Origin of the sequence: Streptomyces sp. NRRL F-5126 (genome assembly GCF_000721265.1) — a bacterium.
In the GTDB taxonomy this organism is placed as follows: Bacteria; Actinomycetota; Actinomycetes; order Streptomycetales; family Streptomycetaceae; genus Streptomyces.
The window spans coordinates 228,160-285,464 of record NZ_JOFZ01000012.1 but is presented as its reverse complement, the minus strand read 5'-3'; the positions used below and the strand labels follow the sequence as shown (position 1 = coordinate 285,464).

The 57,305-nt window shown below is 74.2% G+C and carries 48 protein-coding genes, 1 pseudogene and 1 riboswitch (1 of these 50 running past the window's edge); of the genes and pseudogenes, 33 read left to right on the top strand and 16 right to left on the bottom strand.

Going from position 1 to position 57,305, the window contains the following annotated elements; translation table 11 throughout:
- Positions 1-44, top strand: the 3' end of a protein-coding gene (locus IH48_RS0126080; protein WP_420705544.1) for an NlpC/P60 family protein. 1,045 nt of this gene lie to the left of the window's left edge; only the last 44 of its 1,089 coding nucleotides appear in the window; the start codon falls outside the window, past its left edge; its stop codon occupies positions 42-44.
- Positions 45-110: 66 nt separating this feature from the next.
- Positions 111-1,385: a hypothetical protein gene (locus tag IH48_RS0126075; RefSeq protein ID WP_324604333.1), complete on the top strand. Its 1,275-nt coding sequence runs from the start codon at positions 111-113 to the stop codon at positions 1,383-1,385.
- Here the strand turns inward: IH48_RS0126075 and IH48_RS0126070 are convergent.
- Positions 1,342-2,685 (bottom strand): glycosyltransferase 87 family protein, encoded by a 1,344-nt coding sequence (locus IH48_RS0126070; protein ID WP_051840584.1) that lies wholly within the window; start codon positions 2,683-2,685, stop codon positions 1,342-1,344. The genes IH48_RS0126075 and IH48_RS0126070 overlap by 44 nt on opposite strands.
- Before the next feature lie 125 nt (positions 2,686-2,810).
- On the opposite strand from IH48_RS0126070, the gene IH48_RS0126065 reads away from it, so the two are divergent.
- Positions 2,811-3,953, top strand: coding sequence for a glycosyltransferase family 4 protein (locus tag IH48_RS0126065; protein WP_030909494.1), 1,143 nt, complete (start codon positions 2,811-2,813; stop codon positions 3,951-3,953).
- An 804-nt stretch (positions 3,954-4,757) separates the two neighbouring features.
- Here IH48_RS0126065 and IH48_RS0126060 read toward each other — a convergent pair.
- Positions 4,758-6,554, bottom strand: a complete 1,797-nt coding sequence (locus IH48_RS0126060) for an AMP-dependent synthetase/ligase (protein ID WP_030909491.1) — start codon at positions 6,552-6,554, stop codon at positions 4,758-4,760.
- A 261-nt stretch (positions 6,555-6,815) separates the two neighbouring features.
- On the opposite strand from IH48_RS0126060, the gene IH48_RS0126055 reads away from it, so the two are divergent.
- From IH48_RS0126055 to IH48_RS0126030, 6 genes and pseudogenes are all read left to right on the top strand, one after another.
- The gene (locus tag IH48_RS0126055) at positions 6,816-7,586 is read left to right on the top strand and encodes a metallophosphoesterase family protein (RefSeq protein WP_078850036.1); all 771 of its coding nucleotides are present in this window, start codon (positions 6,816-6,818) and stop codon (positions 7,584-7,586) included.
- 82 nt (positions 7,587-7,668) lie between these two features.
- On the top strand, positions 7,669-8,121 hold the full coding sequence (locus IH48_RS0126050; RefSeq protein WP_030909485.1) for an SRPBCC family protein: 453 nt from the start codon (positions 7,669-7,671) through the stop codon (positions 8,119-8,121).
- Positions 8,122-8,126: 5 nt separating this feature from the next.
- Entirely contained in the window at positions 8,127-9,344 is a 1,218-nt protein-coding gene (locus tag IH48_RS0126045; RefSeq protein WP_030909482.1) for an ArsA family ATPase, read from the top strand.
- A 252-nt stretch (positions 9,345-9,596) separates the two neighbouring features.
- Positions 9,597-10,112 carry a DUF5304 domain-containing protein gene (locus tag IH48_RS0126040; protein ID WP_030909479.1) on the top strand — a complete coding sequence of 172 codons (516 nt, stop codon included), beginning with the start codon at positions 9,597-9,599 and terminating at the stop codon, positions 10,110-10,112.
- A 66-nt stretch (positions 10,113-10,178) separates the two neighbouring features.
- A complete protein-coding gene (locus IH48_RS0126035) occupies positions 10,179-11,120 on the top strand; it encodes an ROK family glucokinase (RefSeq protein WP_030909476.1) in 942 nt (313 codons plus the stop codon).
- A gap of 104 nt (positions 11,121-11,224) precedes the next feature.
- A pseudogene (locus tag IH48_RS0126030) lies at positions 11,225-11,932 on the top strand (endonuclease/exonuclease/phosphatase family protein); the annotation flags it as partial.
- 586 nt (positions 11,933-12,518) lie between these two features.
- Here IH48_RS0126030 and IH48_RS0126025 read toward each other — a convergent pair.
- Together IH48_RS0126025 and IH48_RS0126020 are read right to left on the bottom strand one after the other, a co-directional pair.
- Complete coding sequence (locus IH48_RS0126025; protein WP_078850035.1) at positions 12,519-13,226, bottom strand: hypothetical protein; 708 nt, start codon at positions 13,224-13,226, stop codon at positions 12,519-12,521.
- Positions 13,138-13,914: an alpha/beta hydrolase gene (locus tag IH48_RS0126020; RefSeq protein WP_030909468.1), complete on the bottom strand. Its 777-nt coding sequence runs from the start codon at positions 13,912-13,914 to the stop codon at positions 13,138-13,140. Before IH48_RS0126020 ends, IH48_RS0126025 begins: the two co-directional genes overlap by 89 nt.
- A gap of 204 nt (positions 13,915-14,118) precedes the next feature.
- Here IH48_RS0126020 and IH48_RS0126015 point away from each other — a divergent pair, with 204 nt between their 5' ends.
- From IH48_RS0126015 to IH48_RS0126005, 3 genes are read left to right on the top strand one after another with little or no spacing between them, the layout of a single operon-like run.
- The gene (locus IH48_RS0126015; protein ID WP_030909465.1) at positions 14,119-14,868 is read left to right on the top strand and encodes a lysophospholipid acyltransferase family protein; all 750 of its coding nucleotides are present in this window, start codon (positions 14,119-14,121) and stop codon (positions 14,866-14,868) included.
- A gap of 27 nt (positions 14,869-14,895) precedes the next feature.
- On the top strand, positions 14,896-16,065 hold the full coding sequence (gene macS, locus IH48_RS0126010) for a MacS family sensor histidine kinase (protein WP_030909462.1): 1,170 nt from the start codon (positions 14,896-14,898) through the stop codon (positions 16,063-16,065).
- Positions 16,062-16,736, top strand: a complete 675-nt coding sequence (locus IH48_RS0126005) for a response regulator (RefSeq protein WP_030909460.1) — start codon at positions 16,062-16,064, stop codon at positions 16,734-16,736. The genes macS and IH48_RS0126005 overlap by 4 nt, the downstream gene beginning before the upstream one ends.
- Positions 16,737-17,039: 303 nt before the next feature.
- On the opposite strand, the gene IH48_RS0126000 is transcribed toward IH48_RS0126005, so the two are convergent.
- Positions 17,040-19,040: an anthranilate synthase family protein gene (locus tag IH48_RS0126000; RefSeq protein WP_078850034.1), complete on the bottom strand. Its 2,001-nt coding sequence runs from the start codon at positions 19,038-19,040 to the stop codon at positions 17,040-17,042.
- A gap of 298 nt (positions 19,041-19,338) precedes the next feature.
- Between IH48_RS0126000 and IH48_RS0125995 the strand changes: the two genes are divergently transcribed.
- Positions 19,339-20,691 (top strand): class II 3-deoxy-7-phosphoheptulonate synthase, encoded by a 1,353-nt coding sequence (locus IH48_RS0125995; RefSeq protein WP_030909455.1) that lies wholly within the window; start codon positions 19,339-19,341, stop codon positions 20,689-20,691.
- A gap of 167 nt (positions 20,692-20,858) precedes the next feature.
- Positions 20,859-21,212 carry a (2Fe-2S)-binding protein gene (locus IH48_RS0125990; protein WP_030909452.1) on the top strand — a complete coding sequence of 118 codons (354 nt, stop codon included), beginning with the start codon at positions 20,859-20,861 and terminating at the stop codon, positions 21,210-21,212.
- Positions 21,213-21,312: 100 nt separating this feature from the next.
- On the opposite strand, the gene bfr is transcribed toward IH48_RS0125990, so the two are convergent.
- Positions 21,313-21,804, bottom strand: a complete 492-nt coding sequence (bfr, locus tag IH48_RS0125985; protein WP_030909449.1) for a bacterioferritin — start codon at positions 21,802-21,804, stop codon at positions 21,313-21,315.
- 188 nt (positions 21,805-21,992) lie between these two features.
- Between bfr and IH48_RS0125980 the strand changes: the two genes are divergently transcribed.
- A complete protein-coding gene (locus IH48_RS0125980; RefSeq protein WP_030909447.1) occupies positions 21,993-22,625 on the top strand; it encodes a sulfite oxidase-like oxidoreductase in 633 nt (210 codons plus the stop codon).
- 650 nt (positions 22,626-23,275) lie between these two features.
- Here the strand turns inward: IH48_RS0125980 and IH48_RS0125975 are convergent.
- From IH48_RS0125975 to thiO, 5 genes are all read right to left on the bottom strand, one after another.
- The gene (locus IH48_RS0125975) at positions 23,276-24,130 is read right to left on the bottom strand and encodes a deoxyribonuclease IV (RefSeq protein WP_030909444.1); all 855 of its coding nucleotides are present in this window, start codon (positions 24,128-24,130) and stop codon (positions 23,276-23,278) included.
- Between the two features lie 20 nt (positions 24,131-24,150).
- Positions 24,151-26,079, bottom strand: a complete 1,929-nt coding sequence (gene pknB, locus IH48_RS0125970) for a Stk1 family PASTA domain-containing Ser/Thr kinase (RefSeq protein WP_030909442.1) — start codon at positions 26,077-26,079, stop codon at positions 24,151-24,153.
- 423 nt (positions 26,080-26,502) lie between these two features.
- Positions 26,503-27,297: a thiazole synthase gene (locus tag IH48_RS0125965; RefSeq protein ID WP_030909439.1), complete on the bottom strand. Its 795-nt coding sequence runs from the start codon at positions 27,295-27,297 to the stop codon at positions 26,503-26,505.
- A gap of 5 nt (positions 27,298-27,302) precedes the next feature.
- Complete coding sequence (gene thiS, locus IH48_RS0125960; RefSeq protein WP_030909436.1) at positions 27,303-27,542, bottom strand: sulfur carrier protein ThiS; 240 nt, start codon at positions 27,540-27,542, stop codon at positions 27,303-27,305.
- Positions 27,539-28,780 (bottom strand): glycine oxidase ThiO, encoded by a 1,242-nt coding sequence (gene thiO / locus IH48_RS0125955; RefSeq protein WP_199810006.1) that lies wholly within the window; start codon positions 28,778-28,780, stop codon positions 27,539-27,541. Before thiO ends, thiS begins: the two co-directional genes overlap by 4 nt.
- Positions 28,777-28,889, bottom strand: a riboswitch (TPP riboswitch). It overlaps the preceding gene by 4 nt.
- A gap of 116 nt (positions 28,890-29,005) precedes the next feature.
- Here thiO and IH48_RS0125950 point away from each other — a divergent pair.
- The 5 genes from IH48_RS0125950 (at position 29,006) to IH48_RS0125930 (ending at position 33,541) form a co-directional block, all read left to right on the top strand.
- Positions 29,006-30,181 (top strand): NAD(P)/FAD-dependent oxidoreductase, encoded by a 1,176-nt coding sequence (locus tag IH48_RS0125950; protein WP_051840721.1) that lies wholly within the window; start codon positions 29,006-29,008, stop codon positions 30,179-30,181.
- Positions 30,182-30,285: 104 nt separating this feature from the next.
- Positions 30,286-30,651, top strand: a complete 366-nt coding sequence (locus IH48_RS0125945; RefSeq protein WP_030909427.1) for an Rv2175c family DNA-binding protein — start codon at positions 30,286-30,288, stop codon at positions 30,649-30,651.
- A 113-nt stretch (positions 30,652-30,764) separates the two neighbouring features.
- Complete coding sequence (gene thiE, locus IH48_RS0125940) at positions 30,765-31,433, top strand: thiamine phosphate synthase (RefSeq protein ID WP_030909425.1); 669 nt, start codon at positions 30,765-30,767, stop codon at positions 31,431-31,433.
- Between the two features lie 44 nt (positions 31,434-31,477).
- The gene (gene metF / locus IH48_RS0125935; RefSeq protein WP_030909422.1) at positions 31,478-32,395 is read left to right on the top strand and encodes a methylenetetrahydrofolate reductase [NAD(P)H]; all 918 of its coding nucleotides are present in this window, start codon (positions 31,478-31,480) and stop codon (positions 32,393-32,395) included.
- Positions 32,396-32,443: 48 nt separating this feature from the next.
- Positions 32,444-33,541, top strand: a complete 1,098-nt coding sequence (locus tag IH48_RS0125930; protein WP_051840580.1) for a hypothetical protein — start codon at positions 32,444-32,446, stop codon at positions 33,539-33,541.
- Between the two features lie 40 nt (positions 33,542-33,581).
- Here the strand turns inward: IH48_RS0125930 and IH48_RS0125925 are convergent, their stop codons facing one another.
- Positions 33,582-35,069, bottom strand: a complete 1,488-nt coding sequence (locus tag IH48_RS0125925) for a phytoene desaturase family protein (protein ID WP_030909415.1) — start codon at positions 35,067-35,069, stop codon at positions 33,582-33,584.
- 475 nt (positions 35,070-35,544) lie between these two features.
- On the opposite strand from IH48_RS0125925, the gene IH48_RS0125920 reads away from it, so the two are divergent.
- From IH48_RS0125920 to IH48_RS0125910, 3 genes are all read left to right on the top strand, one after another.
- Entirely contained in the window at positions 35,545-36,075 is a 531-nt protein-coding gene (locus tag IH48_RS0125920; RefSeq protein ID WP_030909412.1) for an SAV_6107 family HEPN domain-containing protein, read from the top strand.
- Positions 36,076-36,196: 121 nt separating this feature from the next.
- Positions 36,197-36,982 carry a methyltransferase gene (locus IH48_RS0125915; protein WP_234434387.1) on the top strand — a complete coding sequence of 262 codons (786 nt, stop codon included), beginning with the start codon at positions 36,197-36,199 and terminating at the stop codon, positions 36,980-36,982.
- Between the two features lie 271 nt (positions 36,983-37,253).
- Positions 37,254-37,655, top strand: coding sequence for a DUF3040 domain-containing protein (locus tag IH48_RS0125910; protein WP_030909406.1), 402 nt, complete (start codon positions 37,254-37,256; stop codon positions 37,653-37,655).
- A gap of 714 nt (positions 37,656-38,369) precedes the next feature.
- On the opposite strand, the gene IH48_RS0125905 is transcribed toward IH48_RS0125910, so the two are convergent.
- The 4 genes from IH48_RS0125905 to IH48_RS0125890 all read right to left on the bottom strand — a co-directional run bounded on the left by IH48_RS0125905 (position 38,370) and on the right by IH48_RS0125890 (position 44,053).
- Complete coding sequence (locus IH48_RS0125905) at positions 38,370-40,772, bottom strand: transglutaminase TgpA family protein (RefSeq protein ID WP_030909403.1); 2,403 nt, start codon at positions 40,770-40,772, stop codon at positions 38,370-38,372.
- On the bottom strand, positions 40,769-42,205 hold the full coding sequence (locus tag IH48_RS0125900) for a DUF58 domain-containing protein (RefSeq protein ID WP_078850032.1): 1,437 nt from the start codon (positions 42,203-42,205) through the stop codon (positions 40,769-40,771). The genes IH48_RS0125905 and IH48_RS0125900 overlap by 4 nt, the downstream gene beginning before the upstream one ends.
- The gene (locus tag IH48_RS0125895; protein WP_078850031.1) at positions 42,205-43,278 is read right to left on the bottom strand and encodes an AAA family ATPase; all 1,074 of its coding nucleotides are present in this window, start codon (positions 43,276-43,278) and stop codon (positions 42,205-42,207) included. The genes IH48_RS0125900 and IH48_RS0125895 overlap by 1 nt, the downstream gene beginning before the upstream one ends.
- 232 nt (positions 43,279-43,510) lie before the next feature.
- Positions 43,511-44,053: a beta-class carbonic anhydrase gene (locus tag IH48_RS0125890; RefSeq protein WP_030909395.1), complete on the bottom strand. Its 543-nt coding sequence runs from the start codon at positions 44,051-44,053 to the stop codon at positions 43,511-43,513.
- 329 nt (positions 44,054-44,382) lie between these two features.
- Between IH48_RS0125890 and rsmH the strand changes: the two genes are divergently transcribed.
- The 10 genes from rsmH (at position 44,383) to IH48_RS0125840 (ending at position 57,133) form a co-directional block, all read left to right on the top strand.
- Positions 44,383-45,345 carry a 16S rRNA (cytosine(1402)-N(4))-methyltransferase RsmH gene (gene rsmH, locus IH48_RS0125885; protein WP_030909393.1) on the top strand — a complete coding sequence of 321 codons (963 nt, stop codon included), beginning with the start codon at positions 44,383-44,385 and terminating at the stop codon, positions 45,343-45,345.
- Positions 45,342-45,923 (top strand): FtsB family cell division protein, encoded by a 582-nt coding sequence (locus IH48_RS0125880; RefSeq protein ID WP_234434386.1) that lies wholly within the window; start codon positions 45,342-45,344, stop codon positions 45,921-45,923. Before rsmH ends, IH48_RS0125880 begins: the two co-directional genes overlap by 4 nt.
- Before the next feature lie 5 nt (positions 45,924-45,928).
- Entirely contained in the window at positions 45,929-47,908 is a 1,980-nt protein-coding gene (locus tag IH48_RS0125875; RefSeq protein WP_030909388.1) for a peptidoglycan D,D-transpeptidase FtsI family protein, read from the top strand.
- A gap of 126 nt (positions 47,909-48,034) precedes the next feature.
- Positions 48,035-49,651 (top strand): UDP-N-acetylmuramoyl-L-alanyl-D-glutamate--2,6-diaminopimelate ligase, encoded by a 1,617-nt coding sequence (locus IH48_RS0125870; RefSeq protein WP_234434405.1) that lies wholly within the window; start codon positions 48,035-48,037, stop codon positions 49,649-49,651.
- A gap of 4 nt (positions 49,652-49,655) precedes the next feature.
- On the top strand, positions 49,656-51,095 hold the full coding sequence (locus IH48_RS0125865; RefSeq protein ID WP_030909383.1) for a UDP-N-acetylmuramoyl-tripeptide--D-alanyl-D-alanine ligase: 1,440 nt from the start codon (positions 49,656-49,658) through the stop codon (positions 51,093-51,095).
- Positions 51,092-52,162: a phospho-N-acetylmuramoyl-pentapeptide-transferase gene (gene mraY / locus IH48_RS0125860; RefSeq protein WP_030909380.1), complete on the top strand. Its 1,071-nt coding sequence runs from the start codon at positions 51,092-51,094 to the stop codon at positions 52,160-52,162. The genes IH48_RS0125865 and mraY overlap by 4 nt, the downstream gene beginning before the upstream one ends.
- Positions 52,144-53,577 carry a UDP-N-acetylmuramoyl-L-alanine--D-glutamate ligase gene (gene murD / locus IH48_RS0125855; RefSeq protein ID WP_030909377.1) on the top strand — a complete coding sequence of 478 codons (1,434 nt, stop codon included), beginning with the start codon at positions 52,144-52,146 and terminating at the stop codon, positions 53,575-53,577. Before mraY ends, murD begins: the two co-directional genes overlap by 19 nt.
- 51 nt (positions 53,578-53,628) lie before the next feature.
- A complete protein-coding gene (ftsW, locus tag IH48_RS0125850) occupies positions 53,629-55,194 on the top strand; it encodes a putative lipid II flippase FtsW (protein ID WP_234434385.1) in 1,566 nt (521 codons plus the stop codon).
- 6 nt (positions 55,195-55,200) lie between these two features.
- Positions 55,201-56,295: an undecaprenyldiphospho-muramoylpentapeptide beta-N-acetylglucosaminyltransferase gene (murG, locus tag IH48_RS0125845; RefSeq protein ID WP_030909373.1), complete on the top strand. Its 1,095-nt coding sequence runs from the start codon at positions 55,201-55,203 to the stop codon at positions 56,293-56,295.
- A 43-nt stretch (positions 56,296-56,338) separates the two neighbouring features.
- Positions 56,339-57,133 (top strand): cell division protein FtsQ/DivIB, encoded by a 795-nt coding sequence (locus IH48_RS0125840; RefSeq protein WP_030909370.1) that lies wholly within the window; start codon positions 56,339-56,341, stop codon positions 57,131-57,133.
- The last annotated feature ends 172 nt before the right edge of the window (positions 57,134-57,305 follow it).

Genomic DNA, 57,305 nt, shown 5'->3' with positions numbered 1-57,305 from the left:
ACCCCGTCGGCATGCTGCCCGTCAACTCGGTCACCAGGGTCTGACCGGCGTCCCGCGCGGATCCGGGCATCGGGCCCTGGCGTTCCGCCGCACGCCCTACGATCGGCACCGTGGCAGATCCGTACGGCACCCCCGGCCGGCGCGGCACCCCCGGCCGCGCCGCAGGCGTGCCGTCCGCGCGGGCACGGCTGCTCGCACTCGTGCTCGCCCTGGCCTGCCTGTGCGCCGCCTGCTCGACGGCCGGGCAGCGGGTCGCGTCCGACACCACCGAGCAGCAGGTGCGCCAGGTCCTCGACCGGCGCGCCTCGGCCCTGCTGCACCGCGACCTGGACGCATACCTCGCCGCGATCGACCCGCGGGCGACCGATCTGCGCGCCGCGCAGCGCGCCGAGTTCGCGAGCCTCGCCGCCGTACCGCTGCGGTCCTGGCAGTACCAGGTCGACAGCGTGGCCCGCACGGGCGACACGGCCACCGTCCGCGCCCGGTTGCGCTACCGCCTCAGCGGCTACGACCGGGCGCCCGTCTCCACACCGCGCTTCCTCCAGCTGGACCGGCGCGCGGGCCGCTGGTACGTGGCGCTCGACCGGCCCGGCGACGGCGGCGCGCGGCAACTGTGGCAGCAGGGCAGGGTCGAGGCGCTCAAGGGCGCCCGCAGCCTCGTGCTCGGCGTCGGCCAGGACAGGGCCAGGCTGCGCATGATCGCGGCTGCCGCCGACCGCGCTGTGCCCGCCGTGGACGCCGCGTGGCACGGAACGTGGGAGCGCCGCGTCGTCGTCTACGTACCGGCGTCGCTCGGCGCGATGGCCGAGCTGCTCGGCCGCCCGGCCGCCGCGTACCGGGACATCGCGGCCGTCACCACCGGCGAGACCGGCGGCGCGGGCGCGGCGCCCGCTGACCGGATCATCGTCAACCCCGACGCGTTCGGCACCCTCAGCGACTTCGGCCAGCAGGTCGTCCTCACGCACGAGGCCACGCACGTCGCGACCAGGAGCGCCACCTCGGCGGCCACCCCGACCTGGCTGTCCGAGGGGTTCGCCGACTGGTCCGCGTACCGGGGCTCCTCGCGCACGGCCGCGGACCTCGCGCCCGAACTGCGGGCCGCGCTGCGCCGCGACGGGCCGCCGGACGCGCTCCCCGCCGACGGCGACTTCGCGTTCGGCTCGGACCCGGCCGCGCTGGCGAGCGCGTACGAGGAGAGCTGGCTCGCCTGCGAGCTGATCGCACGCAAGTGGGGCTCGGGGAAGCTCGACGCCTTCTACCGCGAGGTCGGCGCGCACGACGGGCGCGAGGGCGCCGTGGCCGCCGCGCTGCACGACGTCCTGTCGCTCACACCGGACGCCTTCACCCGGCTGTGGCGCGCGTACCTGACGGGGCGCCTGGGCTGACCTCGGGGCGCTCGGCCGCGGCCCCCTTGCCGCGTGCCACCGCGTGCCGGCCCGCCGTCTGCGTCCACAGCAGCCTGCACCCCATCACGGTCGCGGCGACCAGCAGCGCGTTGCGCAGCACCAGCAGCGTGACGCCGAGCGTGTCGCTCGCCACCACGTGCCCGAAGCCGAGCGGGAACTCCATCAGCGTCACCGCGGTCGCCAGCAGCACGAACACGGCCGGCACCGCCATCGCGCTCTCGCGCACTACCATGCAGACCGCCGCGAGCCCCACGAGCCACAGCATGTACTGCGGGCTGATCACGCGGCTCGTCGTGGTGAAGACCAGCACCGCGACGAACGCGGCGTCGCACAGCGTCGCGGCCGTGAAGACCCGCGCCCGCAGCCGCCACCACAGCAGCCAGCAGAAACCCAGCGCGCTCAGCCCCATCGCGGCGTCGGACACGACGGACACGTAAGGACCGACGAACTCGACCGAGCCGTAGTTCAGCACCACCTGGCCGTTCCAGCCGAAGTGGCGCGCGATGTGGAAGACGATCGAGCCGAGCGACTCCACCTCGGTGCCGCGGTCGCGCTGGAAGGCGAGGAACGCGAACGCGCCCGGCCCGAACAGCACGCACACCAGCGTCACGACCGCGCCCGCGACGGCGGCCGACGCCCAGGAGACCCGGGTCCAGCGGCCACGCGGAGTGCCCAGGAGCAGCAGCACCGGCCACACCTTCAGCATCGCGCCGAACCCCGCGAGCGCGCCCATGACTCCCGGCGCGCGCCCGCCGGCAGGTTCCCCGCCCGCCGCGCGGCCGCCCGCACGGCGGCGGGCGATCCCCGCGAGCAGGGCCGCGACCGCGACGGCCGTCACCATCACGTCGTAGCGCGAGTACGCGGTCGGCCCGAGCAGCGCGACGCCGACGACCCACACCCACGCGCCGCGCAGCGACCGTCCGGGGCGGGTGCCGGCGCGCAGCAGCAGCCCGAAGCCGATCGCGTCGAACACGCACGCCAGCACGAAGAACGCGGAGGTGTAGTCGAGGAACGGCAGCACGGCGGGGGAGAGGATCGCGAACGCGGCCGCCGGCGGGTACTGCCAGGTGACGTCGGACAGCGGGTACGTCCCGGTCCTCAGCACCTCGAACCAGCCGTGGTAGATGCCGGAGACGTCGCTCGTCACGTCAGGACCCGGCAGGTGCGGGAACCACGCCACCCTGAACACGAGCAGGAGCATCACCGCCCTGGTGAGCACCCAGACGGCGACGGCGATGGCCGTCTTCCCCCGTGAACCGTGGCCGCCCTCGCCCGCCATCGACCGTCCCGTCGCGTCGTCCGCACGTGTCGTCCGCACGTGTTTGCGAGGGCCATGATGCCGGGCGGACCGGCGCCGGGGCCAACGGACACGGCCGGCGCACCGGGAAGGTACTGTTCGGCCCGATGCGCAAGACCCTGATCGTGACGAACGACTTCCCGCCGAGGCCCGGCGGAATCCAGGCGTTCCTGCACAACATGGCGCTGCGGCTGGACCCCGACCGCGTCGTCGTCTACGCCTCCACCTGGAAGCGCGGCGCCGAGGGCAGGGACGCGACGGCGGCGTTCGACGCGGAACAGCCGTTCACCGTGGTGCGCGACCGCACGACGATGCTGCTGCCCACGCCCCGGGTGACGCGGCGCGCCGCCGGCCTGCTGCGCCAGCACGGCTGCGAGGCGGTGTGGTTCGGCGCGGCCGCCCCGCTCGGCCTGATGGCGCCCGCGCTGCGGGCCGCCGGCGCGCGCCGGCTCGTCGCGACGACGCACGGGCACGAGGCGGCCTGGGCGCAGCTGCCGGGCTCGCGCCGGCTGCTGCGGAGGATCGGCGAGTCCACCGACACGATCACCTACCTGGGCGAGTACACGCGCTCCCGCATCGCGGCGGCGCTCACGCCGGAGGCGGCCGGCCGGATGGTCCAACTGCCGCCCGGCGTCGACGAGAAGACGTTCCACCCGGACTCGGGCGGCGCGGCCGTGCGGGCCCGGCTCGGCCTCACGGACCGGCCGGTGGTCGTGTGCGTGTCGCGGCTGGTGCCGCGCAAGGGCCAGGACACGCTGATCGACGCGATGCCCGCGATCCTGGCGGCCGTGCCGGACGCCGTGCTGCTGATCGTGGGCGGCGGCCCGTACGCCAAGGCGCTGCGGGAGCGGGCGGCCAAGGCCGGCGTCGCCGCGTCCGTGCACTTCACGGGGCCCGTCCCGTGGGCCGAGCTGCCCGCGCACTTCGGCGCGGGCGACGTCTTCGCGATGCCCTGCCGCACCCGCAGGGGCGGCCTCGACGTCGAGGGACTCGGCATCGTCTACCTGGAGGCGTCGGCGACGGGCCTCCCGGTGGTCGCGGGCGACTCGGGCGGCGCGCCGGACGCGGTGCTCCAGGGGCGGACTGGCTGGGTGGTGTCCGGCACGGACACGGCCGCCGCGGCCGAGCGCATCGTGACGCTGCTGGAAGACCCGGCGGCGCGCCGCGCGATGGGCGAGGGCGGCAGGCGCTGGGTCGAGGAGAAGTGGCGCTGGGACCTCCTGGCCGAGAGGCTGAGGGCGCTGCTGTAGCGCCGCGCCCCGGCAAACGGGCCGCGCCGGGCACGCCCCGCGAGGGCCACGGCCCGGCCCGCCGCGTCGCCCCCTGCGACCGGTGATGCCGCCCCCCAACGGGCCCGGCCGCCGCGCGGGCGCCGCATGCTGGGGCACGGCGTCCGCCGAAGGCCGCCGGTCCTGGCGCCTGCCCGGACCCGCACCCGGCTGGCGCCGCGGCGCCGCGTCGTTGGCGGCAGCCATCGCAGGCTGCCGGCCGTGTCCGTGCGGGCCGCGATGTGCCGGGGCCTGCGCCGACGGCGAGCTGTCCGCCTGCGCGCGGAGGCCTGACGCGTGCCGTGGGCCGTGGCGCGGACCCCGGGCCGCCGGCGCCTGCGACGGGTACGGGCGCGGCGCCGTGACCGGGCGTACGTGCGGCCGTGGTGCCGGAGTGCCGGGGCGCGACCGCGTGGCCCGGCCGCGGTGGTGTGCGGCCTCATCCGGGCGGCGGCAGCCCGACCCGGGCCGCGTCCGTACGGCACCGGTGACGGCGTCCGAAGCGCTGGGGCGCGGGTACCTGGTCGGGACTGTGCGGCGAGTGCGGGGCGTACGCCGGGCGGCGGCAGCCCGCCCGCCCAGGGCCGCGCCGCCGTCACCGGCGGCCCGTACCGGACGGGCTGCGGGCCGGGCCCGGTCGCCAGAGGGCAGGGTGCGGGTGCCTGTCCCGGACCGGCACGCCGCGCGTGCAGCGGCGCCCGGGTTCTGTGCGCCGCTGCGCCGGGCCGCAGGCGCCCGCGCGCTCGGCGCGACGCGACCCGGCCGCGCCCGCCGGGCGCGGCCGGGTCACGTCGTGTACAGCGCCTCGATCTCCTCCGCGAAGTCCTTCGCGACCACGTTCCGCTTCAGCTTCAGCGACGGCGTCAGGTGGCCGCTCTCCTCCGTGAACTGGCGCGTCAGGATGCGGAACTTGCGCACCGACTCCGCCTTCGACACCGCCGCGTTGCCCTCGTCCACCGCCTGCTGGACCTCCGCCAGCAGCCGCGGGTCGAGCCGCAGCGACGCGACCGTCGCGCCGGCCGGGCTGCCGTGCTCGCGGGCCCACCGCGCGAGGAACTCCTCGTCCAGCGTGATCAGCGCGCCCACAAACGGGCGGCCGTCGCCGACGACCATGCACTCCGCGACGAGGGCGTGCGCCCTGATCCGGTCCTCGATCACCGCGGGCGCCACGTTCTTGCCACCCGCCGTGACCAGGATCTCCTTCTTCCTTCCGGTGATCGTCAGGTAGCCGTCCTCGTCCAGCGAGCCAAGGTCACCCGTGCGGAACCAGCCGTCCGCCAGTGCCTGTTCGGACGCCTCGGGGTTGTTCCAGTACCCCGTGAACAGGTGCTCCCCGTGCAGCAGCACCTCGCCGTCGTCGTCGATGCGCACCACGGAACCCGGCAGCGGCTGCCCGACCGTGCCGATCTTCTGCCGGTCCCACGGGTTGAAGGTCGTCGCCCCGCAGGACTCGGTCAGCCCGTACCCCTCGAGCACCGTGAAGCCGATGCCGCGGAAGAAGTGGCCGAGACGCTCGCCCAGCGGCGCGCCGCCCGAGATGGCGTACTCGCCGCGGCCGCCGAGCACGGCGCGCAGCTTGCCGTAGACGAGTCTGTCGAACAGCCGGTGGCGCAGGCGCAGGCCGAACGACGGGCCCTGCGCGGTGCCGAGGGCCCGGCTGTACGCGACGGCCGTGCCCGCGGCGCGGTCGAAGATCGCGCCCTTGCCGTCCTCGTACGCCTTGGCGCGGGCCGCGTTGTACACCTTCTCGAACACGCGCGGCACGCCGAGGACCAACGTCGGCCGGAACGCGGCCAGTTCATCGGTCAGGTTCTTCGTGTCCTCCAGGCAGCCGAGCTTGACGGGCGCCATCACGCACGCCAACTGCACGATCCTGCCGAAGACGTGGGCCGCGGGCAGGAACAGCAGCAGCGACGAGTCGCCGGTGCGGAACAGCGGGCCGAGGCGCTCGACGATGTTGCCGCACTCGGCGAAGAAGCTGCGGTGGGTCAGGACGCACCCCTTGGGCCTGCCCGTCGTCCCGGAGGTGTACACGATCGTGGCGGGCGCGTCGGCCTTGCCCGCGGCGGCACGCTCGTCGAGCGCCGCGTCCGGCACGTCCGCGCCCGCGGCCACGAGCTCCGCCAGGCCGCCGCCGGCGAGCGACCACACCGAGCGCAGCGCCGGCAGCCCATCGCGCACCGACTCCACCGCCGCCGCGTGCTCCCCGCTCTCCACCACGGCCGCGACCGCGCCCGAGTCGCCGAGCACCCACCGCACCTGCTCGGCCGAACTCGTCTCGTACACGGGCACAGTGACCGCGCCCGCGCTCCAGACCGCGAAGTCGAGCAGGACCCACTCGTACCGGGTGCGGGACATCAGCGCCACCCGGTCGCCGGGCTCGATCCCCGCGGCGACCAGGCCCTTGGCAGCGGCCCGCACCTCGTCGAGGAACCGGCGCGCCGTCACGTCCTCCCAGCCGCCGGCGGCCTTCCGGCCGAACAGCGCGGTGTCCGGATACTGTGCGGCGTTGCGTCGCACGAGATCGGTCAGAGTGCCGTCCGTCGGGACCTCGTACAGGGCCGGAAGACTGAACTCACGCAAAACTGCTGCTCCTCATCGGGCGCCGGCGCCGCGGCCCTGACGCGCCCCGGCTGCGGTACGCACGGACCGCCCGCAGAGGTTACCTGCCGGTACGGTCCTATGGACGGTGCCCTGGCCAGATGGTTCCGGTGTCACACGGTTTTTGCGACTCCCGGTGCACAGTAGTCCAAGGGGCGGCCGCGGGGTGATCGCCGTCGCCCCGGCGCCGCCGGGCGACGGGCACGGGCGGCCAGCGGACGGGCGAGCACAGCGAGGTGACAGGTGACCAGGGTTCATGTGGTGAGTGACGTCCATGGCAACGCGAAGGGGCTCGCCGCCGCGGGCGACGGGGCCGACGCCCTCGTCTGCCTCGGCGACCTCGTCCTCTTCCTCGACTACGCGGACCACTCCCGCGGCATCTTCCCCGACCTGTTCGGCGCCGAGAACGCCGACCGGCTCGTCGCGCTGCGCACCGAGCGCCGCTTCGACGAGGCGCGCGCGTTCGGCGCCGGGCTGTGGGCGGGCCTCGACGCGACGCCCGCCGCGGCGATCGAGGCCGGCGTGCGACGCCAGTACGAGGAGTTGTTCGGCGCCATGCCCGCACCTACGTACGCCACCTACGGGAATGTCGACATGCCGGCCCTGTGGTCCGAGTACGCGCGCCCCGGCACGACCGTCCTCGACGGCGAGCGCGCCGAGATCGGCGGCCTCGTCTTCGGCTTCGTCGGCGGCGGCCTGCGCACCCCCATGCGCACGCCCTACGAGATCCCCGACGAGGAGTACGCCGCCAAGGTCGAGGCGCTCGGCGAGGTCGACGTCCTGTGCTCGCACATCCCGCCCGAGGTGCCCGACCTGACCTACGACGTCGTCGCCCGCCGCTTCGAGCGGGGCAGCACCGCCCTGCTCGACGCCATCCACCGCACCAGGCCGCGCTACGCGCTGTTCGGGCATGTGCACCAGCCGCTCGCGTCGCGCATGCGGATCGGCGCCACCGAGTGCGTGAACGTCGGGCACTTCGCCTCGACCGGCAGGCCATGGGCCCTGGAGTGGTGAGAGGGCGCAGGACCGCGCAGGAGGCGCCGCGAGGGCCGCGATAACCTGCACGCGGCGTACCCAGTCTGCGAGGAGCACCGCGATGGCGGAACACACGATTTCGAGCATCACGATCGAGGCGGCCCCCGCCGCCGTCATGGCGGTGATCGCCGACTTCGGCCGCTACCCCGAGTGGACCGGGGAGGTCAAGGAGGCGGAGGTGCTCGCCACCGACGCTCAGGGCAGGGCCGAGCAGGTGAGGCTCGTGCTCGACGCGGGCGCGATCAAGGACGACCACACCCTCGCCTACACCTGGGCGGGCGACGAGGTCACCTGGACGCTCGTCAAGTCCCAGATGCTCCGCTCGCTCGACGGCTCCTACCGGCTCGCGCCCCTGGCGGGCGGCGCCCACACGGAAGTCACCTACCGCCTCGCGGTCGACGTCAAGATCCCGCTGCTCGGCATGATCAAGCGCAAGGCCGAGAAGGTCATCATCGACCGCGCGCTCGCGGGCCTCAAGAAGCGCGTCGAGTCCACCGAGAGCGCGGGGGCCTGACCCGCATGTCCCCCCGTACGGTCTTCGTCACCGGCCCCGGCGGCGCGGGCCGTACGACCGTCGCGGCGGCCACCGCCCTCGCGGCCACCCGCCGCGGCGACCGCACCCTGCTCCTCACGGCCGACCCGGCGGCCGAGCCGGTACTCGGCGCCGCGCCGGGGCCCGACGCGGCACACCCCGCGCGGGTCACCGACGGCCTGTGGGCCGCGCGGGTCGACTCGGCGGGCCACTTCCGCACCGAACTGCTCGCCCTCCAGGAGCGGGCCACGCCCGCACTCGACCTCCTCGGCGCCCCGCGGCTGCGCGGCGAGGAGCTGACGGAACTGCCCGGCAGCGACAGCTTCGCGCTGCTGCACGCCCTGCGCACCGCCGCCGACGCCGGCTGGGACGTCCTCGTCGTCGACCTGCCGCCGCTGCCCGCCGCCCTCCCCCTGCTCGCCCTGCCCGAGGCGCTGCGCCGCTACCTGCGGCGCCTGCTGCCCCCGCAGCGGCAGGCCGCGCGTGCGCTGCACCCGATGATGGCGCAGCTCGCCGGCGTGCCCCTGCCGTCCAGGTGGCTGTACGAGACCGCCGGCCGCAAGGACGCCGAACTCGCCGCGGCACAGGCCCTCATCGAGGATCCGGCCACGTCCGTGCGGCTCGTCGCCGAGCCCGGCCACGCCGCCGACGAGGCCCTGCGGACCGCGCGCGCCGGCCTGGCCCTGTACGGCCTGCGCGCCGACGCGCTCGTGGCCAACAGGGTGCTGCCGCCGGCGGACGGACACCCCTGGCTGGCGGCCGCGGGCCGGCTGCAGCGCGAGAGCGTCGCGGCCTGGCGGGAGCCCGCCGCGGCCTGGCCCGCCGTCCACGAGCTGCCGCACCTGGGCCGCGACCCGCGGGGCGCCGGAGACCTGGACGCGCTCGGGCTCCCCGCCCCCGACGACGCGGGCGCGGCGGGCGAGGCGCGCGCCGCGGAGCCGTGGTGGGTGGAGGACCGCATCGCCGCCGACGGCCTGCTCGTGTGGTGCCTGCCGCTGCCCGGGGCGGTCAAGAGCGAGCTGAACCTCGTCCGCAGGGAGCACGAACTGGTGCTCACCGTCGGCCCGTTCCGCAGGATCGTGCCGCTGGCCCCTGCGCTGCGCCGCTGCACGGTCTCCGGCGCCGCTCTCACCGAGGGCGTCCTCAGGATCCGCTTCGCGCCGGACCCCGGCCTGTGGCCCAAGGACGGGCCCGCCGGGACCTGAGAAGCTGTTGTCTTGCCCCCTGCGGGGGTCGAGGGGGCTGGCACAGCCATCTCCGGCGTTGTCGTCACTCGCCGACGCTCCGCGTCGACTCCCTCCTCCGCCTTGGATCTGACAGCACCAGCCCCCTCGACCTCATCCCACACTGGGCAAAACAACAGCTTCTGAACCGCCCGGCCCTCTTCGGGTACCGTCGAAGGTGTACATCTCCCGCCGCCGGGCGGTGGGAGGCCTTGCCGGACGCGGGAGTACCCCATGAGCGATGCGAGCGAGCGGCCCGACGCGGACGCCTGGGCCACGGCGTGCGCCGAGGACCTGGCGGCGGAGAAGGCCAGGCGCCGCGCGGTCTACGGGCCGCCGCCGTCCTCGGCCGCCGACGAGCTGCGCAAGTTCGCCGACGCCGTCGCCGACCGGCTGACCTCCCTCGACAACCCGCTGTTCGGCATGGCCGCCCAGGGCGCCGTCCAGCAGTTCGTCAGCCAGGCGAAGGCCGCCGTCGAGCCCGTGATCCAGCGCAACCCCGACTTCTTCGACCACCTCGCGGCCGCAGGCGGCGAACTGCTCGCCGCGTACCGCTCCGCCGTGCAGGACCAGGAGAGCCGCTGGACGCGCGGCGCCGCGTCCGACGACGCCGCCACACGCGGCGGCGCACCGGGCGGTGCGGAGCAGGGCCGCGGGAAGCTCGGCCCGAAGGACTCGCGACAGTCCCTCGACCCGAGTGACCCGAGGGACGAACGCCCCGGCCCCGACGGCCACATCGACCTGGACTGAGCAGGGCGGCGCCGACCCTCGGGTACCGTTGGGCCCAGCGGGGCACGACCGAAAACTGAGGGACACATGGGACTCACCATCGGCGTCGACATCGGCGGCACGAAGATCGCGGCGGGCGTCGTCGACGAAGAGGGCACCATTCGCGATGTGCACAAGGTGCCCACCCCGGACACCGCCGAGGGGATCGTCGACGCGATCTGCTCAGCGGTCTCGGGGGCCGGTAAGGGACACCAGATCGAGGCCGTCGGCATCGGGGCCGCCGGCTACGTCGACGACAAGCGTGCGACGGTCCTGTTCGCGCCCAACATCAACTGGCGGCACGAACCGCTCAAGGACAAGGTCGAGCAGCGCGTCGGCCTGCCGGTGGTCGTGGAGAACGACGCGAACGCCGCGGCCTGGGGCGAGTACAAGTTCGGCGCCGGCAAGGGACACGACGACGTCATCTGCATCACCCTCGGCACCGGCCTCGGCGGCGGCGTGATCATCGGGAACAAGCTGCGGCGCGGGCGCTTCGGCGTCGCGGCGGAGGTCGGCCACATCCGGGTGGTGCCCGACGGGCTGCTGTGCGGCTGCGGCAGCCAGGGCTGCTGGGAGCAGTACGCCTCGGGCAGCGCGCTCGTGCGCTACGCGCGCCAGCGGGCAGCCGCACAGCCGGAGAACGCCGAGGTGCTGCTCGCGCTCGGCGACGGCACGCCGGAGGGCGTCCAGGGCAGGCACGTCAGCGACGCCGCCCGGCGGGGCGACCCGGTCGCGGTCGACTCGTTCCGCGAGCTGGCCCGCTGGGCGGGCAGCGGACTCGCCGACCTGGCCTCGCTGTTCGACCCGTCCGCCTTCATCATCGGCGGCGGCGTCTCGGACGAGGGCGACCTCGTGCTCGAACCGATCCGCAAGTCCTTCAGGCGGTGGCTCGTCGGCGGCGAGTGGCGCCCGCACGCACAGGTGCTCGCCGCGCAACTGGGCGGCGAGGCGGGCCTCGTCGGCGCCGCGGACCTGGCACGCCAGGGCTGACCCGGCCTCGACCCCGACGCGCGTGGCGCACTCGTGCCCGCCGTACCCCCGTGACCAGGGGGACGGCGGGCACGCGCGTTCCCGATCTCCCGTAGGGTGAGGGCATGGCAATGCCCCCGCTGCCCGACTCCCGTACCGAGCCGGACGGTTCGGCCGTGATCCGGGTGCTCACGTACAACATCCGCTCGATGCGCGACGACCGTGCGGCGCTCGCGCGCGTGATCCGGGCGTGCGCGCCCGACCTCGTGTTCGTTCAGGAGGCGCCGCGCTTCTTCCGCTGGCGCAAGTACGCGTCGTGGCTGGCGCGGGCGACGGACCTCGTCGTGCTCGGCGGCGGCGCCACGGCGGCGGGCCCCCTGCTGCTGTGCTCACTGCGCGCGACGGTGGAGTCCACGCGGGACGTCCTGCTGCCGCGCACCCCCGGCCTGCACCGCAGGGGCTTCGCGACGGCCGTCGTACGGTTCGGGCGCGCCCGGCTCGGCGTGCTGAGCTGCCACCTCAGCCTCAACGCGGGCGAGCGGCTCGACCAGGCCGGGAAGGTGCTCGACGGGCTCAAGTCGATGGACGCGCCGCACTCCGTCGCCGCGGGCGACATCAACGAGCAGCCCACGGGCCGCGCCTTCAGGCTGCTCGCCGACCAGCTGCAGGACGGCTGGGCCACGGCGCCCTGGGGGACGGAGCACACCCACGGTGCGACGTCGCCGGACCGCCGCATCGACGCGGTGTTCGCGACACCGGGCGTCGAGGTCCTGACCTGCGGCGTCCCGGCCGGCCTCGACGGCCTGTCCCCACGCGACCTGCGCAGGGCGAGCGCGCCGTTTCGTCTGCCGCGTCTCCCCGGCGGCGCCGTTTCGTCTGCCGCGTCTCCCCGGCGGACGGTGCGGCCTTCGGAGGGCGGCGGATTTCGGGCTTGGCGGGCCTTGGGTGTGGGGCAGCTCTGCCAGCAGGCGCGCGGGGCGCGGCTCGGGCGGGTTGGCGGCGGCGCGGGCGCCGTTTCGGTCGCGTGTCCCGGCGGCCGGCGGCGGATTCCGGGCTGAGTGTGGGGCAGCCGTGTCGGCTGGTGCGCGGGTGTGGTCCGCACGGTGCCTGGCCGGTTGCAGCGCGCGCGGCGGCGGCGCGGGCGGCGGGCCCTGGCGGCGGACGGCGGCAGGGACAGTACGACGTGGCGCCGGGCCCGGATATGGCGGCGCGGCTGCTTCCGGCAGCACAGGACCGCGGAGCACGGCAGCGCCGATCCGGGTGTGCGCTCCGGCGGAGCGTGGTTGGGGCCGCGCTCGCGGGCACGTGCGGGAGGTCGGCCTTCAGACGGATCCCTGCCCGGAGCGCAGGCCGGGCGCGCGACAGTGGGCCCCGCCCCGGGCGGGGACGACCCGCCCGCCCCGCCGGGGCCGGGCGGCGTCAGACGACCGCGCCCCGGCCCGGGTCGTCGTCGTCCTCGTCGTTGTCGTGCTCCATCCGCGCGAACAGCGTCGCGATGCCGCCGAGGAACCCGCCGGCGCACAGCGTCGTCAGCCACCACGTCATGTCCCACTGGAGGATCACCGCTACGAGCGCCAGCACAGGGCCGCCGATCGCGCCCATCCATGCGAACTTCGCCGTCACGTCCGACTCCGGCAGCGCGGGCGGCTCAGGCGGCACGAAGTGGCCCTCGCCGTCGTCCTCGGCCGGCGTGAAGTCCCGCGGCCCGCGCGTGGCGCCGGCCGACTTCCCCGCCCCGACACCGGGCGCGAAGACCACCGAGCTGCCCAGGCCCCGCACGGGCACGTCGCCGGGCCCCGCGGCGCCGCCGCTTTCGGCGCCGGCGCCGGCGCCGTCGTCGCGATCGGCGTCCGCGCGATCGGCGTCGCCGGCACCGCTGGGCGTCCCGCCGGTCTTGCTGTCGAGCGACGCGAGATCGTCCACCGACTTGAACGGCCTCGCGCCCGGCGGGTCCACCGGCTCCACGCCGTAGCCCTCGACGATCGCGGCCCACGCCGCGGCCTCGTCCAGCGGCTGCGGCTCGGGGTCCGCGTCATGGTCAGCCACCCGTGCCCCCCTTCTGTCCGGCACGTGGAGCGAGCCGCGCGACGAACGCCGCGCTCTCCTCGAAGATCCGCTCCGCGTCATGGTCCAACGTCGCGACGTGGTAGCTGTGTTCCAGCACGATCTCGCGCACGTCCGCCGAGGACACCCGGCTGAGCACCCGCTCGGAGTCCCAAGCGGGCACGACGTGGTCCTCCCTGCTGCGCAGGAGCAGCAGCGGCTGCGTCACCTGCGGCAGCGCGCCGTCGACGAGCGCGAACAGCCTGCGCATCGAGTGCGCCGCGTGCAGCGGCACGCGGTCGTAGCCGATCTCCTTGCCGCCGCCCTTCGCGATGTCGTCCGCGACACCCTTCGTCGTACGCACGACGTGCCGCAGCGCGGGCAGCGCGTACGCCGACAGGCCGTGCACCCGCACCGCGGGATTGACGACCACGATCCCGGCGATCTCCGCGCGGTGCTTCGCCGCGAGCCGCAGCGCGAGCGCGCCGCCCATCGACAGGCCGCAGACGAAAACGCGCTCGCAGCGCTCGGCGAGCTCCGCGAGCGCCACCTCGACGCAGGCGTACCAGTCCTGCCACCCCGTGAGTTGCATGTCCTGCCAGCGCGTGCCGTGGCCGGGCAGCAGCGGCAGGGAGACCGTCAACCCGCGGTCCGCCAGATACTCCCCCCATGGACGCATCGACTGCGGGGAACCAGTGAAGCCATGGCACAGAAGGACACCGACATCGCCGCCCTCGTGAAGGAACGGCTCGGCTCCTGGAAGGACCGGCACCGGGGTCTCCTGTTCGTGGGGAGGGAAGGGGGCGCGCACCCGCGCTCGGCTCATCTCACGGTACGCGACCGGACCGACACCGACCAGGCCCTTCGTGTGCCCGGTGAAGGCGCGGGCGACGGCGCCGATGAGGGGACCCGCCGCCGCCTTCGGGATATGGTCGTCGGACAGCACACAGGAGGCACCGAGTTGATCTACGGCGCGATGAAGGTCTCCCTCGGCGGCTCCCTGAAGCTCGCCTTCAGACCGTGGGTGGAGGGCATCGAGAACGTCCCGGCCGAGGGCCCGGCGATACTCGCGAGCAACCACCTGTCGTTCTCCGACTCGTTCTTCCTGCCCGCGGTGCTGGACCGCAAGGTCACCTTCATCGCGAAGGCGGAGTACTTCACCTCGCCCGGCGTCAAGGGGAAGCTGACGGCGGCCTTCTTCAAGGGCGTCGGCCAGCTGCCGGTGGACCGCTCGGGCGCCAGGGGCGCGGGGGAGGCCGCGGTCAAGAGCGCTCTGAAGGTCCTGGAGCGCGGCGAGCTGTTCGGCATCTACCCCGAGGGCACCCGCTCGCCCGACGGCCGCCTCTACCGGGGCAAGCCGGGCGGCCTCGCGCGCGTCGCGCTCCTGAGCGGCGCACCCGTGATCCCCGTGGCCATGATCGACACGGAGAAGATCCAGCCTCCCGGCAAGGTGGTCCCCAAGCTGATGCGTCCCGGCATCAGGATCGGCGCGCCCCTGGACTTCACCCGCTATCTGGGGATGGAGAACGACCGCTTCATCCACAGGTCGGTGACCGACCAGGTGATGTACGAGATCATGAAGCTGTCGGGACAGGAGTACGTGGACATCTACGCGACGGCCGCGAAGCGGCAGATCGCGGAGACGCAGAAGGCAGCGTCGGAAAAGGCGGCGGCGGAGAAGGCCGCGGCCGAGGAGAAGGCCGCGGCGAAGAAGACGCCGCACTGACGGGCACCGCGAGACGGGGGGACGGAGATGGCCGGGCGTGAGCGCGCCCTCAGGATGTCGGTCGAGGTGCCGCTGTGGCGCGCCCTCGCCGCCTACCGGCTGCTGACGGCCGTCTATGCCCTGCTGCTGTTCCTCTACGAGCGTGAGCGCTACGAGCGGCTCTGGCTCGGCCTCCTCTACCTGTCGGTCGTCCTCGTGTGGACGGTGGCGACGCTGCGGAAGGTGTCGGGCGCCGAGCGCTGCACGCGCACCTTCCTCGCCTGCGACCTGGCACTCGCCCTCGCAGGCATCCTCGTCACGCCTCTCGCGGACGCGCAGGCGCGCGGCGAGGACGTCACCACGCTGCCGTCGATATGGACGGCGGGCGCCGTCCTGGCCTTCGCGCTGAAGGGCGGCTGGCGCCTCGCGTGCGCGGCCTCCACACTCGTCGCCGTGGCCGACGTGGTGGAGCGCGCGCACCCCAGCAAGGACACCGCGCACAACGTGGTACTCGTATGGGTCGCCTCGATCGGCATCGGCTACGTCGTCGAGGTGGCACGCGCGTCCGAGCGGACGCTCGCGCGCGCCCTGGAGATCGAAGCCACCACGCGCGAGCGCGAGCGACTCGCGCGCGACATCCACGACAGCGTCCTCCAGGTACTCGCCATGGTGCAGCGGCGGGGCACGGCGCTCGGCGGCGAGGCGGCCGAGCTCGGCAGGATGGCGGGCGAGCAGGAGATCGCGCTGCGCACGCTCGTGACCGGCGGCCTCGCGCCGGACGGCCTCGTCGACCTGCGGACGCTGCTCGCGCCCTACGCGGGCGCGCGCGTCAGCTTCGCCGAGCCCGGCACGCCCGTGCGGCTGGCCGCGCGTGCGGCCGAGGAGCTCGCCGCCGCCGTCGGCGCCGCGCTGGACAACGTCGCACGGCACGCGGGCGACGGCGCGGGCGCCTGGATCCTCGTCGAGGACGAGCCGGGCGAGGTGATCGTCACCGTCAGGGACGACGGCCCGGGCATCCCCGAGGGCCGCCTGGCGCAGGCGGAGGGCGAGGGCAGGCTGGGGGTCGCGCAGTCCATACGGGGACGGCTGCGGGATCTGGGCGGCACCGCCGAGCTGGTGTCCGTGCCGGGGCAGGGCACGGAGGTGGAGATGAAGGTCCCGCGCGGGAAGACCGGGAAGGCCGACAGGACGACGAAGACACGGGGGAGCACGGCATGACAGGACAGGACGCACCGGTCTCGGTGATGGTCGTGGACGACCACCCGATGTGGCGCGACGCGGTCGCCCGCGATCTCGCCGAGGCGGGGTTCGACGTCGTCGCGACGGCGGGGGAGGGGGCCCAGGCCGTACGCAGGGCGCGGGCAACCTCACCGCAGGTGCTCGTCCTCGACCTGAACCTGCCGGGCCTGCCCGGCGTGCAGGTGTGCAAGGAACTCGTCGGCACGCTCGCGGGCCTGCGCGTCCTGGTGCTCTCGGCGAGCGGCGAGCACGCGGACGTGCTGGAGGCGGTCAAGTCGGGTGCCACGGGCTACCTGGTGAAGTCGGCGTCCACGGCCGAGCTGATCGAGGCGGTGCGCAGGACGGCCGTCGGGGAGGCCGTCTTCACGCCGGGTCTCGCGGGCCTGGTTCTCGGCGAGTACCGCAGGCTGGCGGCGGAGCCCGGCCCGCGCACGCCTGACGAGCCGAAGGCGCCGCAGCTCACCGACCGCGAGACCGAGGTGCTGCGCCTCGTCGCCAAGGGCCTGTCGTACAAACAGATCGCGGAGCGTCTGGTGATCTCGCACCGTACGGTGCAGAACCACGTCCAGAACACCCTCGGCAAGCTGCAGCTGCACAACCGGGTCGAGCTGGTCAGGTACGCGATCGAGCGCGGCCTGGACGACGCCTGACCGCGCACGGCGGACACGGCGCGTGTGCCCGCCGGGGCCGTGTACGTGCGGGCCCGGCCCTGCGCCGGTGCGCGGCGGGGCGCCTGGCGCGGGGGCGCGGCCGTACGCGCCGCCGGGCCGGCGCGGGTGCCGCCGAGCCCAGGCTCGCAACGGCCCGGTGCGGCGCACCCCTCGCGGACGCCGGCCGTACTCCAGGGGCGCGGCCCTGAGCCGCCGCGTCGGGGCCGGAACGCGGCCTCGGGCCGTTGCGGACCGCGCGTGGGCCGCGCCCCCAGCACCAGGTCGCGGGCGGTGCCGCGCCGGTCAGGCCGGCCGCGGCGCGTCCGCCTGCCGGGCGTGGGCCAGCAGGCGCGTGACGATGCCCGCGCCGTCCAGCGTGAGGACGGACTCCGCGTGGAACTGCCACGAGGCGAATCCCGGGCCGCGTACCGCGTGCACCTCGTGGGTCGCCGCGTCACGCGCCACCTCGATGCCGTGTGCGGCGAGCTCCGCCGCCGTCTCGTCGTCGCACCGCGCCGTGAAGCTGTTGTAGAAGCCGACCGTCTCCCGCACGCCGAAGAGGTCGATCGCCACCTGCGCGCCCTGGTGCGGCTCACTCTTGCGGACTACGTCAAGACCGAGCTCCGCCATCAGCATCTCGTGGCCCAGGCACACGCCGAGCACGCCGCGCTTGCGCGCCGCGATCAGGGAGGCGGCGAGCGACCGCATCGTCCGGATCCGGGGGTCCGACGCGTTCGCGGGGTCGCCGGGCCCCGGGCCGAGCACCACAGGCCCTTCGTGCGCCAGCACCGCCGCGCCGAGCCCCGGCTCGTCGTGGCGCCGCACCGTCACCGCGAGCCCTGACGAGCGCAGCAGGTGGGCGAGCATCGCGGTGAACGTGTCCTCGCCGTCCACCACGAGCGCGTGCCCGGCCTCGGGCGTGCACGCGGACGACGCCCGCATCCTCAGCCAGAACGGCGCCAGGTCCGCGCGCCGCGCGTCGAGCGCCGCCCGTACCCGCGGGTCACCGGCGAGCCCGGGTGCGGGCGTGGCCCCGCCGGCGGCGGGCCGCCCGGCGGGCTCCACCACGCCGAGCGCGGCGAGGACGCCCGCCGCCTTCGCGTGGGTCTCCGCGACCTCGCCGCGCGGGTCCGAGTGGCGTACGAGCGTCGCGCCGACACCCACCCGCAGTGCCCCCGTCCGGGCGTCGATGTCCGCCGTGCGGATCAGGATCGGCGAGTCGAGCGACTGCGCGCCGCCCTCGTCCCGCCCGAGCAGCGCGAGCGCGCCCGCGTAGTAGCCTCGCCCGCCCGGCTCGTAACGCTCGATGACCCGGCACGCGTTCCGCACGGGGGAACCCGTCACCGTCGCCGCGAACATCGTCTCGCGCAGCACCTCGCGCACGTCGAGCGACGACCGCCCCCGCAGCTCGTACTCGGTGTGCGCGAGGTGCGCCATCTCCTTGAGGCGCGGGCCGACCACGACGCCGCCGCGGTCGCCGACCGTGCACATCATCTTCAGTTCCTCGTCCACGACCATGGACAGCTCGTCGGTCTCCTTGCGGTCGGCGAGGAACGACAGCACGTCCTCGACGCGCGGGCCACCCGGCCCCTGCGGGTAGCGGAAGGTGCCGCTGATCGGGTTCATCACCACGGTCCCGCCGCTCATCCGCACGTGCACCTCGGGGCTCGCGCCCACCAGCACACGCCCGCCGTCGCCCGTGTGCACGACGAACGTCCAGTACGCCCCCTGCTCGCCCACCAGCAGCCGCCGGAACAGCGCCAGCGCGTCGGACCGCCCGAACCCGTCGACGCGCCCCTCGAACGTCCGCCTGATCACGAAGTTCGCGCCCTCGCCCGCGCCGATCTCGTCCCGCACGACGCGGCCCACGAGATCGGCGTACGCGTCGTCGTCCACGTCGAACGCCCCGCCCTGTACGCGCACCGCGTGGCCGGGCAGCGCGTCGAGCACGTCCGCGAGGGGCAGTTCGCGGTGCTCGTCGGCGATGAGCACCGACAGCGGCGTGCCGTCGTCCCGCACGTCGAAACCGCGCTCCCTGATCTGCCGGAAGGGGACGAGCGCGAGGGACGGGGCGTCGCCGACGGGGATGTCCGCGAGCACGGCAGCCTCGTGCACCCGGCCGATCAGCACCTCGACGACGTCGTGGCGGCGGCCGGGCGTGCGGCGGCGCAGCAGGGCGAACGGCTCCCGGCCCGCCGCCAGCCGGCGCAGCACGGAGGCGGCGCCTTCGCGCGGGCCGGAGCCGGACGAGGAGGCCCTACGGGGTGTGCGGGGTGTGTGAGGTGTGCGAGGAGCGGGAGACATGGGGCGGGGTTCCTTCCGGTGGGTGGGGGAACGGCCCGCCTCGCGGTCCCGGTCGCGTACTGCCCGGGAAAACACGGAAGGCCGCCCCTCGGGCGGCCTTCTCGATCCGTGCGATGTGCGTCACGCGCGCGGAATCAGCGGGGTCGCCGGGAGAGCCGGCCACCACCAGGACTGATGCGTGCGCGAGAGCATGGCGACACCCTAGCCGACGGCCCGGTCCGCGGTCCGCCCTGCCGGCGCTGTTCCACAGTGTGAGCCGACTGGTCTACCCGCGCGCGTGACCGCGTAATCTGGTTGCGTGACAGTGAACGCTGAGAAGCCCGTGACGTCTGTGCCCACCTGGAAAGGTCTCCCCGCTGCGCAGCAGCCGGAGTATCCCGACCAGGAGGCGCTGCGCGCGGTCGTGGCCGAGCTGGAGGCCTGCCCGCCGCTCGTCTTCGCCGGCGAGTGCGACCAGCTGCGTTCGAGGATGGCGGCCGTCGCGAAGGGCGAGGCGTTCCTGCTCCAGGGCGGCGACTGCGCAGAGGCGTTCGACGCCGTGTCCGCGGAGCACATCCGCGCCAAGCTCAAGACGCTGCTGCAGATGAGCGCCGTCCTCACGTACGCCGCCTCGGTCCCCGTGGTCAAGGTCGGCCGCATCGCGGGCCAGTACTCCAAGCCGCGCTCGAAGAACACCGAGACGCGCGACGGTGTGACGCTGCCCAGCTACCGAGGCGACTCCGTCAACGGGTTCGCGTTCGACGAGGCGTCCCGGGTGCCCGACCCGACACGCCTGACGCGGATGTACCACGCGTCCTCGTCCACGCTGAACCTCGTCCGCGCGTTCACCACGGGCGGCTACGCCGACCTGCGCCAAGTGCACGCCTGGAACCAGGACTTCGTGAAGTCCTCGCCGGCGGGACAGCGCTACGAGCAGCTCGCCCGCGAGATCGACAACGCGCTGGGCTTCATGAAGGCGTGCGGCACCGACCCGGCCGAGTTCCGGGCCGTGGAGTTCTACTCCTCCCACGAGGCCCTGCTGCTGGACTACGAGTCGGCGCTGACGCGCACCGACTCGCGCACGGGCACCCTGTACGACACGTCGGCCCACCTGGTGTGGATCGGCGAGCGCACCCGCCAGCTCGACGGCGCGCACATCGAGTTCGCGTCGCAGATCCGAAACCCCCTCGGCATCAAGCTCGGCCCGAACACCACGGTGGACGAGGCACTCGGGTACATCGACCGGCTCGACCCGGAGCGCGAGCCCGGCCGCCTCACGTTCGTGGTGCGGATGGGCGCCGACAAGGTCAGGGACAAGCTGCCCGAGCTCGTCGAGAAGGTCACGGCGTCCGGCGCGACGGTCGCCTGGGTCACGGACCCGATGCACGGCAACACCTTCGAGGCCGCCTCGGGACACAAGACCCGCCGCTTCGACGACGTGCTGGACGAGGTCAAGGGGTTCTTCGAGGTGCACAAGGGCCTCGGCACCCACCCCGGCGGCATCCACGTGGAGCTCACCGGCGACGACGTCACGGAGTGCGTGGGCGGCGGCGACGAGATCTTCGTCGACGACCTGCACCAGCGCTACGAGACGGCCTGCGACCCGAGGCTCAACCGCAGCCAGTCGCTCGACCTGGCGTTCCTCGTGGCCGAGATGTACCGCGACCAGTAGGTCTTCGCGGTCCTTGCGGGCGATGGGGCACGGATCCTGTGATCCGTGCCCCATCGCCCATGAGGGGGTTCTGCGAGCCCGCGGCAATGGGTTAGGTTAGGTTAGCCTCACCGATGGGAATCCATCGGTGGGACGACGACCAGGATCAGGCCCGGGAGGTGAACCGCGTGTACGTATGCTCCTGCTTCGGCATCACCGAGGCACAGGTCAAGGAGCACGCGGAGGCGGGCGCCTGCTCGCCGCGGCAGATCGCGTCGCAGTGCGGGGCGGGCACGGACTGCGGCGGCTGCGTACGGCGCATCCAGTCGATCCTCGGCCGGGGCACGTGCCCGCGCCGCGAGCTGCTGGAGGGCCGGACCGCCCCCGCGCCCGCCACACCTGTGCAGGAGCCGGGCGCCGCGCCTGCGCCCGCCGCCCCGGCGCCCGCGAGTCCCGCGCGTCTCCCGATTGCCCCCGCCGCCCTGCCCGTAGCGCTCCCGGCGGCGGTCCCCGGCCCGCTGCGGCTTCCGAACGCCGCCTAGACGGCCCCTGGCCGCCCGCCGGGCGCGGGGCGTCCGCCCCTGCGCCCACCCGCGCCGGCCGCGCTCCTCCGGGCAGGGCCCTGCGGCGCGGGGTCCTGCCTCAGCTGTCGCCGCCGTCCTCCGGCTGCTCGATCTGCTGCGCGATGTACAGCGCCTCGCCCAGCTTCCCGACCAGTGCGAGCTGCGTGTCCAGGTAGTCGATGTGGTGCTCCTCGTCCTCCAGGATCGACTCGAACAGCCGCTTGGACGTGTGGTCGTTCTTCGCCCGCATCACGTCGATACCGCGCTTGAGGCGGTCGATCGCCTCCACCTCGACCTGCCGGTCGGACTCGAACATCTCCGTGACCGTCTGACCCACCCGCACGTGGAAGAGCCGCTGGTAGTTCGGCAGGCCGTCGAGCAGCAGGATCCGGTCGGTCAGCAGCTCCGCGTGGCGCATCTCGTCGAACGACTCGGCGCGGGTGTTCTTGGCCAGCCGGGTCCAGCCGAAGTTCTCCTGCATCTTCGCGTGCAGGAAGTACTGGTTGATCGCGGTGAGCTCGGCGGTCAGCTGCTCGTTCAGGAACTCGATGACCTCGGGGTCGCCCTGCATCGCAGAGGCTCCTTCCAACGACGTGGCGGTGAACGTGTGACGCGTGTCAGACATGTGCCCACTGGGACTGGCCGCAGTCTCGCACCACCCCAGGGGGCCGTCCAGTAAGGACCTCCTTGCCACGAGATGGCCCGAATGGGCTTCGGCCCGGTCATGACCACCCCTCCCGGTCTGTCACCATGTAAAGCATGGGTCAGGAGCAGAGCGGGGGGCATCGGATACCGGACGCGTCCCCCCTGCCGCCCGGACAGCGCCTCCAGCGCGGCTGGCCCGTCACCCACTACGGGCCCGTGCCGAAGTTCAAGCCCGACCGGTGGGAGTTCCGCGTGTTCGGCGCGACCGCCGACGGTGACAAGCACTGCTGGGACCACGAGGAGTTCACCGCGCTGCCGTTCTCGACGGTCGTGGCGGACCTGCACTGCGTGACGAAGTTCAGCATGCTGGGCGCGGAGTGGGGCGGCGTCCACGCGAAGACGCTCCTCGACCTCGCGCCCCCCGCGGCCGCGGTGACGCACGTGATGGTCTGGGCGGAGTACGGGTACAGCGCCAACCTTCGCCTCGACGACTTCACCGCGAACCGCACGATCTTCGCGACGCACAGGGACGGGGAACTGCTCACGGCCGAGCACGGGTTCCCGCTGCGCCTCGTGGTGCCGCATCTGTACGCCTGGAAGGGGCCCAAATGGGTGAGGGGCGTCGAGTACATGACCGCGGACCGCAGGGGCTTCTGGGAGGAGCGCGGCTACCACAACGTGGGTGATCCGTGGGCGGAGCAGCGCTACACCTACCAGGAGGAGCCCGGCGCGGGCCCGGAACTCTGAGACCGCTCGCCGCGTGGGCATCAGCCGCTGGCCGCGTGGGCATCAGCCGCTCGCCGCGTGGGCATCAGCCACGTCTGGCGCTGGCCGCGTGGGCACCAGCTGCGTCTGGCGCTGGCCGAGTGCCGCGCGCCGGCCCTGGCGGGGCCTGTCCCTTGGCGGGAGCCGCCGCTCGCCGCGTGGGCATCAGCCGCTGGCCGCGTGGGCATCAGCTGCGTCTGGCGCTGGCCGCGTGGGCACCAGCTGCGTCTGGCGCTGGCCGAGTGCCGCGCGCCGGCCCTGGCGGGACCTGTCCCTTGGCGGGAGCCGTCGCTGGCCGCGTGGGCATCAGCCGTGTCTGCTGCTGGCCGAGTGCCGTGCGCTGGCCCTGGCGGGGCCTGCCCCCTGGCGGGGCCTGCCCCCTGGCGGGGCCTGCCCCCTGGCGGGGCCTGCCCCCTGGCGGGGCCTGTCCCTTGGCGGGGGCCGTCGCTCGCCGCGTGGGCGTCAGCCACGTCTGGCGCACGGCATCAGTCGAGTGCTGCGCGTGTCCGGCTCGGCCGGCCCTGCGGGGGGCCGTTCCTTGCCGGCGGTCGGTCCCTGGCGGGGGCCGACCCCGGTTGCGCGGCGGAGAGCCCGTGTCTGCTCCTGCCGGCCGTCCCGGCGGGAGCCATCGCTCAGGCGTCGCGGAGTTTCTTCAGGCGGGCGACGTCCTCGCTGTGGCCCGCCTTGCCGCCCGGCGTCTCGATCACGAGCGGTACGCCCTCCGTGGCCGGGTGGCCGAACAGCGCCGCGAACGGCTCCTCGCCGATGTGGCCCGCGCCGATGTTCTCGTGGCGGTCCTTGTGCGCGCCCGTCACGTCCTTCGAGTCGTTCGCGTGGATCAGGCCGAGCCTGCCCGCGCCCACCGTCTCGACCAGCAGGTCGAGCGCGCGCGCCATGCCCCGCGGGCCCGCCAGGTCGTGGCCCGCGGCGAAGGCGTGGCACGTGTCCAGGCACACCCCGAGCCGCGGGTGCGCGTCGAGCGCCTCGAAGTACGGGCCGAGGTCTTCCATCCGCGCGCAGAGCGAGGCGCCCTGCCCGGCCGTCGGCTCAAGCAGCAGTGCCGGGTCGGCGTCGTCCGTCAGCTCGTCGAGCAGCGGCAGCAGCAGCTCCCGCACCTGCGCGAGCGCCGCGGCCCGCTCGCGCCCGCCCGTCGCCGCGCCCGTGTGGACGACGACGCCCCGGGCGCCGATCACCCGGCCCCTGCGCAGGCTGTGGCGCAGCGACAGGACCGACCGCTCGGCCGTGGCCTGCGTGTGCGAGCCGAAGTTGATCAAGTAGGGGGCGTGGACGTACGCCGGGATGCCGGCCTGCGCGCACCCGGCGCGGAACAGCTCGTCCTGCGCGGGCGTGCCGGGCGGCAGCGCCCAGCCGCGCGGGTTGGCGACGAAGACCTGCACAGCCTCCGCGCCCAGGTCGCGGGCGTAGCCGAGGCCGGTGGTGGCGAGGCCGCCGGCCACGGGCACGTGGGCGCCTACAGGGTTGCGCATGGGGTGGAGCCCGTCCGTCCTCAGAGACCGTTGGTCGTGATCGTGATGGTGCTGCCCTCGGGCGCCTTGTCGCCGCCCGCCACGGACTGGACGGTGATCGTGTCGTCGATGAAGGGGAAGCTGTGCTTGACCTTCACGTCGAACCCCGCGTCCTCCAGCGCCTTGGTGGCGTCGTCCGCCGACCGGCCCGTCACGTCGGGGACCGCGACCATCTTCGGCCCCTTCGACAGGGTCAGCGTGACCGTGTCGCCCTCGCCCAGCTGCCCGCCGTCGGCCGGGGACTGACGGGCCACCGTGCCCGCGTCCTGGTCGGACTGCACGCGCCGCGTGGCGATCTTCGCCTTGAGGCCGGCGTCATCCAGGTCGGCCGTCGCCTCGTGCACGTCCTCGCCGGTCACATCCGGTACGTCGATCGCGCTGCCCCTGCTGACCTGCAGCGCGACCGCCTGGTCCGGGCGCAGGCGCGCGCCCGCGGCCGGCTCGGTCCCGATGACCGAGCCGCGGGCGATGGAGTCGCTGAACGCCTTGTGGACCACGCCGGCGGACAGGCCGGCCTTCGCGAGCGCGGCCTTCGCGCCGGCGAGCGGCCTGCCCGACACGTCGGGCACCGACACGATCCGCGGGCCGCGGGAGATGGTCAGCGTGACGGGGCCGTCGCCGCGGATCTTCGTCTCGGGTGCGGGGTCGGTCCTCATGACCTTGCCCCGGTCGAACGCGTCGCTGTAGCCGTGGGTGACGCGCGCGTCGAGCCCCGCGTCCGACAGGCGCTTCTTCGCCACCTGCTCGCTCTGGCCGAGCAGCGACGGCACGCGCGTGAACTGCCCCGAGTTGATGTACCAGACGCCCGCGCCGACCAGGACCACCACAAGCGCGGCGACGACGGCGACGATGCCGCGGCGGCGCCCCGGCGACCTGCCGCCCGCGCGGCCGCTGCCCCGGGCCGGCGGCAGCGGGGGCAGGTCGAGGCGGCTCGTCCTGCTGACACCCGCCGCGTCCGCGCCGGCGGGGGCGGAGCGCGGGATCACGCTCGTACGGTTCTCCGATCCTGACGTGCCGTCGGCGGCCCTTGCGCCGGGCGGCACCGCGTCGAGCTGGGCGTCGGTCAGCGCCGCACGGGCCGCGCGGACCTCGGCGAGCAGCGCGACCGCGTCCTGCGGGCGCACCCGGGAGTCGCGGGCCGTGGCCGAGGCGACGAGCGCGTCGAGCGCGGGCGCGAGGCCCGGCACGGCGGCGGACGGCGGTGGCACGTCCTCGCTGAGATGGCGGTAGATCACCTGGGCCGGCGTCTCGCCGCCGTGCGGCTTGCGGCCGGTCAGCATCTCGTACAGCACGACGCCGCACGCGTACACATCGACCCCGGGGCCCGCGCCCGCGGTGGTGTCGTCGAGCTGCTCGGGCGCCAGGTACGACACCGTCCCGAGGACGGCCCCGGTCGTGTTCGTGACGTCGCCCACGGTCCTGACGAGACCGAAGTCGGCGACCTTCACGCGGCCGTCGTCCCCTATGAGCACGTTCTCCGGCTTCATGTCGCGGTGGACGAACCCGGCACGGTGGGCCGCGCCGAGCGCGGCGAGGACGGGCTCCGCGATGTCCAGCGCCGCACGCGGCGGCAGCGCGCCGCGCTCGCGCACGACGTCGCGCAGCGTGCAGCCGGCGACGTACTCCATCGCCAGGTACACGTACGCGCCGTCGGCGCCCTGGTCGAAGACGGCGACCACGTTGGGGTGCGCGAGCCGGGCCACGGACTTCGCCTCGCGGATGAAACGCTCCACGAACGCGGCGTCGGTGGCGAGCGCGGGGTGCATCACCTTGAGCGCGAGCACGCGGTCGAGGCGGGTGTCCACGGCCCGGTAGACCGTGGCCATCCCGCCCACCGCGATGCGGGCGTCCACGCGGTACCTGCCGTCCACCACCTGCCCGACGATCGGGTCGCCCAGGGTCATGTCCACGCGCCGAGTCTACTTTCCGCCACGGACACCGACGGCTTCGCCCGAACCCCGCGACGCACCTGTGACGCGCCTGTCACCGCGCCGCGGTGGTGCCTCCGGCGACGGGTGCCGGCGTCGTGTCCTGTGCGCCCGGACGACCGCATGCCCGTTCCCTACGCCGACGAGGGCCGTCACCGTTGCCGTACCCCTGGCGCCCCGCCGGGCGCCAGGGCCTGCCACGTTGCCCCTGTTCGCGGCCACCACCAGGGGGACGAGGCCTGGATGCCGGCGTGGCAGTTGCCCCTCGGGCAGGCGCTCCCCGGGGACTGCCGGTCGTGCGGAGGGTGGAGGGGCGCGGGTTGCCCGCCGACCGGCGCCGTGGGGCCACCCGCGCCGCTGCCCTTTCCGTACCCCTGGCGCCGGTCGGTGCCCCGGCGGGTGCGCTCAGAACGCCGGGCGCTCCGGGTCGAATGCCGCGAGGCCGCTCTCCGGTGACGACGCCTGCGCGTGGTGGCGGCGCGGGATGCGGCCCGCGAGGCGGGCGAGCCTGCCGGCCTCCACCGCGCGGCGCATCGCCTCCGCCATGAGGGCGGGCTCCTGCGCCCGCGTCACCGCCGACGCCAGCATGACCGCCGCGCACCCCAGCTCCATCGCGAACGCGGCGTCCGACGCCGTGCCGGCGCCCGCGTCCAGGATCACGGGGACGCCCGCGCGCTCGACGATCAGGCTGAAGTTGTGCGGGTTGCGGATGCCGAGGCCCGAGCCGATCGGCGAGCCGAGCGGCATGACCGCCGCGCAGCCCACGTCCTCCAGCTTCCGTGCCAGCACGGGGTCGTCGTTGGTGTACGGCAGCACCGTGAACCCGTCGTCGACGAGCGTCTCCGCCGCGTCCAGCAGCTCGACAGGGTCGGGCAGCAGCGTCCGCTCGTCCGCCACGACCTCCAGCTTCACCCAGTCCGTGCCCAGCGCCTCCCGCGCGAGCCGCGCCGTCAGCACGGCCTCGCCCGCGGTGAAGCAGCCCGCCGTGTTCGGCAGCGGCCGGACGCCGAGCCGGTCGAGCACCGACAGCACGGAGCCCTGCACGCTCGGGTCGAGGCGGCGCATCGCCACGGTCGTCAGCTCCGTGCCCGACGCCAGGAGCGAACGCTCCAGCACGTCCAGGCTGGGCGCGCCGCCCGTGCCCATGATCAGCCGGGAGGCGAAGGCCGTCCCGGCGATGGTCAGTGCGTCGTCCGCCATCCTCGTCAGCCTCCCTGTACAGCGGTGAGGACCTCGACGCGGTCGCCCTCTTCGAGCGCCGTGCCCGGCCAGCCGCCGCGCGGCACCACCGTCTCGTTGAGCGCCGCGGCCACCCCGGAGGGCGCCGTCGTCACCGTCGCGACCAGCGCGGCCAGCGTCGTCGCCGCGGCCACCTCGCGCGGCCTGCCGTTCACCGAGACCCGCACCGTGCCGCCCCCTGTACCGTCCGTGCCGTCGCGTGTCATGCGTGCTGCTCCTCTCGTGAGGCATCGGCGGACCTGGCGGCGGCGGCTCCCGCACCTGCTGCCGCGAAGCGGGAGGGTGTGAACGGCCGTGCCACCTCCGGGAGCTCACCCGTCGTCAGCAGTTCCGCCATGGCGTCCCCCGTGACGGGCGTCAGCAGCACGCCGTTGCGGAAGTGGCCCGTGGCCAGGTGCAGCCCCGGCAGCGGTGTCGGGCCCAGCAGCGGCGCGTTGTCGGGCGAGCCTGGCCGCAGCCCGGCGCGCGTCTCCGTCAGCGGCAGTTCCGTGATGCCGGGCACCAGCTCGTGGGCGTCGCGCAGCAGTTCGTACACGCCGCCCGCCGTCACCGTGGTGTCCCAGCCGAGCTCCTCGCTCGTCGCGCCCACCACCAGCTCGCCGTTCTCGCGCGGCACCAGGTAGACGTGCCCGCCGCGCACCACGGCCCGCACCGTCCTGGACAGGAACGGCGCGTACCTGCGCGGCACCGTCAGCCGCAGCACCTGGCCCTTCACCGGCCTGACCGGCGGCAGCACCTCGTCGGGCACACCCGCCAGCCGGCCGCTCATGCTGCCGCCCGCCAGCACCAGCTGGTCCGCGGCGAGCGCCGTCCCGTCCGCCGTCACCACCCCCACGGCACGGCCGCCGCGCACCGAGAGCCGCTCGGCCCACGTGCGGCGCAGGGCCACACCGGCACGCTCGCACGCGGCGAGCAGCGCGGCTGCCATGCGGCGCGGGTCTATCTGGTGGTCGCCGTCGACCCGCAGCCCGCCACGCACACCGGGCGCGAGCATCGGTTCGAGGCGGCGGCAGTCGCGGCCGCCGAGCCACTCGGACGTCAGGCCGCACTTCTCCTGGAACGCGTGCAGCTCCCGCAGGTGCGCGCGGTCGTCGCTGTCGAGCGCCACGGCGAGCGTGCCGCACGCGCGGTACCCGGTGTCCAGGCCGCTCGCCGCCTCCAGCTCGGCGACGAACTGCGGGTAGCGGCGCGCCGAAGCGAGGTTCAGCCCCAGCAGCGTCTCCTCGCCGTAGTGCAGTTCGGTGACGGCGGCCAGCATGCCCGCGGCGACCCGGGCGGCCCCGCCGCCCGGCTCGGGATCGACGACCGCGGTGCGCAGCCCGCGCTGCGCCGCCCGCCAGGCCGTGACCAGGCCGATGATGCCGCCGCCGATCACCAGCACGTCGTAGGCGCGCGTCGTGGGTGTCGGGGGTGCGCAGGACACGGATGTTTCGGAAGGCTGCACGATCGTCAGCCCCTCCCTTCGCCGGCATGACCCGGATCAGGTTCGTACGGTCGGAGGCCGCCCAGCCTCCCTCTCAGTCCGGTGCGCCCGGGCTCCCGCGAGGTTCCACCGCCAGCGTAGCCCCTGCCTCCTCCCGCGTTAAGACGCGGGCATCCGGAGGGATCCAAAGGGATCTAAGGTGATCGCGTGAGCGAGGACCGGAGAGTCGTCATCGTCGGCGCGGGCATGGCGGGAGTGCAGAGCGCCGTGGCGCTGCGCGAGAGCGGGCACGAGGGTCCGGTCACCGTCGTCGGCGCCGAGCCGCATCCCCCCTACGACAGGCCGCCGCTGTCCAAGGCGGTGCTGCTCGGGCAGGCGGAGGGCTCCGCGTTCGACATCGACTTCGCCGCCCTCGGCGTGGAGCTCCTGCTCGGCCGCGAGGCGACCGGCCTGCGCACGGACGCGCGCGAGGTGGACAGCGACCAGGGGCCCGTCGCCTACGACGCGCTTGTCATCGCCAGCGGCGCCGAGCCCGTGACGCTGCCCGGCACGCGTGGCATGCCCGGCGTCCACGTGCTGCGCACGCTCGACGACGTCGAGCGGCTGCGGCCGGTGCTGGAGCGGCAGCACGAGGTCGTCGTGGTCGGCGCCGGCTGGATCGGCGCCGAGTTCGCGACCGCCGCGCGCGCCGCGGGCTGCGCCGTCACCGTCGTGGAGGCCGCGGACCGCCCGCTGGCGGGCGCGCTGCCCGCAGAGGTCACCGCCCCCATGGCCGGGTGGTACGAGGAGAGCGGCGCCACCCTCATGACGGGCGCGCGCGTGGAGCGCGTCGAAGAGGGCGCGGTCGTCCTCGAAGGGGGCAGGCGGCTCGCCGCGGGCGCGGTGCTCGTCGGCATCGGCGCCCGCCCGGCGACCGGCTGGCTCGCGGGCTCGGGCGTGGAGCTCGGGCCGGACGGCGCGGTACTGGCCGACGCGTGGCTGCGCACCTCCGTCCCCGGCGTGTACGCGGTCGGCGACTGCGCCTCCTTCCCGTCGGCGCGCTACGGCGAGCGGCTGCTCGTCCACCACTGGGACAACGCGCTCCAGGGCCCGAGGACCGTCGCCGCCCGCATCACCGGCGCGTCGATGGACCCGTACGACCCGGTGCCGTACTTCTGGTCCGAGCAGTTCGGCCGCTTCGTGCAGTACGCGGGCCACCACACGGGTGCCGACACGCTGATCGAGCGGGGCGAGAAGGCGGCGCCCGCCTGGTCGGCGGTGTGGCTGCGCGACGGCGTGCTCGTCGCGCTGCTGGCCGTGGGCAGGCCGCGCGACCTGGCCCAGGGCCGCAAGCTCATCGAATCGGGCGCGCGGCTCGACGCGGACCTGGCGGCGGACCCGGCCGTCTCCCTGAAGAAGTCCGTGGTGAAGCCGGTGCTGTGAGCGCCCGCCGGCCGGGCTCCGTGCGCGTCCGCCGGGCGGCGCGCGTGCCCCGCACGGACCGCCACCGCTACCGCACGCCGGTCCGGGATGGCAGTCTTGTCCTCGTGACCGAGATTGACGTGAAGATCGATGCTCTCGTCCCCGAGTGGCTGTACCTCCCGGACATCGCGGAGAAGCTGGACGTCGAGGTGACGCGCGTGCGGCAACTGGTCAAGGAGGGCCAGCTGATCGCCGTGCGACGCGGCGAGAACCGCGCACTCCAGGTGCCCGCCGCCTTCATCGACGGAGACCGGGTCGTCAAGGGGCTCGCCGGCACGCTGACGCTCCTGAAGGACGACGGCTTCTCCGACGAGGAGATGCTGGAGTGGCTGTTCACGGCCGACCCGACCCTGCCGGGCACCCCCGCCCAGGCGCTCAGCGAGAACCGCGGCACGGAGGTGAAGCGCCGGGCCCAGGCGCTCGCCGTCTGACGGCGGACGGACACACCACGGCCCGCCGGCGCGAGAGCGCCCGCGGCGCGAAGACGTACGTACGACCGCCCGCGCGCAGGAGCGCGGGCGGCACGAGTGGGGGGAAACACCCGATGTCCACGGCCCGCGCGGCGCTCGCCGACGCCCGGATCTACCTGTGCACGGACGCACGCAAGCGCCAGGGCGACCTCCCCGCGTTCCTCGACGCGGTACTCGCGTCGGGGGTCGACATCGTGCAGTTGCGCGACAAGTCCCTGGAGGCGGCCGAGGAACTCGACCACCTCCAGGTCTTCGCCGACGCCTGCCGCAGGCACGGCAAGCTGCTCGCGGTCAACGACAGGGCCGACGTGGCACACGCGGCCGGTGCGGACGTACTCCACCTCGGCCAGGGCGACCTGCCGGTGCCGGCAGCCCGCGCCCTGATCGGCGACGCCCCGCTGATCGGCCGCTCCACGCACGCGGAGGCCGAGGCGGAGGCGGCCGCCGTGCAGCCGGGCGTCGACTACTTCTGCACGGGACCCTGCTGGCCCACGCCGACCAAGCCCGGCAGGCACGCGCCGGGCCTCGGCCTCGTGCGCCACACGGCCGCCCATACCGCCGCGCGCTCCATCGACCGCCCGTGGTTCGCCATCGGAGGCATCGACGCCGGCAACCTCGACCTCGTACTCGACGCGGGCGCCAGGCGGATCGTCGTCGTACGGGCCATCACGGAGGCCGACGACCCGGCCGCCGCTACCGCCGCGCTCGCCGCGCGCGTCCGCGACCGCGCCGCGACCGTATGACGGACGGTGTGACGGCGCCCGCCGCCAATCGATAACCTGCCTCTATGGCCCTCGGTACCTCCTCGACCTGGACCCCGCAGACACGCACCGTGCGCGACGTGCTCGCCGGCGGCGGGGCCAGCTATTCGTTCGAGTTCTGGGCGCCCAGGACCGCGAAGGGTGAGCGCAACCTGTGGAACGCGCTGCGCCGGGTGGAGGCGGTCGCCCCGAGCTTCGTCTCCGTCACGTACGGCGCCGGCGGCTCCACCCGCGCGGGCACCGTCAGGGCCACCGAGCAGATCGCCGCCGACACCACACTCACCCCCGTCGCCCACCTGACCGCGGTGGACCAGTCGCTCGCCGAACTGCGCAACATGATCGGCCAGTACGCGTCGGTCGGCATCCGCAACATCCTCGCCGTACGCGGCGACCCGCCCGGCGACCCCATGGGGGAGTGGGTCAGGCACCCCGAGGGGGTCGAGTACGCGGCGGACCTGGTCAGGCTGATCAAGGACTCGGGCGACTTCTGCGTCGGCGTGGCCGCCTTCCCCGAGATGCACCCGCGCTCGCCCGACCGGGACAGCGACATCCGGCACTTCGTCGACAAGTGCCGTGCCGGCGCCGACTACGCGATCACGCAGATGTTCTTCAGGCCGGAGGGCTACCTCGAACTGCGTGACCGGGTGGCCGCGGCGGGCTGCGAGACGCCCATCATCCCGGAGATCATGCCCGTCACCAGCGTGCGGCAACTGGAACGGCTGCCGAGGCTCAGCACCGCCGCGGTCCCCGACGGGCTGAAAGAGCGGATCCTCGCCGCCAAGGAGGACCCGGTCGCTGTACGCTCCATTGGCATCGAGTTCGCGACGGAGTTCTGTGCACGGCTCCTCGCCGAGGGTGTTCCAGGACTGCACTTCATCACGCTCAACAACTCTACTGCGACACTTGAGATCTACGAGAATCTCGGACTGCACAGGCATTCCTGACCGGTGCCGCCACCCCTCGGGAGCGGCTGCCGTACGAGAGGGGCGTACATGGGCTGGACGGTCCTCTACATCGCGTTCGGCTTTGTCGCGCTGTGGCTGCTCGGCGAGGTCCTGCTCCAGTACAAGGCGCGGCTGCGGTGGCGCGTACTGGCGTTCGTGGGGTTCGTGGCGGTCGTCGCAGGAGTGGCGCTCCCGTCCATCCCCGTGATCGTGGTGGGCGCGATCGCCTTCGGCGTGGGGCAGTCGTACGTGACACTCTCCTTCCGCAAGGGCTTCTCGACGGGCTGGGCGATCGGCGGCCGGCCGAGCACGAGCCGCCGCCGCAGAACAGCGGCGAGCAGCGAGCCGCCCCGGCGGGCCGCCGAGGATGCCGGCGCCGCGCCGGAGACGCCACAGGAACAGACGATGGTGGCGGCCGGGCCGGTGGGATTGGGACAGGGACCGGAGCCGGCACCGGCCGGGGACGCCGCGGCGGTCACCGCTTCGTCCGCCGCGGCGGACGAAGCGGTTTACTCGCCGCAGCCGCTGCCGGACGACACGGGCCAGCAGTACGGCGTCTACGACGAGACGGCGACCGGGGCGGGCGGCCTCGGCGCGGCGGCGGGCTACGACCCGTACGGGGGGTACGAACAGCCCGCGGGCCAGGAGGCGTTCGGCACGTACGCCGGTTACGACGGCTACGCGCAGACGCCGGCGGCCCAGGGGCAGCAGTACGGCTACGCCGATTACGCCGACGCCGGTTACGGCGGCTACGGCACGGACCAGCAACAGCCGATGGGGCAACAGCAGGACCAGTACGCCGGCTACGACGCTTCGTACGCGGCCTACGGCGCCTCCCTCGGCTCGTCGTCCGGGGCCGACGGGGCGGATGGGTCGTACGGCTCGTACGGCTCGTACGGGTCCTACGGCTCCGACGGTGCGTACGGGAACTACGGCGGCTACGGTTACCCGCAGCAGCAGTACCAGGACCCCTACGCCACCGACACCCCACCCGGCGGCGTCTGGGTCCCGCAGCAGCGGGAGGGCGTCCAGGGCAGCCTGCCCGAGCAGCACGGCTACGGCCAGGACCACGGCTACGGGCAGCAGCAAGCGGACCTCGGCCACCGGCCGGAACCCGACGCGGGCGGCAACTACCCCTCGTACTGAACCGCCTGGAGGAGCCGTCGGGCGGCGGCGGGCAAGGCGGTCACCGCGAGCCCCGGAACGCGGGCCCCTCGACGATCAGCCCCGCCACCAGGGCCCCCGACATGCCCGCGTGCGGCAGCCCGCCCCCCGGGTGCGACCAGCCGCCGGCGGCGTACAGGCCGCGCAGGGGCCTGGAGTTGGCCGGATGCAGCAGCCGGCCGCTCGCGCCCGCGAGGGACGGCGCGGGAACGCCGCCGCCCCGCGCCCCCGTCTCGGCCTCGGTGTGCGCGGGCGTGCGCACCTCGCGCCACATCACCCGGTCCGCGAGGCCGGGCATCGCGGCGCCCGCCGCGCGCACCAGGACGTCCGCGTACCGCTCCCGCAGCGCACCGTCCGCCCAGTCGACGGGGCCGTGCGGCGCGACCGTCGCGGTGAGCGTCACCGCCTCGTGGGCACCGTCAGGCCGCGTCGACGCGTCGTCGGGCCGCAGCACCGTCACCGTGGGCCGCTCCGCGGGCCCGGCGCCCGCGTCGAACACCGCGGCCGCCTCCTCGGCCGACGAGGGCGCGTGCACGATCGTCCGGTGCGCCGTGCCCGCCGGCCGCGCACCGCGCAACGCCAGCAGCACCGTGAACCGGCCCGGCGCACCTCGTTTCCCGCCCCCCGGCTCCACGCCGGCCGGTGGCCTTGGACCGATGCCCGAGACGACATGGTCCGCGGCGGCCGCCGACCCGTCGGCCAGCTCCACCCCGGCCACCGCGCCGTCCTTCTCGGCGACCGCCACCACCTCGGCGCCGAAGGCGAACTCCACCCTGCGCGCGACGCAGCGCTCGTACAGCGCCCGCGCCAGCTCGCGCACACCGCCGCGCACGTACCAGGTGCCGAACGTCTGCTCCAGGTACGGCAGTACCGCCGCGCTCGCGGGCGCCACGCGCGCATCGAGCCCGTAGCCCTGCGCGTACGAGTCGAGCAGCGCGGCGAGCCCCGGCACGCGCAGCTCCCATGCGCCGATCTCCGCGAGCGTCGACGCCTGACGTGTTCCCCCCAGCAGCCTCCGCCGCCGCAGCGCCGGGTACGGGTCGCGGGCGAGCGGCCGCGTGTCCTCGATCAGCGGCTCCTCGAGCAGCGGGCGGCGGGCGCGCGCCCAGGCGTCGCCCGCTCTGCCGAGGAAGTCGGCCCAGCGCCCGCCCGCGCCGTCGCCGAACGCCGCGTCGAGCGCGGCGACCACACCGCCGCGTGACGCGTTCGGCAGCAGGACGTCCGCGCCGCCGGCGAATACGTGGCGCGCGTCGTGCGGCGGCTGATGCAGGTCGACGCAGCTCTCCAGCGGCTCCTTGCCCGTCTTGACGAACAGGTCGCGGTAGACGGCCGGCACGTGCAGCAGGCCGGGGCCCGTGTCGAAGACGAAGCCGTCCCGCTCGTACCTGCCCACCGCGCCGCCGTACGTCGCCCCGCGCTCGTACACCGCCACCCGGTGGCCCGCCACGGCCAGCCTCGCGGCCGCCGCCATCGCGCCCATCCCGGCGCCGATCACCGCAATCCGTGCCATGCCGGTGACTCTAACCGCCTCCTTGGCGGTCCCCGCCGACAGCCCGTCCGGCCGCCTGAGTACCCGTACTCAGGCCGATAGATGAGTAGAGCGGCGGATGGGGATCTTCCGGCGGCACGGAAGAGTGGAGACCACGGAAGGGGCGCCGCACCGGCACCGCCGGCACGGGGCGGCGGAACGGTGCGGTGACCCGGACCGGTACGGGGGCACGGGGGTGCACGGCACAGGGCACGGCGGTCCGCAAACCGCCGGGCCCGGCCCTCCCGCCTCGCGGACCGGGGGACGGGGTGGGGAACGGGGGAACAGGCGCGCCGGGCGCCGGACCGCGGACACGCGGCCCGGCGCCCGACGCGCGTCGGCGTCCGCGGGTGCGTCCGCGTCCGCGAAAGGCCTGGTCGGAGCCGATTGTCAGTGGTGGCCCTCACCATGGGACACAGACGGCAACCGTGCCGTCACACGTGACAGGAGGTTCGTCATGGCCGGCTCCTTCGCGGACGCCGCGCGCCGGCGGCCGGCACGCGGCCAGGCCCCCTCGCCGAGCGGTCCGCCCACCGACGTGCACCCGGTGCTGCGGCAGGCAGGGGCCCCGCCCGCTGCACTGGACCTCCTGTCCCAGGCCCGGGCCGGGATCGAGGAGGCATGCACGCTCGAAACGCCCAACGAGCGCTACGCCACCGCACACCTCGCCGCGCTGCGTACGGCGGCGGCCGTGCTCGCCGCGCGCGGCCGGCCCGAATCCACGCCGCAGCGCCGCCGCCGCATACGCAGCGCCTGGGAGGTACTGCCGGAGATCGCCCCCGAGCTCGCGGAGTGGAGCGCCCTGTTCGCCGCCGGCGCGCAGCGCCGGGCCAGGGCGGAGGCCGGGATACGGGGCGCTGCGGGCACGCGTGACGCGGACGACCTGCTGCGGGACGTCGAGAGGTTCCTGCGCCTGGTCGAGCGGCTGCTCATACGGGAGCCGACGCTGCCGCTGCCGCGCCGCCACGGTTCGGCCGCCTCCGGCTGACGGGCCGAGTCGCGGCGGAGCACGGGAGACGGGGGAGGAGGCAGGGAGGCAATAGGGTGGGCGGCACGCACCATCCATGCAACGCCGCAGGAAGCGGCACCGCGCCGAGGAGTCAACTGCCGTGTCGGACCCTTCCCCTGCCGTGGGCGCCGAGTCGCCGTCGTCCCGCCGCGGCCCCCTGCGCACCGGTGTGGTCTGGGAGGTCCTTGACGGCGCCTTCGCCCGCAGGGCGCAGGCCGCGGGGAGGGCATCGCTCGACGTGCTGGACACCGGCGGCGGCACGGGCAACTTCGCGGTCCCCGTCGCGCGCCTCGGCCACCGCGTCACCGTCGTCGACCCGAGCCCGAACGCGCTGTTCGCGCTGGAGCGCAGGGCGGCGGAGGCGGGGGTGGCGGATCGCGTCCGTGGCGTCCAGGGCGATGTCAACGGCTTGTTCGACGTCGCCGAGCGCGGCGGCTACGACGCCGTCCTGTGCCACGGCGTCCTGGAGTACGTGGACGACCCGGCAGGCGGGCTGCGCAAGGCGGTCGAGGCGCTGCGCCCCGGAGGCGCGCTGAGCCTGCTCACCGCCGGGGTCGGCGGCGCCGTGCTGGCCCGCGCCCTCGCCGGGCACTTCGAGGAGGCCCGGCAGGCGCTGACCGACCCGGAGGGACGCTGGGGGGCCGGCGACGCGGTGCCGCGGCGCTTCACCGTGGAGCAGCTCACCGGCCTCGCCGGACAGGCGGGCCTCGCGGTCGAGTCGGTGCACGGCGTGCGCGTCTTCGCCGACCTCGTGCCCGGCGGCCTCGTCGACAACGAGCCAGGCGCCCTCGAAGCGCTCCTCGCGCTGGAGGAGGCGGCGGCCTCCCTGCCGGCGTTCAAGGCCGTCGCCACGCAGCTGCACGTGCTCGCGGTCAAGCGCGGCTGATCAGTCCTGATGGGCGCTGCCGCACCCTCGTGCACACCGCATGGAGTAGGACACAAGCCCGCCCGCGGGCGGGCTTGGCACCGTATGATCGGGGTACACGATTCGGCATGAGGGATCACGTGTTGGGGAATCAACGCCTCAGCAGCCGAGCCCGCATGGCGGTCCGGCAGGCGAAATGGCGTTGAGGGCGGGTTTCTCGGGGGCGATTCGCCGCTTATCCTGGAGGAGCCGCATACCGGCCGCCCCCGCGGCCGACGACTAGGAGGACTCCGTGCCGCTCTCGGAGCACGAGCAGCGAATGCTCGAGCAGATGGAGCGAGCGCTGTACGCCGAAGATCCCAAGTTCGCGACAGCGCTCGAGGGAAGCGGGCTGCGTACACACACCCGGCGACGGGTCTACCAGGCGGTCGTTGGCTTCTTGGTGGGTATCGCGCTCCTGATGTCAGGAATGGTCGCACAGCAGATCTGGATCAGCGTGGTCGGGTTCCTGGTCATGCTCGGCTGCGCCGTACTGGCCGTCACGGGCTGGCGCAAGGCGCCCAAGCGGGGCGAGCAGCAGGTCGCGGCGCCCGGCCACGTCATGGGCGGCGGCCGCAGGCAGCGGCAGCACCGTTCGGTGATGGACAGGATCGAGGAGCGCTGGCAGCGGCGCCGCGACGAGCAGGGCCAGTGAGCGCGGGGCGCTGACGGCACGTACGTATCGGCGAAGGGGCGGACGCATCGAGCGTCCGCCCCTTCGCCGCGCGCGTGCGTGCGCGCCCACCCGGCGGCCATCGGCCGCCGCTCCGGACCTGCCCACGCGTGCCCGAGGCCGTCACCGCGCCGGGGCAGGGGTCCGCCGCCGAGCCCGCCTCTCGGCCGCGCCGAAGGACGGGCATCCGGACGTTGCCCGGACCTGCCGCTGAACGCACGGGCCGCGGGCCGCGGACGAGGACAGCGCGCCGCGTGAGCCGCATGCCCTGCGACCCCGGCACAAGGCGCAGGCCACCAGGCCGGAGCGGCACCCGTGAGCAGGCCTTTCCTGCGTCGGCCGCGCCGCCGGCGCCCAGGCACGCGTCTGTGGCAGCCACTCGCCTGGCCTCCCGCGCCGGGCGGGCGGGAGCGAGAACGGAGCGTGCGGCGGCCGACGCAGCCCGCGCACGTCAGCACCCGCACCCGCCACGGACGGCGAGCGGCTCCGTCCGCAACGCCGCGCCGCCTGTGCCCCGGCCGTGGCGGCGTCCCGGACGCCGGCGTGTGGCCCCCGTGCCCACCGGGCCGTGACCGGCGGTCCGCATGCGCAGCACCCGCGTCCCACGTCCCCGCCGCGCCCCGCGGCGGCGGGCGGAACCGGAGCGTACGGCGGCCCGCGCGGTCCACCATCCCGCGGCCCCAGCCGGCAGGCGGCTCAGCGGCGGCGCCAGGCTGCCGGGACGAGGCGTTCGGGGCCGAGGCGGGACGTCAGCGACTCCCACCGGGCCGACAGTGCCCACACCGCGCGGACGGACGACCGCGGCGCCAAAAGTGCGCGCAGCCGCGCGCCGCGCCCCGCCGACGCCCGCAGGGCGGCCCGCGCACGGCGCACGTCCTGCGCCAGGCCCGCGGGCGGCTCCGCCGGGCCCGGTGCGTACAGGGCGCGCTCCACCGCCCCGGCCAGCCGGTGCACCGCGGCGGCCGCCTCCTCGTCCAGCCTTCCGAGCCGCACGATCCGCTCCGCCGCCCGCCGCGGCGTCTGCGCCTCGTCCGGCGGGATGCCGTGGTCCCACGCGGTGTCGATCAGCTCGCGCCACGCGGCCTGAGCCGGCGCGGCCGGGCCGCGCCCGAGATGGGTCCCGCTGCCGAGCCTGCGCGCCCTGACCCGCGTCCGGTACAGCAGCGGGAGCAGCAGGACGAGCAGTACCGCCGCGCCGCCCACCCCGGCGCCGACCCATGCGCCTGTCGGCGTGCCGGGGCCCGCCGTCGGCGGGGCCACGGGAAGGGCGGCCTGGTCGCAGGCGCCGAGGCGGCGGTCCTGCGCCGCGCAGCTGCTCGACGAGGAGGGCGCCGTCGACGGCGCGGCCCGGTCGGGCGCGGCCGGCTGCGTCGCGGTGTCGGAGCCGGGGTCGGACGGCGAGACCGGCAGCGTGTACGAGGGCAGGCTGCCCCGGCTCGGCGTGGGCTCGAACCGCGTCCACCCGACGCCCTGGAAGTACAGCTCGGGCCAGGCGTGCGCGTCGCTCAGCGCGACGTCGACCGTGCCGTCGGCCTGCGGGGTGCCGGGCGCGAAGCCGACCGCGACGCGTGCCGGTATGCCCAGCGTCCGGGCCATGGCCGCCATCGTGAACGAGAAATGGACGCAGAAGCCGCGCTTTTCCTTGAGGAACCGGGCGATGGCGCCGGGGCCCGTGCCGGAGTCGACGTGCGTGTCGTACGTGAAGCCGCCGTCCTCCGCGAACCAGTTCTGCAGCGCGACGGCCCGCTCGTAGTTGTTCCTCGCCCCCGCCGTGACCTGCTCGGCGGTCCGCTTCACCACCCCGGGCAGGTTCCGCGGCACCTTGGTGTACTCACGCCGGAGCGACGCCGGCGGCGCACCCGCCGTCGCCAGCTGCGCCCGCGTGGGGTTCACCTGGAGGCTGTCGACGGTGTACCGCGCGTCCCCGGTGGACTGGCCGTGGTCGCCGACGAGCGTCCTGCCCTCGGGCTCGTAGCGCCAGCGGCCCTTGATGGAGACGTGCGATGCCGGGTACGGCATCGGCAGGTAGTTCTGCCGGTACCACGGGGCCGACGTGATGCTCGTGCTGATCCTCGTCCTGCTCACGGACGGGGCCAGGCCCTGCGGTGTGGGCAGCCGGTCGGGCACGTCGCCGACTTTGCGCTGCGAGAACCGCCACGTCGTGCCGTCGAACTCGTCGAGCGCCATGATCCGCAGGTACAGGTCCTGGGAGTCCGGCGCGTTGGTGCGGTAGCGCAGCGCCTCGCGGTCGTCGTTCTGGTTGAGGTCGTCCTGCAGCGACACCAGCGGGTTCACCGCGGAGATCGTGCCTCCGCCCCCCAGGCCCGTACCGCCACCCGCGCCGAGGCCGGCGAGCAGGCCGCCGCCGAGCTCCGGCAGGGCCAGCGGAACGACCAGCGCGATGCCGAGCGCGACGACCCCGATACGGCGGCCGCTGCGCGCGGGCGCGGCCGCGCGCAGCGACGGCGCGCCGGGCGGACGCCCAGGCCCGGCCGGTCCTGCGAAGACCCTGCCCCACCGCGACAGCCGGTCGCCGCCCTCCGCGAGGAGCAGCAGCAGGTATCCGGCGGCGGCGAGCAGGAACCACAGCCAGCTCGCGGCGGTGCCCGCGCTGCCGGAGATCCCGGAGGCCACCGCGTACAGGGCGAGCAGCGGCAGCCCCGCTGGGGCCGCGTTCCTGAACGTGACCGCGATGGCGTCCACGGCGAGGCCTATGACGAGCACCCCGCCGACCAGCATCAGCTTGATGCCCTCCGTCGGCGGCGCCGGGATCGAGTAGCGGGTGACGTCGTCGCCGCCCGAGGTCAGCAGCGCTCCGAACCGCTCGAAGACGTCGGGTGTCGGCACCAGGCCGAGCGGCGCGGTGGAGTGCGCGAACACGACCGTCAGCATCAGCACCACCAGGACCGCCTGGAGCACGACTGTCACCGTCCGCGCCATCGGCACCCTGCGCATCAGCGCCCCGGCCCCGCTGACGAGCGCCGCCATCACGGCGGCCTCGAAAAGCCAGGCGAGCGAGTTGACGAGCGGCACCAGCGCGCACGCCGCCAGCAGCGTGGCGAGCAGCGCACACAGCGCGAGCTTTCCCCTGCCGCTCATGACTCCCCTCCGGACCTCGCGCCCGTGCCGCCCACCGCGTACGGCAACGAGCGCTCCTTGGCCGCCTGCCGCCACAGCGCGGGCAGCGAGGCGCCGGGCGCCGCGGGCAGCACGGTCCAGCCCGCCTCGCGCAGCTGCCGCGCCCGCCCACCGGCCCCGGGCGAAGGGGCGGGCGGCGCGGCAGGTCCGGGCGACCACTCGCCGCTGTCCAGCAGGAACGCGACGGCCGTGCCGCTGCGGGCCCGCATGCGCGCGGCGAGGGCGGCCTGCTCCCCGTCCAGATCGCCGAGGAAGGCCACGAGCAGTCCCTCGGAGCCGCCGCGCAGCACGTCGTACGCGGGCGACAGCGCGCCGCCTTCGGCGGGCTCCACCACCGCGAGCGTGTCCATCAGCAGCCCCATGGAGTCGGCGGACTGCTGCGCGCCGCCGGCGTACCCCTCGCCGCCCTCGCCCGGCACCGACGCGCCGCCCGCCGTCAGCAGCCGCACCGTGTAGCCGCGCTGGAGCATGTGCGTCAGCACGGAGGCCGCGCCGGAAACGGCCCACTCGAACGCCGAGTCGGGTCCTGCGCCCCGGTAGGCGCCGGCCCGCGTGTCGAGCAGGACGGTGCACCTGGCGCGCTGCGGCGCCTCCTCGCGGCGCACCATCAGCTCGCCGTAGCGCGCCGTCGAACGCCAGTGCACGCGGCGCAGGTCGTCGCCGTGCCGGTAGCCGCGCGGGATCACGTCGTCGTCCCCCGCGAGCGCCGGGCGCCGCTGCCTGCTGTCGCCGTACCCGGAGGACTCGCCCACCAGCCGCACCGCGGGCAGCGCCTGCGTGCGCGGGACGACCGTCAGCGTGTCGGACGCGCTGAAGGAGCGAGTCAGCTCGCACATGCCGAACGGGTCGGAGAGCCGCAGCTGGAGCGGTCCGAGCGGGTAGCGGCCCCGCAGGTCGGAGCGGACACGGTAGGACACCTCGCGGCGGCCGCCCGCCTCCACGCGGTCGAGCACGAAGCGGGGGCGCGGCCCCAGCACGTACGGCACGTGGTCCTGGAGCATCAGCAGGCCGGTGGGCAGCCGCGAGACGTTGTCGATCCGCAGGTGCACGCGGGCCTCGGACCCCGCCGCGACCCGGGCGGGCGTCAGGCGCCTGCTGCCCGCGACCCGGTAGCGGGTGCGGTACAGGACGCCGACGCAGACCAGCGGGAGCACGAGCACCAGCAGCCCGACCCGCAGCAGCCCGGGCTGGCCCAGGATGTAGGCGCAGGCCACGGCCGCGACACCGGCGGCGAAGAAGGCGCGGCCACGGGTGGTCAGGCCGCCCAGCGCCGCGCGCAGGCCGGCCTGTTCCGCGTGCCCGCGGTCCGCTGTGGCGGGGCCGCCGTCCGTGCCGGCGGGGCCGCCGCCCGGCGCCTGGGGGACGCGGGTGCCCGACCGCCCGCCGGGAGCCATCACGGCCGCCGAGATCCGGGCCGCCGGCCGCCGGAGGGCCCCTGCGCGGCGGTGGACGGAGCGTGCCCGCCGTCGGCGGACGGCAGCGGCGTGTTCTGGAGGATCTCGAGGACGACCTGCTCGGCCGTCCTGCGGCCCAGCTGGGCCTGCGCGGTGGGCAGCAGCCGGTGCGCGAGCACCGCGGGGGCCAGCGCCTGGACGTCGTCCGGCAGGGCGTAGTCGCGGCCGTCGAGCGCCGCCGCCGCCCTGGCGGCGCGCAGCAGGTGCAGCGTCGCCCGCGGGGAGGCGCCGAGCCGCAGGTCCTGGTGGGCACGGGTGGCGCCGACCAGGTCCACCGCATAGCGCCGCACCCCCTGTGCCACGTACACGCTGCGCACGGCCTCGATCAGCTTCATGATGTCCTGGGCGTGGGCGGCCGGTTCGAGGTCGTCCAGGGGCGAGAGGCCGCCGTGCACGTCCAGCATGCGCAGCTCGGCCTCGGCGCTCGGGTAGCCGATGGACACGCGCGCCATGAACCGGTCGCGCTGCGCCTCGGGCAGCGGGTACGTGCCCTCCATCTCGACCGGGTTCTGCGTCGCGATCACCATGAAGGGGTTCGGCAGCTCGTACGTCGTGCCGTCGACCGTGACCTGGCGCTCCTCCATCGACTCCAGCAGCGCCGACTGCGTCTTGGGCGAGGCCCGGTTGATCTCGTCGCCGATCACGATCTGCGCGAAGATCGCGCCCGGCTTGAACTCGAAGTCCCGCCGCTGCTGGTCGAAGATCGACACCCCGGTGATGTCGGAGGGCAGCAGGTCGGGCGTGAACTGGATGCGCTGCACCGAGCAGTCGATGGACCTGGCCAGCGCCTTCGCGAGCATGGTCTTGCCGACGCCGGGGACGTCCTCGATGAGGAGGTGGCCCTCGGCGAGCAGCACCGTCAGCGCCAGCCGTACGACCTCGGGCTTGCCCTCGATCACACCCTCGACCGACGCACGGACCCGCTCCGCCGCCGCGGTCAGGTCTTCTCCCACCCGCCCGTACGCCCGGCCGGGGAGACCCCCTTGGTGCGCTCGATCGTCATACGTCGTCACCCGGCCCTCCTCGGCCCTGCCCCGCCGCTCCTTGAGGGAGCGGGGGGTACCCCATGGAAGCCCGGGCACGCCATGAGCGGCCCGGTACACCCCGAATACGGACACCGCTCCCGGAAGGTTCCGGGAGTGGCGTCCCCGACGCATTCTTGTTGCCGTTACCGCTTCGTGTCACTTGTCCGTCGTCGCTCCGTCGGCAAGCGCGACCCGCCGGGCCGCGCCCGGGCGGTGGGCGTCAGTCCGCGGCGACCTCGGCCAGGCGGCCGGTCTCCACGTCGAACACGAAGCCGCGCACGTCGTCCACGTGCGGCAGGAACGGTGAGGTCCGCACCCGGCGGATCGACTGGCGCACGTCGGCCTCGGCGCTCTTGAACGCCTCGACCGGCCAGGTCGGCCGCTGTCCCACCTCCTGCTCGATCTCGTCCCTGAAGTCCTCGGTGATCGTCGTCATGCCGCACCGGGTGTGGTGCACCAGGACGACGCTGGTGGTGCCGAGGGCCCGCTGGCTGACGGCGAGCGAGCGGATCACGTCGTCGGTGACCGTGCCGCCCGCGTTGCGCAGGGTGTGGTGGTCGCCCACCGTGAGGCCGAGCGCCTTGGCCAGGTCGATCCTGGTGTCCATGCAGCACACGACGGCCACGTGCTTGGAGGGCCGGGCGCTGAGTCCCGGATCCTCGAAGGTTTCGGCGTACCGGGCGTTGGCCTCCACGAGCCGGTCGGTGCCGCCTTCGGGCGTCGCGACCGAGGGCTCCTTGTTCGAATCAGTCGGGGTCGTCATGGACAAGAAGGTATCGGGGCGGGACGGGATCGGCTCCGGCGCGGGTCGTGATGTGCGGCGAACGTCCCGATTTTTCCGCTCCGGCCACGACCGCGGCGACGCGCCTGCCGGTTGATTGACCGTAAGGGACTGTGGACTAAAGTGGCGCGAAGTCCGCGGTCATCCACCGCACACCTGCCGAATTCCCCGCGTGCGCGGCGAACGTGCGGATCGGCCTCCTTCCGCTCGACGGTCCGGGCGGCGCCCTCGCGGCGCCGGCACCCACGCTTTACCGGGCGAGCGGGCGGGGCCAGGCCCCCGCGTACCGCGCGCCGGACCAGAGAGGGCGCATGAGCGAGCGCAGCGAGCGGCACGTACCGGTGATGCTCCAGAGGTGCCTTGACCTGCTGGCCCCCGCCCTCGCCGGCCCCGGCGCCACCGTCGTCGACTGCACCCTCGGCCTCGGCGGCCACAGCGAGGCCCTGCTCGCCACCTTCCCCGCCGCGCGCCTGATCGCCCTCGACCGGGACAAGGAGGCACTGCGGCTGTCCGCCGAGCGGCTCGCCCCCTACGGCGACCGCGCGACCCTGGTGCATGCCGTGTACGACGAGCTGCCCGATGTGCTCGACCGGCTCTCCGTCCCCCGTGTCCAGGGCGTCCTGTTCGACCTCGGCGTCTCCTCGATGCAACTGGACGAGGCGGACCGCGGCTTCGCCTACGCCCAGGACGCGCCCCTCGACATGCGCATGGACCAGACCGCGGGCGCGAGCGCGGCCGAGGTGCTCAACACCTACCCGCCGGGCGAACTCGTGCGGATCCTGCGCATGTACGGCGAGGAGAAGCAGGCCAAAAGGATCGTCGAGGCCGTCGTCAGGGAGCGCGCCAAGGAGCCCTTCGACCGCAGCGCCCGGCTCGTCGAGCTGATCAGGGACGCGCTGCCGCAGGCCGCCAAGCGCACCGGCGGCAACCCCGCCAAGCGGACGTTCCAGGCCCTGCGCATCGAGGTCAACGGCGAACTGTCCGTCCTGGAGCGCGCGGTGCCCGCCGCCGTGAGCGCACTGGCGGTCGGCGGCCGCATCGCCGTCCTCTCCTACCACTCGCTGGAGGACCGCATCGTCAAGCAGGCGCTGACCGCGGGTGCCACCAGCACCGCCCCGCCTGGGCTGCCCGTCGTGCCCGAGCGCTACCAGCCGCGCCTCAAGCTCCTCACGCGCGGGGCGGAGACGCCGGCGCAGGACGAGGTCGGCGAGAACAGCAGGGCCGCCTCCGCCCGGCTGCGGGGCGCCCAGCGCATCAGGGAGGACGCGCAGTGAGCGCGGGGCCCGGCAGGGGCGGGCAGCTGCGCGGCCGTGCGGCGCGGCTCGCCGGACTGCTGCCTTCCGGCACAAGCTCGGCCGCGCGCACCCCCTTCGTGCTGCTGGTGGTGGTGCTGCTCGCCGGCGGCCTGATCGCGCTGCTGATGCTGAACTCCTCGCTCAACGAGGGCTCGTTCCAGCTCAGCAAGTTGAAGAAGCAGACGCAGGACCTGACGGACGACCAGCAGGCCCTGCGCCGTGACGTCGACGACAAGTCCGCGCCCGACGCGCTCGCGCGGCGCGCCCGCGAGCTCGGCATGGTGCCGGGCGGCAACCCCGCCTTCCTTGAGCCCGACGGCACGGTGCGCGGGCGCCCGACGAAGGCGCACGCCCTCCCGCCGCCGCCGAGCCCGACGCCGTCCGCGACGCCCGCGCCGTCCGCGAGCGCCGGCGCCAGCCCCACCACGTCCGCGAACCCCACCGCGAGCCCCTCGCCCGGCGGCAGCGCCCCGGCCTCGGCATCGGCACCCGCCGCCGTGCCGCTCGCCGCGCCGCGGGGCGCGGCGGCCACCCCCACCACCACTCCCGGCAGGTGACTCGAGTGCCCTCCCAGGAACCGCCACGCCGCAGGGTGCCTGGCCCCGCGCGGCCCTCCGGCGGCGCCCGCCCGGGGCCCGGCTCCAGGCCGCGGCCCGCCAGGCGCCGCACGTACAGGACCGGGCCCCCGCGCACGCCGCGCCGGCTGACGCTCGGCAGCCCGAAGCCGCGGCTGCGGTTCGTCGCCTTCGCCATGTCGCTCGTCATGCTCGTGTTCGTCGTGCGGCTCCTGCAGGTACAGGCCGTGGACGCGACCGCGTACACCGCGAAGGCCGACGAGAACCGCGTGCTCAAGTCGACCATCGCCGCGGAGCGCGGCGAGATCACCGACAGGTCGGGCGTCTCCCTCGCGGCCAGCGACGACGCCTACGACATCACCGCCGACCCGTCGATGTTCACCCCGAAGTTCTCCAAGGCGCCCGACACGCCGGAGCGCGCGGCGGCGCTCCTGGCCCCGATCCTCGGCGTCGACCAGGCGGCCCTGGTCAAGAAGCTCAAGACGCCGAAGTCCCGCTACGCCATGCTCGCGCCCCGGCGCACCCCCCAGGTCTGGAACCAGATCAAGGACCTCAAGAACGTGCTCGCCGCCAAGGCGAGCAAGGATTCGGCCGCGGGCGGGCCCGGCACCAACCCGCTCGCAGGCGTCTTCGAGGAGGAGTCCAGCAAGCGCGTGTACCCCAACGCCGAGCTCGCCGCCGGCGTGCTCGGCTTCGTCAACGGCGCCGGAAAGGGCGCGGGCGGCCTCGAATCGATGCTGAACAAGGAGCTCGCGGGCAAGGACGGCGAGATCTCGTACACGCAGTCGGGCGGGCGGCGCGTGCCCACGGGCAGCTCGAGCGAGAAGCCGGCCGTGCCGGGCACCGACGTCGAGCTCACCCTGGACCGCGACATCCAGTGGGCCGCGCAGAAGGCCATCGCGGCACAGGTCAAGAAGTCCAAGGCCGACCGCGGGTACGTCGTCGTGCAGGACGCGCGCAACGGCCAGGTGCTGGCCATGGCCGACGCGCCGAGCTTCGACCCGAACGACCTGTCGTCCGCGAAACCGGCGAACCTCGGCAACGCGGCGCTCCAGGACGCCTACGAGCCGGGCTCCGTCGCCAAGGTCATGACCATGTCCGCGGTGCTCCAGGAGAAGGCGGCCACCGCGCTCACCCACGTCGTCGTGCCGAACCGGCTGCACCGGGGCGACCGCCTCTTCCACGACGACATCGACCACGCGACCGAGTACCTCACGCTCAACGGCGTCCTCGCCAAGTCGAGCAACATCGGCACCATCGAGGCGGCAGGCCACCTCGGCAAGACGCAGGCCCAGGCCGACGAGGTGCTCTACTCGTACCTCAGCAAGTTCGGCATCGGGCAGCCCACCGGACTGTCCTTCCCCGGCGAGACGCGGGGCCTGCTCGCCAAGCCGCAGGACTGGTCGACGTCGCAGCAGTTCACGATCCCCTTCGGCCAGGGCTTCTCGATCAACGCACTCCAGGCGGCGTCCGTGTACTCGACCATCGCCAACGGCGGGGTGCGCGTCCAGCCGACGCTCATCAAGGGCACCCGCGGCCCCGACGGCCGCTTCACCCCGAGCCCCGCGCCCAAGAAGACCCGCGTCGTCAGCGCCAAGACCGCGCACACCGTCGGCAACATGCTGGAGTCGGTGGTCGGCAACGTGGAGGGCACGGGGAACTCGGCGCAGATCCCCGGCTACCGTGTGGCCGGCAAGACGGGCACCGCCAACCGGGTGGACCCGAAGACCGGCGGCTACCACGGGTACACCGCGTCGTTCGCGGGGTTCGCACCCGTGGACAAGCCCCGTGTCACCGTGTACTGCGCCATCCAGAATCCGACCAAGGGGTCGTACTTCGGCGGCTCCATCTGCGGACCCATCTTCAAGAAGGTCATGGAGTTCTCCCTCAAGACGCTCCAGGTACCGCCCAGCGGCAGCAAGCCGGCGAAGCTGCCCGTCACCTTCGAGCCGGGATCCCGCGACTGACCCCCAGAGCACCAGGAACCGCACGTGACGATCGACACCACACCACCCGGCGACCGCCCGGCCCGCCAGGACGGCGCGTCGGCCTCGCTTGGCCCGAGCCCCGCGCAGGCGGGTACGCTCACCGCCGTGCCACAAGCTGATCAGAACCCGACCGACCCCGCGCCCGCCCCCGAGACCAGGCCGGGGCCCCCGCGCCCCGCCCGGGTGGAGCCCACCCCGCTCGACGGTCTGGCGCGGCTCCTCGACGGGACGCGCGCCGCCGGCGAGGGCGCCGTGACCGGCATCACCCACGACTCGCGCGCGGTGCGTCCGGGCGACGTGTACGCCGCCCTGCCCGGCGCCCGCCTGCACGGCGCCGACTTCGCCGCGCAGGCCGCCGAGCTCGGCGCCGCGGCCGTACTGACCGACCCCGCGGGCCGCGAGCGCGCGGTCGCCACCGGGCTGCCCGTGCTCGTCGTGGACGACCCGCGCGCCCGGATGGGCGAGCTGGCCGCCGCGATCTACGGTCGCCCCGGCGAGGACCTGCTGCAGATCGGCATCACCGGCACCTCGGGCAAGACCACCACGGCCTACCTCGTCGAGGGAGGCCTGCGCGGCGCGGGCCACCGCACGGGCCTGATCGGCACCGTCGAGATGCGCGTGGACGACGAGCGCATCAAGTCGGAGCGCACCACCCCGGAGGCCACCGACCTCCAGGCGCTCTTCGCCGTGATGCGCGAGCGCGGTGTGACGTCCGTCGCCATGGAGGTCTCCAGCCACGCGCTGGTGCTCGGCCGGGTCGACGGCTGCGTCTTCGACGTCGCCGTCTTCAACAACCTCAGCCCGGAGCACATGGAGTTCCACAACGGCATGGAGGACTACTTCCAGGCCAAGGCGAGCCTCTTCACCCCGGGGCGCAGCCGCAAGGGCGTGGTGAACTACGACGACGAGTACGGCCGCAGGCTCGTCACCGAGGCCACCGTGCCGATCACGACCTTCTCCGCCGAGGGCCACCCCTACGCCGACTGGCGCGCCGAGGACGTCCGCGTCGGCTCGCACCGCTCCACGTTCACCGTCGTCGGCCCGGACGGCGTGCGCGTCCACGCGGAGTCCCCGCTGCCCGGACCGTTCAACGTGGCCAACAGCCTCGCCGCGATCGTCGCGCTCGCCGTCGCGGGCGTCGACCCGCAGACGGCGGCCGACGGCGTCGCCGCCGTACCGGGCGTGCCAGGACGCCTGGAGCGCATCGACGCGGGCCAGCCCTACCTCGCCGTCGTCGACTACGCGCACAAGACGGACGCCGTCGAGTCGGTGCTGCGGTCCCTGCGCAAGGTCACCAAGGGCCAGGTGCACATCGTGCTCGGCTGCGGCGGCGACCGCGACACCACCAAGCGCGGCCCGATGGGCCAGGCGGCCGCACGCCTCGCCGACACCGCCGTGCTGACCTCCGACAACCCGCGCTCCGAGGACCCGCTCGCGATCCTCGCCGCGATGCTCGCCGGCGCGGCCGAGGTGCCGGCGCACGAGCGGGGCGCCGTCCTCGTCGACGCCGACCGCGCCTGCGCCATCGCCACCGCCGTCGCCAGGGCGCAGCCGGGTGACACCGTGCTCATCGCCGGCAAGGGCCACGAGCAGGGGCAGGACATCGCGGGCGTCGTGCGCCCCTTCGACGACCGGGAGGTCCTGCGGGAAGCCATCGCACACGCGCTCCACGACGAGCCCTGCCACGAGAACAGTCGTCACAGGAACAACAGTCAGGGATGACCAAGTGATCGCCCTCTCCCTAGCCGAGGTCGCCGCAATCGTCGGCGGGCAGGCGCACGACATACCGGATCCGGAGTCCGGGGACGTCATGGTCACAGGACCCGTCGTCCACGACTCCCGCGATGTGCGCGAAGGCAGCCTCTTCGCGGCCTTCGCGGGCGAGCGCGCCGACGGCCACGACTTCGCCCGCCAGGCGGTCGAGAAGGGTGCCGTCGCCGTGCTCGCGACGCGCCCCGTCGGCGTGCCGGCGATCATCGTCAAGGACGTGGTCGAGGCGCTCGGCGCCCTCGCCAAGGCCGTCGTGGAGCGCCTCGGCGCCACCGTGGTGGCCCTCACCGGCTCCGCGGGCAAGACCAGCACCAAGGACCTGATCGCCCAGTTGCTGCGCACCAAGGCGCCCACGATCTGGCCCGAGGGCAACCTCAACAACGAGATCGGCGCGCCGATCACCGCGCTGAGGGCGCAGGCGGACACCCGCTACCTCGTGCTGGAGATGGGCGCGCGCTACATCGGCGACATCCGGTACCTGACGGGCCTCGTCCCGCCGCGTGTCGGCCTCGTGCTGAACGTGGGCTCCGCGCACATCGGCGAGTTCGGCAGCAAGGAGAACATCGCGATCGCCAAGGGCGAGATGGTCGAGTCCCTGCCGCCGGCCGGCGAGGGCGGCATCGCGGTGCTCAACGCCGACGATCCGCTCGTGCGCGCCATGGCCTCCCGCACCGCCGCGCGCGTGGTGCTGTTCGGCGAGTCGGACGAAGCAGACGTACGGGCGGAGAACGTGCGCCTGACGGACGCGGGACAGGCCTCGTTCCTGCTGCGGACACCCTCCGGGTGCAGCGACGTGACGCTTCGGCTGTACGGTGAGCACCACGTGTCGAACGCGCTCGCCGCGGCCGCCGTAGCCCACGAGTTGGGCCTGTCAGTCGTCGAGATCGCCGGTGCGCTCTCGACGGCGGGGACCCTCTCCCGCTGGCGTATGGAGGTCACCGAGCGCTCGGACGGTGTGACGATCGTCAACGACGCCTACAACGCGAACCCCGAATCCGTGCGAGCGGCGCTCCGCGCGCTGGTCGCCATGGGCGGCGCCGCACGGGCCGAGGGGGGACGCACCTGGGCGGTGCTCGGCCCGATGGCCGAGCTCGGGGACGACGCGCTCACCGAGCACGACGCGATCGGGCGGCTCGCCGTCCGGCTCAACGTCAGCAAGCTCGTGGCGGTCGGGGGCAGGGAAGCGTCCTGGCTGCGGCTGGGCGCATACAACGAGGGTTCGTGGGGTGAGGAGTCGGTGCATGTGTCCGACGCACAGGCGGCGGTCGACCTGCTGCGCAGTGAACTGCGGCCGGGAGACGTCGTGCTGGTGAAGGCTTCCAGGTCGGCAGCGCTCGAGAGGGTGGCCCTCGCCCTGCTCGACGGCGCGGCCGAGGGCGAGGTCGCCGGCCGATGAGGCAGATCCTCTTCGCGGGGGCCATCGGGCTCTTCCTGACCCTGATCGGCACCCCGCTGCTCATCAAGCTGCTGGCCCGCAAGGGGTACGGACAGTTCATCAGGGACGACGGGCCCCGTACCCACGGCAGCAAGAAGGGCACGCCCACCATGGGCGGCATCGCCTTCATCCTGGCGACGCTCATCGCGTACGTCCTGGCGAAGGTGATCACGGGCGAGGCCTTCCACTTCTCCGGCCTGCTCGTGCTGTTCTTGATGACGGGCATGGGACTCGTCGGGTTCCTCGACGACTACATCAAGATCGTCAAGCAGCGGTCGCTCGGGCTGCGGGCCAGGGCGAAGATGGCCGGGCAGCTGATCGTCGGCATCGCTTTCGCGGTGCTCGCGCTGCAGGACCCCAACGCCCGCGGCATCTCGCCCGCGTCCACGAAGCTGTCGTTCGTCACGGACTTCGGCTGGTCGATCGGGCCCGTCGTGTTCGTGGTCTGGGCGCTGTTCATGATCCTCGCGATGTCGAACGGCGTGAACCTGACGGACGGCCTCGACGGCCTCGCCACCGGCGCCTCCGTGATGGTGTTCGGCGCCTACACCTTCATCGGCCTGTGGCAGTTCCAGGAGTCCTGCGCCAACGCGGTGACCCTGACGAACCCCAACGCCTGCTTCGACGTGCGAGATCCACTCGACCTCGCGGTCGTGGCGTCCGCGCTGATGGGCGCCTGCTTCGGCTTCCTGTGGTGGAACACGTCACCCGCGAAGATCTTCATGGGCGACACCGGCTCGCTCGCCCTCGGCGGCGCGTTCGCGGGCCTCGCGATCACCTCGCGCACCGAGTTCCTGATGGCCGTGCTCGGCGGCCTCTTCGTCCTGATCACCATGTCCGTGGTCATCCAGGTCGGTTCGTTCCGTATGACGGGCAGGCGCGTCTTCCGGATGGCACCACTGCAGCACCACTTCGAACTCAAGGGGTGGTCCGAAGTCCTTGTGGTGGTCAGATTCTGGATCATGCAGGGCATGTGCGTGATCGTCGGCCTCGGGTTGTTCTACGCCGGATGGGCGGCCCAGAAGTGAACACGGGCGACTGGCGCGGCAGGCGCGTCACCGTCGCGGGGCTCGGCGTCTCCGGCGTCCCCGCGGCGCGCGTCCTGGCCGGCCTCGGCGCCGAGGTCACCGTCGTCAACGACGGCGACGACGAGCGCTCACGCGCCCAGGCCGGCGAACTGGCCGCGCTCGGCGTCACCGTCAGGCTCGGCGACGGCGACACGCTGCCCGACGGCACGCAGCTCGTCGTCACCGCCCCCGGCTGGCGCCCGGACAAGCCGCTGTTCGCGGCCGCGGCCCGGGCGGGCGTCGAGGTCTGGGGCGATGTCGAACTGGCCTGGCGGCTGCGCGGCCGGGACGCGGCGCCGTGGCTCGCCGTGACCGGCACGAACGGCAAGACGACCACGGTGCGGATGCTCGCCGCGATCCTGGCGGCGGCGGGGCTGCGCACGGCCGCCGTGGGCAACATCGGCGTCTCGCTGCTCGACGCCGTCACCGGCGACGAGGCCTACGACGTCCTCGCCGTCGAGCTCTCCAGCTACCAGCTGCACTGGGCGCCGAGCCTGCGCGCCCACTCCGCCGCCGTGCTCAACCTCGCCCCCGACCACCTCGACTGGCACGGCTCCATGGAGGCCTACGCGGCCGACAAGGGCCGCGTGTACGAGGGCAACCGGGTCGCGTGCGTGTACAACACCGCCGACAAGGCGACCGAGGACCTGGTGCGCGCCGCGGACGTCGAGGAGGGCTGCCGCGCGATCGGCTTCACGCTCTCCACGCCGGGCCCCTCGGAACTCGGCGTCGTGGACGGCCTGCTGATCGACCGCGCGTTCGTCGATGACCGGCGCGAGCAGGCGCAGGCGCTCGCCGAGGTCGCCGACGTCACCCCCGCCGTGCCGCACAACATCGCGAACGCGCTGGCCGCGGCGGCGCTCGCCCGCGCCTACGGCGTCGAGCCGTCCGCGGTCCGCGACGGGCTGCGCGCCTTCCGCCCCGACCCGCACCGCATGGAGCACGTCGCCCAGGTCGCGGGCGTCACCTACATCGACGACTCGAAGGCGACGAACACGCACGCGACCGAGGCGTCGCTCGCCTCCTACGACCCGATCGTCTGGATCGCCGGCGGGCTCGCCAAGGGCGCCACGTTCGGCGAACTCGTCGCCGGCGCGGCGGGGCGGCTGCGCGGCGTGGTGCTGATCGGCGCGGACCGTGCGCTCATCAGGGAAGCCCTGGCGCGACACGCCCCGCAGGTCCCTGTCGTGGACCTCGACCGGACAGACACTGGGGCGATGTCGGCGGCGGTCCACGAGGCGACGCGCCTGGCACAGCCGGGGGACACGGTCCTGATGGCCCCGGCCTGCGCGTCGATGGACATGTTCGCCAACTACAACAAGCGCGGCGAGGCGTTCGCGGAAGCCGTACGCTCGCTCAGCGCGGAGCATGCCTGACCGGCGGGCCCAGGTGCCCGGCCGGGCGCGCGACTGGAGGGGACACCGACGATGCCGGCCGACGAGACCACCCCGCTGAGCGAAGGACCGGCCTCGGGGCGGCCGCCCCACCCCCCGTTCCCGCGCGACCGTGCCGCAGGATGGCCCGCCGCCCCGGGTGAGCACCGTCCGGCCGCCCGCGCCGCCGTCCTCGCTGTGCTCGACCGGCTGCGGCCCGCGCCGCAGGCCGAGATCGCCGGACTGCCGGGCGCCGCCCTGCGCGGCAGCGCGCCCGGTGCGCGGCCGCAGGCGCGCAGGACCTCGCCGCCGCGCGGTGCCGGCGGCCGCCCCCGAGCCCCGCGCCCGCCCGCGGGGCCGCCGCACGGCGCCGGGCTGCGGCGCAGGTACGAGCAGCTCAGACGCGCATGGGACCGGCCGCTCACCGCGTACTACCTGATCATCGGCAGCAGCGTGCTGATCACCGTGCTCGGCCTCGTCATGGTGTACTCCGCCTCCATGATCAAGGCGCTGGAGCTCTCGCTGCCCGCCTCCTACTTCTTCCGCAAGCAGTTCCTCGCGGCGGTCATCGGCAGCGTGCTGCTGCTCGCCGCGACCCGGATGCCGATCAAGCTGCACCGCGCGCTCGCCTACCCGATGCTCGTGGTCACCGTGTTCCTGATGGCGCTCGTCCAGGTGCCGGGGATAGGGATGTCGGTCAACGGCAACCAGAACTGGATCGGCTTCGGCTCCTTCCAGCTCCAGCCCAGCGAGTTCGGCAAGCTCGCCCTCGTCCTGTGGGGGGCCGACCTCCTCGCACGCAAGCAGGACAAGCGGCTGCTCAACCAGTGGAAGCACCTGCTGGTCCCGCTGGTGCCGTGCGCCTTCCTGCTGCTCGGCCTGATCATGCTCGGCGGCGACCTCGGCACGGCGATCATCCTCACTGCCATCCTCTTCGGGCTGCTGTGGCTCGCCGGCGCGCCCACCAGGCTCTTCGCCGGGGTGCTCGGCATCGCCCTGGCCATCGGCGCCATGCTCGTCAAGACCAGCCCCAACCGGATGGGCCGCATCGACTGCATCGGCGCCGGTTCGCCCGGCCCGAACGACCAGTGCTGGCAGGCCGTGCACGGCCTCTACGCGCTCGCCTCCGGCGGCTGGTTCGGCTCGGGGCTCGGGGCGAGTGTGGAGAAATGGGGCCAACTGCCAGAACCGCACACCGACTTCATTTTCGCCATCACGGGGGAGGAACTGGGCCTGGCGGGGACGCTGTCGGTGCTCGCCCTCTTCGCGGCTCTAGGCTATGCGGGTATCCGCGTGGCCGGACGCACGGAGGACCCTTTCGTGAGATACGCAGCGGGTGGCGTGATCACCTGGATCTTGGCCCAGGCCATGGTCAACATCGGTGCCGTGCTCGGTCTGCTGCCGATCGCGGGCGTCCCGCTCCCGCTGTTCTCCTACGGAGGGTCCGCCCTGCTGCCGACGATGTTCGCCGTCGGGCTCATGATCGCGTTCGCGCGCCAGGAACCCGCGGCGAAGGCGGCACTTGCCGTGCGGGGGCCCGTCCTCGGCAGGATGCCGGGCGGACTGGGACGGATGACGATGAGACGGCGCGTCAAGCGGCGGCCGTCAGGAGAGCGGTGAATTTCGGTGCATGTCGTACTCGCAGGTGGAGGGACCGCCGGCCATATCGAGCCCGCGCTCGCCCTCGCGGACGCGCTGCGCAGGGCGGATCCCACCACCGGGATCACTGCCCTCGGCACGGAGCGCGGCCTGGAGACCAGGCTCGTGCCCGAGCGCGGCTACGAACTCGCGCTCATCCCCGCCGTACCGCTGCCGCGCCGGCCGACCCCCGAACTGATCACCGTGCCCGGCCGGCTGCGCGGCACCATCAAGGCAGCCGAGCAGGTCATGGAGCGCACCAAGGCCGACTGCGTCATCGGCTTCGGCGGCTACGTCGCGCTGCCCGGCTACCTCGCGGCCAAGCGGCTCGGCGTCCCCATCGTCGTCCACGAGGCCAACGCGCGGCCCGGCCTCGCCAACAAGATCGGCTCGCGCTACGCGTCGGCCGTCGCCGTCTCGACGCCCGACAGCAAGCTGCGCGGCGCGCGTTACATCGGCATCCCGCTGCGCCACTCCATCGCCACGCTCGACCGTGCCAGGGTCAGGCCCCAGGCGCGCGCGGCGTTCCGCCTCGATCCCAACCTGCCGACGCTGCTCGTCTCCGGCGGCTCGCAGGGCGCGCGCAGGCTCAACGAGGTGATCCAGCAGGTCGCCCCGGTGCTCCAGCGCTCGGGCATCCAGATCCTGCACGCGGTCGGTCCGAAGAACGAAATGCCGCACGTGGACAACATGCCGGGAATGCCGCCCTATGTCCCGGTACCGTACGTGGACCGGATGGACCTCGCGTACGCCGCCGCCGACATGATGCTCTGCCGCGCGGGCGCGATGACCGTCGCGGAACTCTCCGCCGTCGGGCTGCCCGCCGCCTACGTACCGCTGCCGATCGGCAACGGCGAACAGCGGCTCAACGCCCAGCCGGTGGTGAAGGCCGGCGGCGGCCTGCTGGTCGACGACGCGGAGCTGACCCCGCAGTGGGTGCAGAACAACGTCCTGCCCGTGCTGGCGGATCCGCACCGGCTGTACGAGATGTCCCGCGCGGCCTCGGAGTTCGGCCGCAGGGACGCCGACGACCTGCTCGTCGGCATGGTGTACGAGGCGATCGCCGCGCGCCGCCAGGCGTGAGGCGCGGGTCCGCGTGACCCGACCGAGCGAGAGGCAGGGGCTCATGGCCGGACCGACCACAGCCGAGCAGCACGCGCGGCCACCGCGGTCGGAGCCCGGCCGCCCCGGTGACGGGCAGTCGGGCCGGGGCCCCCGCCTCACACGACGCAGGCTGATTGTCGTACTCGCGGCCGTGGCCGCCCTGTTCGGGCTCGTCCTCTGGCTGCTCTACGGCTCGTCATGGCTGAAGCTCACCCATGTCGAGGTCAAGGGGACGGACGTCCTGACACCACGCCAAGTGACCGACGCGGCACGGGCGCCCGTCGGGGCGCCGCTCGCCTCCCTCGACACCGGAGCCGTCGCGGCGCGTGTCGAGCGGCGGCTGCCGCGCGTCGAATCCGTGGACGTGTCACGCTCGTGGCCGCACTCACTCACACTCGAAGTGACCGAGCGGACTCCCGTCCTCGTCATGAGGAAAGGCGCCGGTTTCACGGAAGTGGACGCCCACGGCGTGCGATTCGACACGGTGGCCAAAGAGCCCTCGGGCGTTCCGCTGCTGAAATTGTCGCTGGACCCGGCCGCCAGGTCCGCCCGCTTCCCGACCACCCGGCTGCTGCGGGAAGCGGCTGCCGTACGCGCCTCACTCCCGCGTGAAGTCGCCGGTGAGACCAGCGAGCTTGAGGTCCGTTCCTACGATTCCGTCTCCGTGAGGCTGACCGGTGGCATTACGGTGATGTGGGGGAGCGCCGAGGACGGCGAGGCCAAGGCGCGAGCGCTCGGCGCTCTCATGAAAGCCGTCCCGAAGGCGGACCACTTCGACGTCAGCGCCCCCAGCGCACCCGCCGCGTCGGCGAGTTGACGCGCATGTGCGCAGGCCGGGGCCCTGGTTGGCCAGCGCTACGGGTGATCACATAGGGTGAAAAGAAAAACGGGAGGTTCGGCGTGTTCATTGAACGTCCGCCGCTTGTCGACTTAGTGTCCTGTTCGGAAGAGTCCAAGAAGCAGACACACTGGTAACCCTAAACTTCAAC

Coding starts and splice junctions, on each gene's coding strand:
- IH48_RS0126070 (WP_051840584.1), bottom strand. CDS start 2,685: ATGGCGGGCGAGGGCGGCCACGGTTCACGGGGGAAGACGGCCATCGCC.
- IH48_RS0126065 (WP_030909494.1), top strand. CDS start 2,811: ATGCGCAAGACCCTGATCGTGACGAACGACTTCCCGCCGAGGCCCGGC.
- IH48_RS0126050 (WP_030909485.1), top strand. CDS start 7,669: ATGGCGGAACACACGATTTCGAGCATCACGATCGAGGCGGCCCCCGCC.
- IH48_RS0126045 (WP_030909482.1), top strand. CDS start 8,127: ATGTCCCCCCGTACGGTCTTCGTCACCGGCCCCGGCGGCGCGGGCCGT.
- IH48_RS0126040 (WP_030909479.1), top strand. CDS start 9,597: ATGAGCGATGCGAGCGAGCGGCCCGACGCGGACGCCTGGGCCACGGCG.
- IH48_RS0126035 (WP_030909476.1), top strand. CDS start 10,179: ATGGGACTCACCATCGGCGTCGACATCGGCGGCACGAAGATCGCGGCG.
- IH48_RS0126025 (WP_078850035.1), bottom strand. CDS start 13,226: ATGACGCGGAGCGGATCTTCGAGGAGAGCGCGGCGTTCGTCGCGCGGC.
- IH48_RS0126015 (WP_030909465.1), top strand. CDS start 14,119: ATGAAGGTCTCCCTCGGCGGCTCCCTGAAGCTCGCCTTCAGACCGTGG.
- macS (WP_030909462.1), top strand. CDS start 14,896: ATGGCCGGGCGTGAGCGCGCCCTCAGGATGTCGGTCGAGGTGCCGCTG.
- IH48_RS0126005 (WP_030909460.1), top strand. CDS start 16,062: ATGACAGGACAGGACGCACCGGTCTCGGTGATGGTCGTGGACGACCAC.
- IH48_RS0126000 (WP_078850034.1), bottom strand. CDS start 19,040: ATGTCTCCCGCTCCTCGCACACCTCACACACCCCGCACACCCCGTAGG.
- bfr (WP_030909449.1), bottom strand. CDS start 21,804: ATGCAGGGCGACCCCGAGGTCATCGAGTTCCTGAACGAGCAGCTGACC.
- IH48_RS0125980 (WP_030909447.1), top strand. CDS start 21,993: ATGGGTCAGGAGCAGAGCGGGGGGCATCGGATACCGGACGCGTCCCCC.
- IH48_RS0125975 (WP_030909444.1), bottom strand. CDS start 24,130: ATGCGCAACCCTGTAGGCGCCCACGTGCCCGTGGCCGGCGGCCTCGCC.
- IH48_RS0125965 (WP_030909439.1), bottom strand. CDS start 27,297: ATGGCGGACGACGCACTGACCATCGCCGGGACGGCCTTCGCCTCCCGG.
- thiS (WP_030909436.1), bottom strand. CDS start 27,542: ATGACACGCGACGGCACGGACGGTACAGGGGGCGGCACGGTGCGGGTC.
- IH48_RS0125950 (WP_051840721.1), top strand. CDS start 29,006: ATGGCGGGAGTGCAGAGCGCCGTGGCGCTGCGCGAGAGCGGGCACGAG.
- thiE (WP_030909425.1), top strand. CDS start 30,765: ATGTCCACGGCCCGCGCGGCGCTCGCCGACGCCCGGATCTACCTGTGC.
- metF (WP_030909422.1), top strand. CDS start 31,478: ATGGCCCTCGGTACCTCCTCGACCTGGACCCCGCAGACACGCACCGTG.
- IH48_RS0125930 (WP_051840580.1), top strand. CDS start 32,444: ATGGGCTGGACGGTCCTCTACATCGCGTTCGGCTTTGTCGCGCTGTGG.
- IH48_RS0125925 (WP_030909415.1), bottom strand. CDS start 35,069: ATGGCACGGATTGCGGTGATCGGCGCCGGGATGGGCGCGATGGCGGCG.
- IH48_RS0125920 (WP_030909412.1), top strand. CDS start 35,545: ATGGCCGGCTCCTTCGCGGACGCCGCGCGCCGGCGGCCGGCACGCGGC.
- IH48_RS0125905 (WP_030909403.1), bottom strand. CDS start 40,772: ATGAGCGGCAGGGGAAAGCTCGCGCTGTGTGCGCTGCTCGCCACGCTG.
- IH48_RS0125900 (WP_078850032.1), bottom strand. CDS start 42,205: ATGGCTCCCGGCGGGCGGTCGGGCACCCGCGTCCCCCAGGCGCCGGGC.
- IH48_RS0125890 (WP_030909395.1), bottom strand. CDS start 44,053: ATGACGACCCCGACTGATTCGAACAAGGAGCCCTCGGTCGCGACGCCC.
- rsmH (WP_030909393.1), top strand. CDS start 44,383: ATGAGCGAGCGCAGCGAGCGGCACGTACCGGTGATGCTCCAGAGGTGC.
- mraY (WP_030909380.1), top strand. CDS start 51,092: ATGAGGCAGATCCTCTTCGCGGGGGCCATCGGGCTCTTCCTGACCCTG.
- murD (WP_030909377.1), top strand. CDS start 52,144: ATGGGCGGCCCAGAAGTGAACACGGGCGACTGGCGCGGCAGGCGCGTC.
- ftsW (WP_234434385.1), top strand. CDS start 53,629: ATGCCGGCCGACGAGACCACCCCGCTGAGCGAAGGACCGGCCTCGGGG.
- IH48_RS0125840 (WP_030909370.1), top strand. CDS start 56,339: ATGGCCGGACCGACCACAGCCGAGCAGCACGCGCGGCCACCGCGGTCG.